The sequence below is a fragment of the Halococcus thailandensis JCM 13552 genome, assembly GCF_000336715.1.
GTDB classification, from domain to species: Archaea; Halobacteriota; Halobacteria; order Halobacteriales; family Halococcaceae; genus Halococcus; species Halococcus thailandensis.
Genome location: NZ_AOMF01000165.1, coordinates 1 through 57,671 on the forward strand (window position 1 = coordinate 1; position 57,671 = coordinate 57,671).

Genomic DNA, 57,671 nt, shown 5'->3' on the forward strand with positions numbered 1-57,671 from the left:
TTCGTGCTCTACTTCTGAGAAATCCCACAGCACTCAGCAAACCAGCTTCCGCACTCACCGCTCATTCTGGGCTTAAGCGATAACCAGTGGGCTGCATCACGATGAGCTCGTCCTCGGTGAACTCGGTAAGCACTCGGTCGAGATCCGCATCGGAGGTTTCGATAGATCCCTGTGCGACGACATTCATGCTGCTTGGTACGCCCTCAATTTCGCCGTTCTCGCGGTCCGTCTCCCTCATGTGATGATGTTCGCGTCTTGGATCAGTTCCTGATGTGCCCGCCGAAACCGTTCGGAGAGCGCCTGATGAGAGACATCGAGATCGGTAGCGAGTTCCTCCATCGTAACCTCCCGTGGAACACTGTAATAGCCCATCTTGAAGGCTCTGGTGAGGGTTTGGCGTTGCTTCTCGGTTACACTGACACAACCTGACCACCCGCCCTTGAACGGAGAGATGCTCAGACACTCAGGGTTGCAGCCGAGGTCTTCCAAAGCCTCGTGGGCTTGTGCGAGCGCGGTTCGTTCGGGTGCCACCACGCGGAATTCCCAGCGTCCCTCCTTCCCGTGAACGCCGACAAGCGTGACGCCCTCGGTGGTGAATCGTTGTATCACTCGTCGGGGACTTCCCTCCCAGATGACGCGGTACCTCGCTCTGTGGCCGTGGCTCCCGAATCCTTCGACCGCGGTGACGCTCGTCGAAGACTGGAGTGCGGCATCAACGGTGCGCTGGTTGGCGTCAGTCTCCACCACCAGTAGGGCGTGGTTGTCGGGGTTGGCAACCGCAGGTTCGAGTTCGATCGTCGCGTCGGGAACCTGCTCGAACAGGTCGGCGAACGCGAACTCCTCGGCGGAGAGCTGAAAACGGGCGGTGCTTGCATCGGTGGCTGCTGACGACCCTGGTGTCGGCGCGCTCAGCGGCTGGGTACGTTCAGTCACTGGTATGGCACGGCGAGTGAGCCTCGCGGACCGTCCTCTTCTCGCGAAGTGTGTCCCCACAGTTTGGGTAGACGCGAGCGCCGTGAACCCCGGGCGACACGAACACCCGCACGTATTGGTTGGTGGCGAACATCCTACAGTTTGCAACTTCAGGCATCTGTTTTAACAGCAATCGGAGGCCGAATACCCTGCAGCATCCTTTATGAACCGTCCGTATATAGGGGTTTTATCGCGAGTATTCGTTCATTATATCCCGAGAGAAACGCCGAATCCGACTCAGCGGTGATCGAATAGCGGCAGATTCGCCGGGTGGTTACTGGCGGCTCTGTTTGGAGAGGAGGTTCATGAAGATGCTCTGCTGGCATCGCTGAAGGCGGCGGGAGAACGCCTGGCCGGTGATTCCGAGTTCCTCGCCGAGTTCGTCGGCGGAGATGTCACGCGGGACGTTGAAAAATCCACGTTCGAGTGCGAGCTCGAGCGCTCTCTCCTGTTTGGGCGTGACGCCGACGAGTCCCCTGCTGCGATCGGACATATCGGGGTTGTGGACGACACGCTTGATGTCGAGCGGGACATCGTGCTCGTAACAAGCTTCCTGAAACGCCGAGAGTTCGCTCTGGTCGATGGCACGTAGCTGAAAGAGCCACGTCTCGCCGTCAGTGGTGGACGCCTCCTCGATCAGGATGTCCTGATCGCGAAGCGCATTGAGGAACCCGTCGTCCTCGTCAGTCCAGTCGATTCGGTAGAGATGGGAGTTGACCCGACCATCGAGGTTGGAGAGCTCTGCGACGGCAGGGTGGTTGCGAACGGTCTCCTCAAACGCCTCGCGATCGCCGTCGTGTTCCTTCCAGAAGTAGGGAATGAGTTGGTTGTCGACGGGAACGAACTGGGTGAGCTCGATTCTGGTGGTGGTGTCGGCGAGAATTTCCCCGAGAACGAAGTCGTCGGCGTCAATCGAGATACTGGCGATGACGCTCATCGTCCGGGTCTCCGTGGATATGGGACCAGGGCGATCGTGCGACTGTATTCTGCACTCTTGGCGACGGCTGGAGGTGAGACTGACATGATGGTTTCCGTCGATTCGACGGTCCCACATTCGATGAAGCAAGTGACCCCTCAACTCAGCACACACACGACAGCATCGACGACGAAAGGGCCATCGGGCCCTGAAAACGGGGAGAACGCCCCGATGAGGGTGAGTGTTTCCTGTTGGATGCGATTCCGTACTAAGGGATTGGTGCTCGCCCCCGAAACGATTTCGGGTGTGCTGAGAACCGCTTTTTAGTGCGACGGCACGGGTTGGACGTCGATAGAGTGCTGATTCTCGATGATCACATGAGGGTAGCGAATTCGCGTGTATAGCGACCGATCAAGCCCCAGATTCGTGTGCACTGAGTGGGTGGTGTCAGCTGTATGTGCACGCCATTGCAGCAGTTGCTCGATCGACCAGCACGGTTCGAGAATCTCGTGTGGACGAATCAGTCGTACGAACCCGAGCAGATGCCAAGTTTGCTCATCGAGAGAGTCTATCGACGATATCGCTAATCTGCATGGCGGGAGATGTACGTGCGACCGTTTTCGAGAGAGCAATCAGACCAGAGAGCAACTGATGATTGTCAAAGGAGTTCCAGATGCGATTGCGACCTTGGGTAACAATTCGATAGTTCACCCCTCACCTACCGTCACACAAGGTGAGGGAACCGCTTACGGTTTCCCGAAATACTTCTAGGTGAGCGTCCCACTCTCTCGGTAGTATCACCCGTCAATTGCAAACACAATACACACGAAAGCGGGTAGCTACCATCACGTGGGAGATAAATAATGCAAGGCAAAGAATGCGCACGATGTGGAAGGCCAGCGTCCGTATCACGCTACCCTAGACACCAGCTCATCCTTTCGGATGAGAGTAGAGAAGACCCGAACCGACGAGTACAGTCACAGCTGTGCGCGGATTGCTGGGAAAGAGTCTGGCGATCAGTCACGCAGTCAGCCTAAGTACATCATCTCATCCCGCTGGCGGCGGTTACCATCCAGCGCATCGACCTGCCGGACAGTATCGACAGCCGGTTCCTCACGGAGCGCCGTCTCGACGGTGTCGCTATCGGTCTCTTCAATCCAGAAATACGGCAGTGCGAGTCCGCCCGACGGAACCAGCTGTTCGATTTCCTAAACGCACTGTCTAGTCAAAATATGAGCAGTTCTTCGTTCGAGTGTGATAACGCTCCAAGAACTGCTCATTTTCACCTGCCTCTAGCGAGAGCCGCGACGGGTAGAACGGGAGTTCACCCGCAAGCTCCGCCCTTTAAGGCGGAGAAGCCAACTCGAACGATGCGGCGAAATGGTTCATCGCCACGTCAGTGCCGACAACGATGAGCTTGTCGCTCGCCCGTACCTCGAAGTCAGGACCGACATCGGTGACCGTCGTCCCGTCGCGTTCGACGGCAACGACGGTACAGCCCGTGCGTGCCCGGATATCGGCCTCCCGAAGCGTGCGCCCGTCGAGGCCCGAACAGCGCGTCTTCACCACCTCGATCTGTTTGTCGAAGCCCATCACCTCCTCATCGAGAATGGTTGAAGCGAGCATCCGCCCACTGACAATAGCGAGTGCGAGTACGTAGTCCGCCCCGGCACGATAGAGCTTGCGGACGCTCGCGGTTTCCTTCGAGCGGGCAAGCACCTCTACGTCGGGCGAAAGTTCGCGGATGACGAGCGTCGCGAACACCGTCTGGGTGTCGTCGGGCAGTGCAAGGATCACCGCGCTCGCTTCCTCGATACCCGCCTCGCGCAGCGTGCTTTCCTCGGTAACGTCACCGACGACGTCGACGTCCGATCGATCTTCGATATCGACGGTCACGGTCTCGAGACCGTCGGTTTCGACTGTTTTGGCGACCGTACTGCCGACTTCCCCCAGCCCGGCAACGATCACACGCCCACGCCGGCGTGGGCGTGTCTCAAGCATCGTCATCTCCTTTAGCCGTTCGAGTTGCGATTCGCGTCCGGCGACCAATAAAAGCGAGTGCTCGTCGAGGCGGGTGTCGGGGGCCGGTGGGCTGACGAACTCACCGCGCAGCCACGCACCGATGACGTTCGCGCCCGTGCGTTCGGTAATGGCACTGTCGGCGATCGTGGTACCCGCGAGGTCACTGCCCGACTGAACAGGCAGTTCGACGATTTCGAAGGTTGGATCGATCTCGATGGCGTCACCGAGTTCCGTCGAGACCGCGGTCGTGACCTTGTTCGCGAGGCTCTCGCCGACAAGCCGGCGCGGAGAAAACACATCGTCGGCACCCGCATATCGGTGATAGTCGGCAGCTCCAGTGTTCTCGACGAATGTCAGCACGCGGGTGTCACTTTCGGCAGCCGCGAGCACAATGGAGGCGTTCTCCTCGTCGCTGGCGTCGGCGACGAGTGCCCGTGCATCCGCGAGGTTTACCCGTGCGAGCGCGTCAGGTGACTCCGGATCGCCATGAACGACCATCACGCCGTCCTCGTGAAGGTCGTCGGCACGGTCGCGATCGGCTACGAGTACGAAGTAGGGTATCCCTCGACTCGTGAGTTCCTCGATAAACATCTCGCCCCGTGGCGTGTACGCACAAATGACGATGTGATCGGTAAGGGTGACGCTGGACGGTGCGCTCGTCGAGAAACTTTCCTCGATCAGCGGGAAGACAACGACCGGTAGCGCGAGGAAGATGAGCGCGACGCCCGTGAGGTCCATCGCGATGACGAGAACGTTCATCGCAGGGCTCGTCCACGGCGAATCCGATCCGAAGCCAGTCGTGGTGAACGCCTCGATGACGACCTGCAACGAGTGAAGAAACGTCTTGGGTTCGCCCTCGAAGACACTCATTCCGTAATAGTAGGCGATTGCGTACGCGATCATCAAGATCACGAGCACGGCTATCGAGTAGCCCGTCCGGCGTCGCCACTCGCTCATCGCGCCCGTCCCACGTTTGATCGATCGACGAATGCGCTGCGAACGATCGACATCGTTTCACGTGTTCCTCCGTGGACGTCATGAGCGATTCGATCCAATTGATCGTACCTCGACTCAGCGTTGTACGTTGGAGTGTGTCATAGAATCCGTCTCATGACGTGAGAATTCCGCGGCCTGAATTGTCCCTTCGTTCATGGTGTACGACGGCTACTTGGAGGCATAACGCAAGGCAGGTTACGACACGGTCGCTGAGGTTCGCGCCGACCGCAGCGGCGATAGCAGCGGTCTCGTCGGCATCTGCGATCGTGGGGATCCTGAGACTCGTAGCTTCAGGGCTCGCTCCTCTCTCAGTTCATCCGGCGTTCATTACGTCAGTTGAGTTCGTTGCTACTGGGTCGGCTGCTTCCGTCGTGGCTGGATTATGTGTAGCCATTCGAGTTGGATGTTGCCGTGATCTTTCGGCGGTCTGTCGGTTGATCGATCTGCGGCTGCAGCGATCAGGGCAGACGAGATGGTATACTCAATGGACCATCCAGTAAATCCGTACCCAGTAGCAGGCCCCGTGTGACCACCGCTACCGGAGGTAGACTTGCGCAGCGGTGTCGAAGCAGGCTTCTGGNTGGACCATCCAGTAAATCCGTACCCAGTAGCAGGCCCCGTGTGACCACCGCTACCGGAGGTAGACTTGCGCAGCGGTGTCGAAGCAGGCTTCTGGAGATCCACCGAACGAGCCGTCGAGGGAAATCGACGGCTCGTACCGCTCGTCACTGTATTTGTAGAAGGCGAATTCCCATGAATCAATATCACCCATCCACGTTAGACGGCAGAGTTTCATCGGTGTCTGTTGGATCCGTTCTTGCTCTTCTTCGGATGCATCAGGCCGAATCCATGGATTCCTCTCGAAGGCGTCGATGTAGACATAGTCGCCGCGGAAGCGAACGTCTACACGCGCGCACCGCTCACCTCACGCGGTGCGCGCGTGGGTCTCAAGGCGATCGGTGAGCGTCCGGCGAACTGGCTCTGGAACCGGGACCATACTACTCAGACGCTTCCAGCGAGCTTTACGCTATTGCTGGCAGCTTCGCAAGCAACCGCTCCAAATCACCTGTCGTGTAGGTCCACTCGAATGGCTCTGGAACCGCGTTCCAGAGCACTTCGAATCCCGCGATCTGGTGCATCAATTCCACGATCGACTCGAAGCTCCCACCAGTCAACGCTTTCCGAGTTAGTACTGAGAAGTAGAGTTCAATCTGATTCAGCCACGAGGCTCCCTTCGGCAGATGCACTCCTTCGACGTTGTCATACTGCTTTTTCAGCCAGCCAGTGAACGTGTTTGGGTGATGCGCAGTCCCGTTGTCGAGGATCCAGAACCCCCGATCTGCTCGACGGCAGATCGGGTGGTTCATCACGTCTTCGACGAGTCGCTCGAAATTCGCTCGGGTGTTCCGTGTCACACACCGTCCATAGACTTCTCCTGTACCGACGATGAGAGCCGCTTGATACGTACAGCCACCGTGGCGATCGTATTCATGCTCGACGTGCAACGGTGTGCCCGGTCCCGGCGGACTGCGGTGCCGGGACCGGGCTTTGATCGCTGTCTTTTCGTCGGCACAGATGACTACGTCTCCGTCAGTTAGATCTTCGCCGTTCCACGTTCCGTTGTACAGATCGAGGACAGGCGCAGCTTTCTGGGCAAACTCCGGATCTCGTGGTGTCTTCCACGAGGTCCACGTCCACGGTTTGATCGCCGCGTGCTTGAGCCAGGCGGCGATCGTTGATGGTGAGGGACAGAGATCGATCTCAGAAACAGCGACCATGTGAATATCGGTGATGCTCAATCGGGAGAGGGGAAGATCGTGTTTGACCGGGAGTTCACACGCGAGAGCGGTGATGTGCGCACGGACGGTATCATCGTAGATGGGTGGTCGGCCGGATCGGGGCGCGTCCGCGAGCCCGGCCCGGCCAGCCTCAGCAAAGCGTCCGCGCCACTTGCGGACGGTTTTCCTCGTGCAGGCGAGTTCCTCCGCGATTTCAGTATTAGTGGCTCCCGCAGCTGCGAGGAGAACAATACGCGCACGGAACACATCCCGTTGTGGGCTGGTTGCTTTGCGTATGACCGCTTCAAGATCGAGACGATCTTGAGCGGTCAGGGTGATTGTGACGGGGTGAGGTCTGGGCGACATGATATACATTCTCCACAGAGAACACCCATATAGAGGGGCTGAGAGGAGATAACGTTGCAGTTCTATCTGGGTANTTCTCCACAGAGAACACCCATATAGAGGGGCTGAGAGGAGATAACGTTGCAGTTCTATCTGGGTACGGATTTACTGGATGGTCCACTCAACCTCCAGCGCCTCTACCATCCGGATGAACCAGCGGTTGACACGTCGGGACTCACGGCTGCCCAGCGTGAAACGTTGCTCACCGCGCTCGAAGAGGGATATTTTGCGATCCCCCGGGATATTACGACCGAAGGACTCGGCGATCGGCTGGGAATCTCCGATCAGGCCGTGAGCGAGCGCCTTCGTCGTGCTCAGACTACTGTGTTCACTTCGCTTCTCGTTGGGGGCGACGTCGACGCTGACGGCGTCGATGACGCTGACATATAGTAGTACGGATAGCTTGGAACTCCACCTGAGGTAGTTTTTGCTGGCGTATATCGTGCTTGACCGTGAGGGCGATCGCGGGAGAATACCTTCTGAAGGACAATACCGAGACAGTCGGCTCTGATGGTATAAAAGCCTGCTAAGTCCCCGAACATGGAGAAAGAACGGGTGGAGAAGGCCGATGAGTCAATGGCGTCATCGAACGCGTGGTTCTGATTGGCCTCAGTACCAAGGATGCAGCATCATCGTCTGAAATTCACGCACACTGGTCCCTGCTTGACGAGATCTATGTACTGATCAGTCATTTATCTGCTATACTGTGTTCGCTTAGCTCGTCGGCTGTTATCGCTTCATACTTCCCTTTGCGTTGACTGCCAATACTGGCACCTCAGCGTGTCTGATGACGCGTTCAGCCGTGCTCCCGAGGAGGTAGCGGTTGAGGTTCGTCTGTCCAGTTGTGCCCATCGCTATGAGATCGATGTTGTGAGCGTCGGCGTACGCGAGGAGATCACGTGTTGGGTAGCCCTCACGAACGCTTGTCGTCACGTCAACGCCCGCGTTGGTAGCACGTGTGGCGATCTCGCCGGTTGTACGTTCGCCTTCTGCTTCGAATCGGTCAAGTAGTTTCTTTGGTGCTGTGTGTTCGGGTGTTGGAGCTAGCGCGTCGGCATCAATGATGTTGACCGCATGAATACGAGCGCCGATTGCTTCGGCGATCGCGATACCGTGACTGACGGCTGCAGCCGCTGGCTCGCTGCCATCAGTCGGTATCAAGAGATCGTCAGCGACGCCGCCGAGCGCGCCCACGAGCGTGGCGTCTCTACTGTGACGGAGGTCCTCTAGGGGGAGCCATACAGCACAATCCTCGATTATGCCGAGTTGCGCGACGTCGACGTCATCGCTATGCCGACACACGGCCGCATCATCTCGGACGTTCAGTTGCTGTGTGGGAACTGGACGGCGACAGTTCGGTGATTCAAAGGGTGCTGACAGATATGGTCGGTATAGATGAACAACATTGCGTGGTCTTGTGATCAATGCTCCTCCCAAAGAAGAACCGTACCGGTACAAATTCAATATGTTATCTGATATGCAACTAGGGTATCTGTGCTTACAACGGTTCGTTAATCGCTCATAGCAGACGGAATCGTCTCACTTTACCAGAACTTCAGATTGTCTTTGACCGCTTCGCGCTTCATCTCCTGGATATGCTCGGTGAGCGGGATGTCCTTCGGGCAGACCTCGGTGCAGGAGAACTGGGTCTGACAGCGCCAGACGCCGTGTTCCTGTTCGAGGATGTTCATCCGGTGTTGCTTGATGTCGTCGTCCTCGCGCTCGTCCATCGCGAACCGGTAGGCCTTGTTGATCGCGGCGGGGCCGAGATACTCGTTGTCGCCGGCGGCGATGTTACACGAGGACTGGCAGGCGCCACACCAGATACAGCGCGTGCTCATCTTCACCTTCTCGCGGTTCTCGCGGCTCTGGAGCTGCTCCTCCTCGTCGGGCGTCTCGCCCTGGAAGTACGGCTCGACGGCCTCCATCTGGTCGTAGAAATGCTCCATGTCGACCACGAGGTCCTTCTCGACCTCCTGGTGGGGGAGCGGTTCGACGCGCACGGGCCGCTGGTCCAAGTCCTGGATCTGCGTCTGGCAGCCGAGTCGCTGTGAGCCGTTGATGAAGAGGGCATCCGAGCCACAGACCGCCTGTCGACAGGAGTGCCGGAAGGTGAGCGTCGAGTCGAACTCGTCGCGGGCGTACATCAGCGCGTCGAGCACGGTCGTCCCCTGCGGTGCGGGCACGCGGAAGTCGTCGAAGTGCGGTTCGCGTTTGCCCTCGACCTCCGGATCGTAGCGGAACACCTTGAGGTGGACGTATGGCGTCTCGTCGCCGGTCGACTCCTCCTCGGTGCGCTGGGCTTCGCGTTCGCTCTCGTCGAAGCGCTTGCGTTCGAGGCGCTGCTCTTGTGGCGATTCGTCCGTTTCCTGTTCGCTTCGTTGTAGCTGTGTACTCATGTGTTTACACCAGTCCCGTCATCGCGAGTGCGAGTCGGATCCCCTGCACGACGAGTCCAACGCCGGCGATTGCCAGCACGCCGAGGACGACCTTCTTCTGGGTTCCCTTCAGACCCTGGTTCACCAGCGCGTTGAACACGCCGTTGACGCCGTGGAACGTCGCCGTCACGAGGAAGAGCACCATCGTGACGAAGTAGCCAACCTGGCTCATCCGTGCCTGCGAGCCGAGGAAGGTGATCTCGTAGGCGTGGTTGACGAAGTGCAGCAGCATGAAGTGGAAGGCGAGTACGATGACGAGAAACGCCGCGGTCAGTCGCTGGAGGAACCACGCCCAGCCGCGCCGATCGAACGAGGAGTAGCGTTCGGCCATTCAGAAGGCCCCCGAGAGGAAGGTCGGCACGCTCGCGACGGCGATCGCACCCGTCAGCACGAGCGATGCGTAGAAGCTCTTGTCCTGCGATTCGAGACCCACGCCGAGATCGATGAACAGCAGCCGGATCCCGTTCATGATGTGGAAGGTCGCCACGGCGAGCAGCCCCACTTCGAGAACGCGAACCAACAGCAGACTTTCGAGCGAGCGCAGCGTCGTCGTGTACAACTGCGGGCCGGAGATCGCGGTGCTCAGTACGGCGACGTGGGTGAACAGGTAGCCGATGAGCACCCAGCCGGTGAACTTGTGAAATATCCACGCCCACATGCCGGGCGCGAACTCCCGCCACCGCCCGAAGTCCTCGATGAGACCCCGATTATGCGACTGACTCATGCACGTTAACGGTCGAACCCGCATGATAAAGGCGTTACGTCACCGGATAGCGCCACAGACCGCACGACGGCTCCCGATCCACGGCCGATACCGGCAATGGACGGCCAGCATATCGATGATAACTCACAGCGAAAATATTGTTAATTATGGCCATGAATCGGGGCTATTTTGACAGTAGAGTTAATACATCCGGAGAACCGATAGTCGGTAATGAGCGATATGCCAGCGCACACTGGTGAGCAAGAGGGTGGTGGGGTCGGTGGCCACGGAGACGGAACAGGCCACGATCATGGCGACACGAGCACGCGCAATCTCGCGCTCGTCGCGGCGATCAACCTGCTCGGCTTCCTCGCCGAACTCGCCGGCGGGCTGCTGTTCGGTTCGGTCGCCCTGCTGAGTGACGCGATCCACATGCTGTTCGATGCGCTCGCGTACGTGATGGCCTTCGCGGCCTCCTACGTCGCCGCCCGTTACGGCACCGACGACCGCTACTCGTTCGGCCTCCATCGGCTCGAACCGCTCTCGGCGTTCGTCAACGGCGCACTCCTGCTCCCGATGGTCGGCTTCATCCTCTACGAGGCGTACCAGCGCTTCGTCGATCCCGTCGCCATCGCCACCGGGCCGACGCTCGCCATCGCCGTCGGCGGTCTCGTGATAAATCTGCTGTCAGTCTACGTCATCGAGGGCGGCGAGATGAGCCTCAACGAGCGCGGCGCGTTCTACCATCTCCTCGGCGACGCCGGCGGGTCGATCGCGGTCATCGTCTCGGTGCTCGCGGTCGAATACACGGGAATCCGAATCATCGATCCGATCACGGCGGGACTCATCGCACTCGTGATCGTCTGGAGCGCGGGCAAGCTCCTGCGCGGGAGCGGCCGGATCTTCCTCCACCGCACGCCGTTCGATACCGAAGCAGTGCGCGCGACGATCGAGGAGACCGACGGCGTCGAACGGGTCGCCGATCTCCACGCGTGGCAGATCTGCAGCGAGATCACCATCGCCACCGCACACGTCGAAGCCGACACCGCCGCCGACGACAACGCGCTCACCCGACGCGTGCACGACGTGCTCGCCACGAACGACGTCGATCACGCGACCGTCGAACTCTGTCCACCCGGCGAAAGCGGTCACGCTCACCTCACCGCCCACGATCATCGCTGACCGACAGACGCCGACCCGCTCGACTCCACGTGGACGGGTCGTATCGACGGACGAGCGAGAGGAAGGAAAGGATCGAACCGGCCGGTATGGCGTGCGCACCGATCGCCGCGAGGGCTACGACTCGTAGTGGTGCCAGATGTAGAGCGTGGCGAGGCTGCGGTAGGGTCGCCAGCGCTCGGCGATCTCACGCATCTCCGCACGTGTCAACTCCTCGCCATCGCCGTATAGCGATTCGATGCCGCGGCGCACCGCGAGATCACCCAGCGGGAGGACGTCCTCGCGACCGAGCGCGAAGATGAGATACATCCGCGCGGTCCACTCGCCGATCCCACGGATCTCACCGAGTTCGTCGATGACTTCCTCGTCGGACGCGTCGGCGAGCCCCTCGCGGCCGAGATCGCGCTCGCGGAACGCGCGGGCGGCGTTTCTGACGTACTCGGTTTTCGCCTCCCCGAGACCCGCATCGCTGAGTGCGTCGGCGTCGGCCGCGAGCACCGTCGCCGGCGTGATCTCGTCGAATCGTTCGAAGACGCGTTCGCGGACGGCGTTCGCCGAGGCCGTCGAGATCGACTGGTTGATGATCGAGACGACCAGTCGCTCGAAGGGATCCTCGGCGGTGTCGATCTCGATCTCGCCGAACTCCTCGATCAGCGCGCGCAGTACGGGGTCCTCGCGGAGCGTCTCGTGGGCGTCGGACACGTCTCGAATGGGTGTGTGACGGCGATATCGATTGTGGTCGCGGCGATCGCTCGCGAGCGAGGCATCCGAATCGATCTCAGCCGAGCGCGACGTCGAGCGAGAGCATCACGACCAGTCCGACGATCGTGCCGAGCGTCGCTACCCGCTCGTGGCCGCGTTCGTGGGTCTGGGGGACGATCTCGTCGATGATGACGTAGAGCATACCGCCGGCGGCAAAGCCCATCGCGTAGGGCAGGAGGGGCGCGGCGAACGAGACCGCGACCGCGCCGAAGACGGCGATCGGGAGTTCGACGAGTCCCGAGCGGATCCCCGTAACGCCGGCGTAGAACAGCGATCCAAGCCCGGCGTTGCGGGCGGCGACCGCGACTGCGAGCCCCTCCGGGATGTTCTGGATGCCGATGGCGAGCATCAGCGCGATGGCATTGCTCAGGTTGCCCGAGCCGAAGCCGACGCCGACCGCGAGCGCCTCGGGCATGTTGTGCAGCGTGATCGCGACGATGAAGATGATGAGCGGGGTGATGCGGCGCTCGCTGGCAGCGCGGTGGGCCGCAACCGCCTCGCCCCCGTCGGTCGAGAGCTCCTCCCTGCTGCGACCGGTGACGAGACGCTGCACGTAGGGAACCCACTTCTCACCGCGGTCGAGCACGATCGCGCCGAGCAGGACGCCGACGACGACCGGAAAGAGGCTCCCGTTGGCGTACTCCTCGATGCCGGGGATGATGAGACTCGTGAAACTCGCCGCGAGCATGACCCCGCCGGCGAAGCCGAGCGCGCCGTCGAGCGCGCGCTCGCTCGGATCGCGCCAGACGATCACCGACAGCGCGCCGACGGCGTTGAGCCCGGCGATCACCAGCCCGCCGACGAGCGCCTGCCAGATCGGGTCCGTGCCGGCCAGCCGGACGAAGAACTCCTCTAACATGGGTCCGCCGTCCGACGGTAGTGCCCTTCGGGGGATATCGTATCGTTCGTCGTAGCCGATAAACGGCTCCTGTGCTGCATCCAACGACTCGTTTAGTCGGATGAAAGGATATGTGTTTCGTCTCCGAAACAGTTCGTTGTCGTCGGTGCTACCGTTCGTGATCGCGAGCGAAAAACGGGCCGGCCGGTTTGGCCCCCGGCCCGTGGTTCGCGTATGCTCCCACACTCGGCGGCCCCGTGTCGGCCGAGCGTAGCGCAGACCCCGCGTGTCTGCGTCGCAGTGTTGCACAGCCAGTCGCTTAAATGTTGTTACCAATTGCCACGCTCTGCTGGTGATCGCCAACTCAGAGCCGATCGGATCGCAGGACTGGCCTCAAAAACGATCGAAAACGGGAAATCGTCGGGTTACAGCAGCTCTTCGACGTTGTCGGCGACTTCCTCGGGCGTGTCGCCGACGGGCACGCCGGCGTCGCCGAGCGCTTCGATCTTGCTCTCGGCGGTGCCGGCACCGGAACCGCTCACGATCGCGCCGGCGTGACCCATCCGCTTGCCGGCGGGCGCGGTCCGGCCCGCGATGAAGCCCGCCACGGGCGTGTCCATGTTCTCGTCGATGTACCGGGCGGCCTCTTCCTCGTCGCTGCCACCGATCTCGCCGCACATCACGACCGCCTCGGTTGCCGGGTCCGCTTCGAACAGCGAGAGCGCGTCGACGAAGTCCGTCCCGATGATCGGGTCGCCGCCGATGCCGATCGCCGTCGTCTGGCCCAGTCCGCGGTCGGTGAGGTTATCGACGACCTGGTAGGTCAGGGTGCCCGAGCGCGAGACGAGTCCCACGTTGCCCGACGAGAAGATGTTGCCCGGCAGAATTCCCAACTTGGCCTCGCCGGGTGTGATGACACCGGGACAGTTCGGCCCGACGAGATGTTTGTCGGTCTCGCCGAGGCGCTTCTTGACGCGGCTCATGTCCTGGGTCGGAATGCCCTCGGTGATCGCCACCACCAGATCGACGGGCGAATCGAGCGCCTCGAAGATGGCGTCGGCCGCAAAGGCCGGCGGGACGAGGACGACGGATGCGTCGGCGTTCTCGGCCTCGGCAGCGCCGGCGACGGTGTCGTAGACCGGCACGCCGTGGACCTCCTCGCCGCCCCGCCCGGGGACCGCGCCCGCGACGACGTTCGTCCCGTACTCCATCATCTGACCGGCGTGGAACTCGCCCTCGCCGCCGGTGATCCCCTGGACGACGACGCGCGTGTCCTCGTCGACGAGGACGCTCATTGCGCACCTCCGGCCTGCTCGACGGCTCGCTGGACCGCGCCTTCGAGCGTCTGCTCGACGTCGAGCGCGTCGGCGTTCAGGATCTCCATGCCTTCCTCGGCGTTCGTCCCTGCCAGCCTGACGACGACGGGTTTCGGAAGCTCGTCGAACTCCTCGATGGCGCTGTTGATGCCGCGTGCCACCTCGTCGCCGCGGGTGATGCCCCCGAAGAGGTTGAAGACCACGCTGTCGACGTTGTCGTCCGAGAAGACCATGTCGAGCGCGTTCGCCACGCGTTCGGCCTTCGCGCCGCCACCGATGTCGAGGAAGTTCGCCGGTTCGCCCCCGTAGTAGTCGACGAGATCGAGCGTCGTCATGACGAGCCCGGCCCCGTTGCCGATGATGCCGACGTTGCCGTCGAGACGGACGTAGTCGAACCCGTACTCGTTGGCCTTCGCTTCGAGATCGTCACCTGCCGCGGCCTCCTCCATCTCGGCGAGATCGGGCTGGCGAAAGAGCGCGTCGTCGTCGATGTTCATCACCGCGTCGGCCGCGACGACCTCGTCGTCGCCCGTGATCATCAGCGGGTTGATCTCGGCCTCGCTCGCGTCGCGATCCTCCCAGAGATCGAACAGCGTCGTGAGCACGCTCGCGACGTCGGAGGCGACCTCGCGATCGACGCCCGCGTCGTAGACCGCCCGGTTGGCCTGATAGTGGTGCATGCCGAAGGCGGGATCGACGTGTTCGCGCGCGATGGCCTCCGGGCTCTCCTCGGCGACCGATTCGATGTCGACGCCACCCTCCGAGGAGACCATCGCCACGGGCTCGCCCGCGCCGCGATCCATCGTCACGCCGACGTAGAGCTCGTCGACGAAGTCCACGGCCTGTTCGACGAGCACGCGCTCGACGGTGTAGCCCTTGAGATCCATCCCGAGAATCGAGTCGGCGGCCTCGCGGGCCTCGTCGTCGCTCTCGGCGAGTTCGATCCCGCCGGCCTTCCCCCGCCCGCCGACGTGGACCTGTGCCTTCACCGCGACCGGATAGCCGATCGATTCGGCCGCGTCGAGCACCTCGTCGGTGCTTTCGGCCAGCGCCGACTCGGGCGTCGGCATGCCGGCCTCGGCGAAGACTTCCTTTGCCTGATATTCGTGGAGTCGCATCACTTCGTGAACGGAGTGGCGAGCGCATAAATCCCCGCGATTCACGACGTCGCTCGCCCGGCGAACTGGCCGTTCGTTGGACAGATATCAGACACGTTCGTCGCTGACGGCTCACTGACGACCACTGTTCGCCGATCCGTCCCCATCTCAGAGCACGTCCGGCGAATCGGCGATGACGCCGTCGACGCCGGCCCGTTCGAGCAGCCCGATCGCGATCGAACTATCGATCGTCCAGACGTTCACCTTCATCTCGGCGTCGTGGGCACGCTCGATCGCGTCGGTCAGCAGCCAGTGGCTCCAGTGGACGTGGATATACCCACAGTCGAGCGCGAGTGCATGCTCGAAGTCCTCGTCGGTGTTCAGTCCGAAGAGATAGGCCAGCTCCACGGTCGGATCGTCGGTGTCGAGCTGGTCGAGCGCCTCGCCGTCGAACGACGAGACGATGACCTCGTTGTCGACGGTCGAAGCAGCCGCGATCGCCTCGTTCGCGATCCCGCGCTCCTTCAGTTCGAGGTTGATCCCCGTCCCGTCCGGGATCGCGTCGGCGGCCGTCGCGAGCGATGGCACTCCCGTGCCCGTCCCGTGTACGTCGAGCGCTTCGAGCCGCGAGAGCGGGAGTTCGTCGACGCGCCCGGAGCCGTCGGTCGCCCGGTCGACTACCTCGTCGTGGAAGACGACGAGCTCGCCCGAGCCACACCGTCGAACGTCGAGTTCGATCACGTCCGCGTCGGCGACCGCGTTCTCGATGGCGACGAGCGTGTTCGCGGGATAGCGGTCGGCGAAAGCGCGGTGGGCGATCAGCCGCATCGGGGTCGTTTGACCGCCGACGGACAAAGCCCTCTCGGAGGTAGATTTTTCCCGTCGGTCGACGAGTCACCGTCATGCGCGCCGTCAGATATCACGACCACGGCGGTCCGGACGTACTCACGACCGAGGAGATCGACGACCCAATGCCAGGCGACGATGAAGTGCTCGTCGATGTCCACGCCGCCGGCGTCAACCCAGTCGATACCTACTTCCGAGACGGGGGATACGAACCGTTCGCGCTCCCGATGATCCCGGGAACCGATGTCGCCGGCGAAGTCCACGAGACCGGCTCCGCGGTCGATGGATTCGCGGCCGGCGATCGCGTCTACGGGACGGGCATCGGCCGCGACCACTACGGTGGCTACGCCGAGCGCGTCGCCGTCCCCACGGATCGACTCGTCACGCTGCCCGACGGTGTGGACACGACTGCGGCGGGTGCGGCGGGCGTCGCCGGCGTGACGGCCTGGCGCGCGCTCGTCGATCACGCGGGTCTCGAACTCGGCGAGACTTGTCTGATCCACGGCGGCTCCGGCGGGGTCGGCCACGTCGCGGTCCAGCTCGCCGCCGCGACCGGTGCACGGGTGCTGACGACCGCCAGTCCGGACTACCACGACCGCCTCGCCGAACTGGGTGCCGACGCGGTCTTCGATTACTCGCGGGACGATCTCGTCGACGCGGTGCAGGAAGTCGCGAGCGCGGGTCCGGGCACCGACGGCGTCGACGTGATCCTCGACCATCGCCTCGACGACTACCTCCAGTTCGACGCCGACGTCGCCGCGACCGGCGCGCGGGTGGTCGGCATCGGCGAGAGCGATCCGGCAGTCGGGCTGGAGAACGACGGCGTCGCCCGGAGCAAGGACGTCTCCTACCAGTTCATGAGTATGTTCAACACGCCGGACTTCCGCGTGCCGCTCGCCCGGCTGGCCCAGCTCATGGATGCTGGCGATCTCACGATCGACATCGCCCGCGAGTACGGACTCGACGAGGCGGGCGATGCCCAGCGCGCCGTCCTGGAGGAGAGTTTCCTGGGCAAACTCGTGCTCGTTCCGGAGCGATGAGCGGACAGAATCGTCTCGCAACGTTCGTAACCCGGTGTTGAGTAGGCCGAGCCATGTCGCTGCTCTCGGTCTTCGCCACGGCCATCCTCCCCATCGTCACCATCGCGGCGGTCGGCTTCGTCCTCGGACGCGTTCGCGAGATCGACGTCGGCCCACTCAACACCGTCACCGTCTACGTGCTCGTGCCGGCGCTGGTCTTCCACAGCCTCACGACGACCACGGTCGGCGGTGCGACGCTGGCGAAGGTGTTCGTCGGCGTCGTCGTCTTCATCCTGGTCATGGTCGGGCTCGCGGAAGGCGTCGGGCGCGTGCTCGGCGAGAGCGAGCCGATACAGAGCGCGTTCGTGTTGGTGAGTGCCTTCTCGAACTCGGGCAACTACGGGATCCCACTCTCGGAGTTCGCCTTCGGCGAGACCGGCCGGGCGACGGCGGTCCTCTATCTGGTCGCTCAGAGCGTCGTCATCTACACCGTCGGGGTGTATCTCGCCTCGCGGGCCGGCGGCGCGCGCGGCCTCGGCGCGCTCACGAAGGTGTTCAGACTGCCGCTGGTCTACGCGGTCGTGCTCGCGCTCGTCGTGCGCGCGCTTGGGCTCGTCCCGCCGGCCGACGGCGCGACGATGACGACGATCCAGCTCGTCGGCGACGCGTCGATCCCGCTGATGCTCATTCTCGTCGGGATCCAGCTGGCGAGCGCGAACTACGGGGCGGCGTTGTCGCGCGTGGGCCCGGCGAACGTCTTCAAACTCCTCGTCGCGCCGGCCGTCGGGCTCGCCATCGTGTCCATGCTCGACTTCGGCAACACGACCGTCGCGCGCGTGTTCGTCCTCGAATGTGCCGCACCGGCGGCGATCACGTCGCTCATCCTGCTCATCGAGCTGGGCGGCGAACCGCCGGCGGGCGTCAGCGGCCCGGAGTACGTCAGCGCGGCCGTCCTCACGACGACGCTCCTGAGCGTACCCGTACTGACGCTGTTGATAACGCTCCTCAAATCCGGCCTCGTCGAGTCGCTGCTGTAGCGGAGTTGGTATCCGTTATCATAGCTCTTAACAGCGCTTCGCGCCCATCGAACGTATGGCCGTCGACGACGAGTTCTACGACCCACCGGACATCCAAACCTCGGCCGACACGCTCGGTCACGATCACGCCGACGTCGCCGAGCATCGCGCGCTCGCCGCCGATCTCCGCGAGCAGGTCCGTGGCGAAGTGCGCTTCGACGAATACTCCCAGATCCTCTACGCGACCGACGGCAGCATCTATCAGGCCCGACCCGCCGGTGTGGTCTGCCCGCGCGACACCGAAGACGTCCGGGCGGCGATCCGGGTCGCCGCCGACCACGACACGCCGGTGCTCCCGCGCGGCACCGGTTCGTCGCTGGCCGGGCAGGCCGTCGGGCCGGGCTGTGTCGTGCTCGATACGACCCGCCACATGGATTCGATCCTCGACGTCGATCCCGATGGGCAAACGGCAACCGTCCAGCCCGGCGTCGTCCAGGATCACCTCGACGATCACCTCGATCAGTGGGATCTCAAGTTCGCGCCCGATCCCGCCTCCTCGAACCGGGCGACGATCGGCGGCGGGATCGGCAACAACAGTACCGGCGCGCACTCGGTGCGCTACGGCATCACCGACGCCTACACCGAGGAGCTACGGGTCGTGCTCGCCGACGGCTCGCTGATCCACACCCGCGAGGTGGTCCTCGACAGCCCCGAGTGGGATGGCATAGTGGGGAAAGAGGACCGCGAGGCCGAACTCTATCGCACGGTACGGAAACTGGTCGAGGAGAACGAGGCGGAGATCGCCGAGCGCTATCCGACCCTGAAACGGTCGGTGTCGGGCTACAACCTCCACAAAGCCATTTACGAGAACGAGGCCGGCGAGAAAGCCATCAACCTCACGAAGCTGTTCGTCGGTGCGGAGGGGACTCTGGGGACGATCGTCGAGGCAACGCTCGAACTCGTGAGCAAACCGGACGAGACCGCGCTCGCGCTCTACTGTTTCGAGAGTTTGGGCGACGCGATGGAGGCCGTCCCCGAGGCGCTCGACTTCGACGTGAGCGCCGTCGAGCTGATGGACGACGAGGTGTTCCGGCTGGCGAGCGAGTCGACGGAGTTCGCGCAGTACGCCGAACCGATCCCCGAGGGGACGGCCGCGGCGCTGATGCTCGAATACGACTCGGAACTCCGGGACGACTTCGAGGACGCGATCGGTGAGACGAACGCCCACTTCGTCGACGAGGGAAGCGCCTTCGAGGTACTGGAGGCGTACACGCCGGAAGACCAGTTGAAGCTCTGGAAGCTCCGTAAGGCTGCGATTCCGCTCCTGATGAGTTTGGAGGGCGATCCGAAACCCTACCCGTTCATCGAAGATGCAACTGTGCCGCCCGAGGAACTCGCCGAGTACGTCGATGAGTTCGAAGAGGTTCTGAAGGAGCACGACACGTCGGCGGCCTACTTCGCGCACGCCGGATCGGGCACGCTCCACATCCGACCCATTCTGAACCTCAAGGACGGCGAAGGGATCGAGACGATGCACTCGATCTCCGAGGACGTCACCTCGCTCGTGCTGGAGCACGACGGCTCCTTTTCGGGCGAGCACGGCGACGGGCTCGCGCGCACGGAGTTCAACCCGAAGATGTACGGCGAGGCGCTCTGGAGCGCGTTCCAGGAACTCAAACTCGCTGCCGATCCCGACCGGCGGATGAACCCAGGGAAGGTGGTCTACTGGGACGAGGAGCCGGCCGACATGCGCGAGAACCTCCGGTACGGGGCGGACTACTCCTCGCTCGAGCCGCAGACCGAGATGGATTTCGAGCGCGAGGGCGGCTTTTCCCACGCCATCGAGCTCTGCAACGGCTGTGGCACCTGTCGGCAGACCGATTCGAACACGATGTGTCCGACCTACCGTGCCTCGAAGGAGGAGATCCAGACGACGCGCGGGCGGGCGAACATGCTCCGGGCGGGGATCTCCGGCGAAATTTCGGAAGAGGAGATGTTCTCCGAGCGGTTCCAGGAGGAAGTGCTCGACCTCTGTGTCGGCTGTAAGGGCTGCAAGAGCGACTGCCCCACCGGCGTCGACATGGCGAAGATCAAGACGGAGGTCAAACACGAGTACCACGAGCGCGAGGGAGCAGGCCTCCGCGAGCGCCTCTTCGCCAACATCGACAGTCTGGCCGCGCTCGGCAGCCGATTCGCGCCGCTGTCGAACTGGGGAACGAAACTGCCGGGCGCACGAACCACGATGGAACGAGTCGCCGGCATCGCCGCTGAGCGCGAACTCCCCCACTTCGAGCGCGAGAGTCTGGAGGAGTGGTTCGCCGCCCGCGGCGGCTCCAAGGTCCCGCTCGCCGACGCCAACGAGAAGGCGCTACTCTTTCCCGACACCTACACGAACTACAGCAACACCACGCCGGGGAAGGCCGCAATCTTGACGCTCGAAGCGGCGGGCGTCCACGTCGAGATCCCCGACGACGTGGTGTCGAGCGGTCGGCCGGCCTACTCGAAGGGCTTTCTCGACGAGGCGCGCGGGCGTGCAGAGACGAACGTCGCGGCGCTCGACCCCTACGTTCGGGACGGCTGGTCGGTCGTCTTCACCGAACCCTCGGACGCCGTCATGTTCCAGGACGAGTATCTCGATCTCCTGCCGGACGACGACTCAACCCGGCGCGTCTCGGGCAATGCCTACGGCGTGCTCGAATACATCGACGTGCTGCGACTCGACGAGGAGATCGAGTTTACAGGACAGGAGGAATCGCTCACCTACCACGGCCACTGCAACCAGAAGGCGCTCAACAAGGACCACCACGCGGTCGGGGTTCTCAGACGGGCCGGCTACGCGGTCGACCCACTCGATTCGGGCTGCTGTGGCATGGCCGGCTCGTTCGGCTACGAGGAAGAGCACTACGACCTCTCGCAGGCGATCGGGAACATCCTCTTCGAGCAGGTCGACGAGAGCAGCGGCGAGGAAGTCGTCGCACCCGGCACCTCCTGTCGGACCCAGCTCGGCGATCGACCCGGCGAAACCGCGCCGCGTCACCCGATCGAAAAAGTCGCGCTGGCGATCGCGCGCTGACACCGCCCAGTCGCTACTTCCACGTTGTCAAACGTCCGCGACAGATCGATTCTCGAAAACCCGATCAGTTCAGGAATCGCGCTGCTGGCGGGCACAGTCGGCGATGGGGGCGAGCACGCTATCGGCGATCTCGTAGGGATCGGTCTCGCCGGCCGTGACGCTCGCGACCAGTTCGTCGATGCCGCCGCGGGCGGTGATCTCCTCGGTCAGGAGGTCGGCAGTGTCCTCGCGCAGGAGGGTTCGGATCTCCTCGGCGTAGCGGGCGCGCGCCTTCGCGTCGAGTTCACCCGTCGCTTCGAGATGTGCGCGATGGTCGTCGAGCGCCTCGACGTACTCCTCGACGCCCTCGCCGCGGGTGGCGACCGCTTCGACGATCGGCGGTGTCCAGCCGTTCTCGGCCTCCGTGCGCTGGAGCGCGACCGCCTCGGCCGACTCGGCGTGATGGCCCGCGTGGTGGTCGGTCGAGGAGCGCCCGCGGTCGTCATCGCGCAGCTGGAGCATCTCCTGTAACTCCTGAACAGTCCTATCGGCACCGTCGAGATCGGCCTTGTTCACGACGAATACGTCGGCGATCTCCAGAATGCCGGCCTTGAGCATCTGCACGTCGTCGCCGCTGCCGGGCTGGACGAGCACCGTCACCGTGTCGGCGGTCTTCACGATATCGATCTCGTTCTGGCCGGCGCCGACGGTCTCGACGATGATCCGGTCCTTGCCGAAGGCGTCGAGCGCCTTTACCGCGTCGGCGGTGGCGATCGAGACACCGCCGAGGCTCCCGCGCGCGCTCATCGAGCGGAAGAAGACGTCCATGTCGCCCACGTTCGAGGCCATCCGGATGCGGTCGCCGAGCACCGCGCCGCCGGTGAACGGCGAGGAGGGGTCGATGGCGATGACCCCGACGGTCAATCCCTGATCTCGGTAGTGTTCGGCGACCTTGTCGACGAGGGTGGATTTGCCCGCACCCGGACTGCCGGTGATGCCGATGACCTCGGCGTTGCCGGTGTGGTCGTAGAGCGCGGAGACCAGTTCGCGGTGGCCCGGCGTTCGGTTTTCGATCTTCGTGATCGCCCGCGCCAGCGCACGGTGATCGCCGTCGAGCAGGCGGTCGAGCAGCCCGCTCATTCGCGCTCGGGGGCGTTCTCGCGAACGAACTCGATGGTGTCCTCCATCGACGCGCCGGGGCCGAAGATGGCCGAGACGCCCCGTTCCCTGAGCTCGTCCTCGTCCTTGTCGGGGACGATCCCGCCGACGATGACGAGCGTGTCGTCGAGCGCGCCGTACTCGTCGAGTCCGTCGAGGATCTTGGGAACGAGCGTGTTGTGTGCCCCCGAGAGAATGGAGATCCCGAGGACGTCGACGTCCTCCTGGACGGCGGCCTGAACGACCTCGTCCGGCGAGCGATGGAGGCCGGAATAGACGACCTCGAAGCCCGCATCACGGAAAGCGCGCGCGATGACGTGTGCTCCGCGGTCGTGGCCGTCGAGTCCGACCTTGGCGACGAGACAGCGGATGGGCCGCTGTGTCTGCTCTGCACTCATGCACGCCCATTCAGTCGCCGTCGATTTGTGTTTATCGGTGAAAAACGATGCACGATCGTCAGTAGCCGTGCGGCCCGAGCTGTCGGCGCTCGTGCTGGACCGCCTCGAAGACCAGCCAGAAGCCGGCCAGCGCGGTCAGGATCGGGACGAACGACCCCGGGTTCGTCCAGTCGACCGCTCGTCTTGACGTGAACCCGTAGAACGTCCCGTCGCGCGAGACGTACTGCGGCAGGCTCAGACCGTCGTCCTCGAAACTGTAGCTTTGCCCGTCGATGGCGTTGTCGACGATGCGTTTCGTCTCGGCGTCGAGCTGTCGGTACGGCGTCGTCTGCGTTTGCTGCTGGAAGCTCGGCTCGTCGACCTGGCCGTCGTAGCCGAACTGGTAATCGAAATCGGCCGTGCCGAGCCAGATCGGCCCGCTGGCGAGCAGCACGCAGACGCCGAGGAGCATCAGGAGAAATCGGAGCGACGAGTATCGCGTGAGCAGCGTGCTCTGAAGGAGCGACCGGACCATACATTTACTGTCGAAACCGTCGATAAATATCTTCCCCCGCCGCGCCGAACCAGAAGACCGATAGTTCGAACGAGCCAACGGCCGGGAATGGCAACAGCCAGCACGCACGGCCCCGTCAAGGAGCATCCGCTCGCGGCGACCGCCGTCCTCTCGGTGATCGGCTACGTGCTCGTCATCGGGACGTTCGCCGGCGTCCTCGATATCTTTCCGCCGATCGACGACGGGACGGTGCTCCTGCTCTCGGACGCCATCGCCGTCGTCAACAGTCTCGCGCTGACGGCGCTGCTCGTCGGTTTCTACTTCATCCGGCACGACGAGGTCCGTCGCCACCGCGCGGCGATGCTCACCGCCTTCGGACTCATCATGGTCTTCCTCGTGCTCTACCTCTGGAAAGTGGGTGGCGGGTTCGAGAAGGAGATCGTCATCGAACAGGGTCAGTTCCTCGCCGGCTACGCCGGCCTCATCAGACCGCTCTATCTGGTGATGCTCGCGATCCACATCCTGCTGTCGGCGATCGCGGTCCCCGTCGTCATCTACCCGGTCGTGCTCGGACTGACCCACACCCCGGCCGAACTCAAGGAGACCGCCCACGCACGCATCGGCCGCATCGCGGTCGCCTCGTGGTCGCTCAGCCTGTTTTTGGGCGTCGTGACCTACTTCCTGCTGAACCATCTCTACAGCTGGATGCCGCGGTAGCACCGTCGAACTGAGAGCACCCTCGATCCGGTCGATGCGCGGCGATCCCTGTTACGACGATTCCGTTCCAGAATGAAGATCGAGTCGCAACTCGCCGATCAGTCCGTGCGCGGCAGGGCGTACGCCCCGAGTGCGAAGAAGACGACCGCGAGCACGCAGAGGACCACGAGATCGAGCTCCCAGCCGCCCCCACCGGTGACGACCGTGCGCACGCCGCGAGCGAAGTACGTCAGCGGCGAGACGTTCATCACCGGCTGGAACCACTCGGGGAGCAGATCGGGCGGCACGAACGTATCGGACAGGAAGAGCAGCGGGAGTGCCAGCGAGTTGCTCGCCGCGATGACCCCATCTTGAGAGTCGGCGAGGCTGCCGAGAAGCGCGCCCACGCCACAGAACAGCGCGACCGAGACGACGACGAACGGGATGACGACGACCGAGAGCGTCACGTCCGCACCCGTGAGGAGGACGACGAGCCCGAGGATGAGCAGGCCCGCGAGCCCGATGATCAGTACGTTGACCAGCGTCTGGGCGAGCAGCCACTCCGAGCGGGTGAGCGGCGTACTGGCGAGTTTCTCGAAGCGATTGCCCTCGCGATGGCGCGCGACCGTGCTACCGACGCGCGAGAGCGGCGTGAAGAGCACGACGACGGCCAGATAGCCCGGGACGTAGTACGCCGGCGACTCCGTAAAGAGTCCGCCGCCGGTCAGGCGCGTACCGACCAGCACGCCGAAGATGAGGATGAGGATCACGGGGAAAAAGAAGGTGAAGAAGACGGCCGTCCGCCGGCGCAGGAACGAGCGCCACGCCGCGCTGGTCGCTGCACCGATCCGCCCGGTCGCGGTCACTGTGCCACCTCCGTCGTCCGCCCCGTCTCCGCGAGCGAGCGATCGCCGTCGATACCGTCGCGCGAACGGCTTTCGTCGGTCACTGTGAGATAGACGTCCTCCAGGTCGGGCTGTCGCCACGCGAGCTCGCCGTAGTCGATGGCGTTCCGTTCGAGCGCGTCCACCACCGTCCCGATCTCGGTCGCCGAAACGTCGCCCACGACGATACCCGTCGGATGGGGGTCGATCGTATGGTCGAGCCCGTCGAGCGATGTCGTGTCGGCGTCGGTTTCGATTTCGAGACGCGACCGACCACCGTATTCGGCGACGAGGTCAGTAGGGGAACCGACGGCGGCCAGCTGGCCGTCGGCGAGCAGCCCCACCCGATCGGCGAGCCGCTCGGCCTCGGCCATGTAGTGGGTGGTGAGGAGGATCGTCGTGCCGCCGGCCGCGAGCCCCTCCAGGAGTCGCCAGAGCGCGCGCCGACCGGCCGGATCGATGCCCGTCGTCGGCTCGTCGAGCACCAGCAGGTCGGGATCGTTGACGAGCGTCGCGCCGACGCAGGTCCGGCGTTGCTGGCCGCCCGAGAGGTCCTCGTACCGTGTGTCGGCGCTGTCGGTCATCCCGACGTCGTCGAGAACGCTCTCGATGTCACGTGGATCGTCGTACAGACCGGCGTAGTAGTCGAGCAGTTCGCGCGCGCTCAGCCGTGCCGGCGGCGAAAACGATTGGGGGAGCACGCCGAGGCGTGCGTTCTCAACCGCGTCGGGCGACGAGTCGAACAGCGACACCGCGCCGTCGACCGCGGTGGTGCCGGTCAGCGCGCGCACGAGCGTCGTCTTGCCCGCACCGTTCGGGCCGACCAGCGCGAACACCTCGCCGGCGGCGACCGACAGCGAGACGCCGTCGAGCGCCACCGTCTCGCCGTACTCCCGGCGAACGTCCTCAGCACGCAGTACCGCATCCATGCTGGATCGACGGTCGCGCCCGTTCTAAGGGGTTCGATTCGACGAGCGTCAGAGTCGACCGCGCACCTCGCGGGTGATGCCGTCGACGTCGTACTCGTCCTCGCTCTTGTCGAAGACCGTCTCGCCGTCGACGTTCACTCTGAAGACGCCGTGATCGCCGGTGACGAGTGCCACCCGGTCGAGTTTGGCACCGAAGTTCGTGAGCAGCGCGTGCTGGACGTTTTCGGCGCGTTCGAGGAAGCCACAGGGGACGCAGTATTCGATCTCGACTGTCGCCATGGTGAAGATTGCGTCTCGGCCGATTTACGCCTATCGCCGGCTCAGAGCAGGATGGCGTCGATGACGATGGCGAACAGCAGCGCGCCGAGATAGGCGTTCGAAGCGTGAAACGCACGGAAGGCGGCCTGTTCGCTGCGCTCGCGATGGAGTCTGACGACCGTCCAGAGGAACAGTGCGCCGAAGGCGACCGTCGCGCCGGCGTAGAGCCAGCCGAGCGATGTGACTGCGGCGAGGACGCTCGCACCGAGCAGCGTGGCCGCGAGATACCAGACGATATGTCGGCGGGTGACGCGCTCGCCACGAACCACGGGCAACATCGGAAAGCCACCGCGGGCGTAGTCGTCCTTGTACGCGAGCGCGAGATTGTAGAAGTGTGCCGGCGTCCAGAGGAAGATGACGCCCGCGAGCGCGAGCCCCGGCACGCCAATCGTTCCCGTCACCCCGACCCAGCCGATGAGTGCCGGCAGCGCGCCCGCAGCACCACCCAGAACGGTGTTCTGCACCGTGTTCGGTTTGAGCACGAGCGTGTAGATCACGCTATAAAAGAGGATGGCACAGAGGCCGAGCGCGGCCGCCAGCAGGTTGACCGAGAGGAACAGCGCGAGCGAGGCGGCCGCCAGCAGGACGCCGAAGGCGAGTGCGTTCGTCACGCCCACCTGATCGGTGGCGATCGGGCGGTCGTTCGTCCGCTGCATCTTCCGATCCTTCTTGCGTTCGAGCACGTGGTTGAACGTGCCGCTCGCGCCGATCGCGAGCACGCCACCGCCGAGCACCCTGACGACGATCCCGGCATCGAGCGACGGCCCGGCCGCGAGCGCCATCCCGGCGGCCGCCACGAGACAGAGCAGCCACATCAGTCGGGGTTTCATCAGTCGGAAATACGCCGCGCCGATCCGTTTCGCACGGGCGAGCGGGCCGGATGGCCGTGACGAGGGCTGTAGTGACGGGGTCTCGCCGGTGTCGGTCGGTTCGGCCGTGAGTGGATCCGGATCCGTGACCGGTGCCGTGTCGTCGGTGCCGAGCTCGAGCGTCCACGCGAGCGCGAGGACGAGCCCGACGAAGATCGCCATCCCGGAGAGCAGGTGAAGCGTCGAGAGCCAGTCGGCCGAGGTGGTCGCGGCGAGCGCGCCCAGTCCGATCTGGACGGGGTAGAGAACGAACGGGACGAGGAGGACAGCCTTCGCGCGTCGCGACGTGGACGAGCGCCAGGTCGTGACGAGCGCCGCGAGGACGACGACGCCGACGACGAGCGCCGCGAGGCGGTGGCCCCAGGCGATGAGCACGCGCGGATCGGAGAGATCGGTGCCACAGAGCGGCCAGGTCGAGCAGGCTTGCGTCGCCTCGGTCAGCGCCGTCGTCGCTCCGACGACGATGAGAAGATAGACGCCGATGGCCGCGGCCGCAAGCAGCGTCGTCACCCGTCTGCGCTCGGTGGCTGTGTTGGCTGTCACGGTGTTGTGACTCGATTTTGATCTTCGCAATCGGCGTACTTAGGCCCCGCGTTTTCGGCTATCGGCGGGGGAGTCAGCAGGTATTTATGCTCCACTACCGAAGCGCGGACAGATGACCAAAACGCGTCTCGGGCGGTACGCCCTGCTGGTGGTCGGGGTCGTTCTCGCCGCGACGGAACCGGTGTTGGCACAGTCGGTCAACGCGGACCTCATCTACGGACTGAACGCGAAGCTGCTCTACGTCGCGATCCCGATAACGCTGCTCGTCCAGATCATTCTGGTCTACGCAGTCTGGAAATTTCGGAACAACGACGATCCGCAGCCGACCCGCGAGAACCGGCGGCTCGAGATCACGTGGACGGTCGCCACCGCGATCATCCTCCTGTTCGTCGGCGTCGCCTCCTACACGGTGCTCGGCAGCCCGGCGATCGCGCTGACGGCCGACGAGAATCAGGCACAGCCCCAGGCCCAACAGCAGATCCAACCGTCGGTCACGCATCCGAACCGCTCGGGGGCGACCGCCCCGGATAGCAAACAGGCCGTCGAGATCGAGATCGACGCCTTCCAGTGGGGCTGGGAGTTCATCTATCCGGACGCGGGCGTCAACTCCTCGACCGAACTCGCGGTACCGGCGAACAAGTCGGTCTATCTCCACATCACCTCCCGTGACGTCATCCACGCCGTCCACGTGCCGGCGCTCGGCCTCAAACAGGACGCCATCCCCGGCGAGTACAACACGATCATGACCAACGCCACCGAACCCGGCACCTACCAGCTCTACTGTGCCGAGTTCTGTGGCTCCGGCCACTCGAAGATGCTCGCCAACATGACGGTCATGCCACAGGACGAATACCAGTCGTGGCTCGACGAGCAGAAATCCGGTAGCGGTTCGAACGAGAGCGCTGGCGGCTCGGCGAACAGTTCGTCGCTGGCCCCCGTCGCCGCGAACCCGGCCTAAACCCCTTCTTCGACCGCTTCGAGACCGTCGTTCGTGATCGCGAACCGGCAGGTCTCGCCGGCAGCTTTCGAGCCGTGTTTTTCGAGCGTCGCTCGGCGGTTGCCCGCTCGGAACCGTTCGAGTCTGAGGATCGTCCCCGTCAGATGGGAGAGCGTGTGGCCGCCGAGTGCCCGCGCCCGCCCCGACTCGCTCTCGGGATCGGCGAACACCTGATTGGTGAGCAACACGGCGAGATCGTGTTTGCGCGCGAGCGACAGCAGATGCGTCACCTGGCGACCGATCTGTCGGAGCGCCTCGCCGTCCTCCCGGTTCGTCCGCTCCAGGCGATAGAAGCCCGTCGCGCTGTCGAGCACGATCAACGAGGTGCGCTCGGCGAGCTGTTCGGCGTCGCGGACGGCCTCCTCCTGTTCGTCGAAATCGAGCGCCTCGGCGACGACGATGCGCGAGGTGAGATCGTCGAGATCGGCGCTGCGTGCCTGTGCGAGCTGCTCGAAACGTGCCACGGAGAGCCCCTCGGTGTCGACGTAGTAGCTCGCATCGCCGTCGACGGCCGTCTCGACGGCCGCCGACAGCGCGAGATTCGTCTTGCCGGCGGCCGGCGGGCCGTAGACCTGCGTGACGGCCCCGCGCGGGAGCCCGCCGCCGAGGAGGTCGTCGAGCACCCCACAGCCGGTCGAAAGCGGTTCGCTCACGGCGGCCGTTGCCGCCCGTCCACCAAAAGTCGTCCTGTCGCCGCGTGGTGAGCGTTTATTTGTGCCGGCGATCGAGTGTGAACGTGATCGTCGTCGCCACCGCCGACTTCGAGCTCTATCACGGCGTCGTCACCGAGCTCCGCGAGCGCGGCGTCGAGTTCACGACGGTGGAGCCCGGCGACGAACTCCCCGAGCGGACGCACGTTCTCGTCGTCGGCGACGAGGACGACGTGCCCGACAGGGACGAGACACCCGACAAAGAGATCGAGATCATCCGTGCCGATCCAGCGGAGCCACAGCGGGCGGTCGAGAGCGCGCTCTCGTCGCTGCGCGACGGTGGCCGGACGATCGTCGGCGTCGATCCCGGCGATCGACCCGGTATCGCCGTGCTCTCGGGCGACGTGGTGGTCGCGGCGTTTCACGTCCCGCTCGCCGACGCTGCCGACGTCATTGCCGACGAGATCGCCGACGCGGCGGATCCGATCGTCCGTGTCGGTGATGGCGCACGACTCACGGGCGCGTCCCTCATCGACGAACTCGACGTTCCCGTGGAACTGGTCGACGAGACCGGCACGACGCCCTCGCTCGGAACCGGTGCGCGCGGGATGGGCGACGTGCTCGCCGCCGTCAACATCGCCCGGCGCTCGGGCGAGCAGGTCCGCGAGCGCACCGTCGAACCCACCGTCGGCGAACTCGACGTGATCAAGGCGCGCTCGCGCGAGCAGTCGGATACCAATCGCGAGATCGACGAGGCGCTCGCCCGTCGTGTTGCGGCCGGCGAACTGAGTATCCAGGAAGCGCTTGCGGAGCACCGCGAGCAGTGACGGCACTTCGAGCTACTCTCGAACAGTATTCTCGGCCCGCCGCATGACCTCTCGGATCGGCACGTCAGTCTCGGCGGCGATCACGCTCGCGTCGTCGTATTCGGCGCTCACGTCGTAGACCGTTCCCTCAGAATCGCTGGCGATCTTCACCCCGACCTCGTACTCCTCGCCCTCGATGGCGATCGTCGCGGTCTCAAAGGCGCGCTCAGCGACCCAGCGGTGGCGCGCGCCGGTCTCGCGCACGCCGAGGGTCCCCGTTTCGACGGCGAGTCGGCGGGCGACTTGCTCTGCGTCCTCGGATTTGACGATGACCTTCACGAGATGGCCCGGACGGGATTTCTTCATCGTCGTCGGGATGATCGAGACGTCACGCGCGCCGGCCGCTTTGAGACTGTCGTGCAACCCGCCGAGCACCTCCGGCGGGGCGTCGTCGAGGTTCGTTTCGAGCACGCGAATTCCCTCGCGCGTGAGGCCCTCGCTACTGGTACCGACCAGCGCCCGGAGTACGTTCGGATAGTCGGGAAAATCGTGATCGCCAGCGCCGTAGCCCGACGCGTCGAGATCGAGCGCGGGCAGTCGTTCGACGCCGTCGGCGACGTGTGCGAGGATCGCCGCACCCGTGGGAGTCAGGAGTTCGCCGTCGACCGGGCCACCGTGAAGCGCCCAGTCGGCGCGTTCGACGACATCGACCACCGCGGGTGCCGGCACGGGATAGGTGCCGTGGCTCATCGCGACCGTACCGCCACCACCCGCGATCGGCGTCGTCACGACGCGCTCGACGTCGAGCGAATCGAGCAGTAGCGTCGCCCCGACGACGTCCGCGATGGCATCGTCAGCGCCGACCTCGTGGAAGTGGGTTGCATCGAGGTCGGTGCCGTGGACCGCTGCCTCCGCCTCGCCCAGAATTTCGAAGATCGCCGTCGCGTCACGTTCGACTTCCTCGGGGAGCCCCATCGACTCGACGAGTTCGACGACTTCGGTGTACGATCGGGTCGGGCCAGCACCCTCGGCGTGCGTGTGATCGCCGTGATCATGCCCTTCGTGGTCGTCATGAGAATGCTCGTGCGTGTGCTCGTGACCGTGATCGTCGTGAGAATGGGGGTGGGTGTGGTCGTGCGTCTGCGCGTGATCGCCGTGGTCGTGCGATCGATCGTCGTCGGTTTCGTCGTGGTCGTCGGTGGATTCGTCATCGAAAAGGACGGCAACGGTCGTCGCGTCGATACCGTTCTTCGTCGTCGTATCGATCGCGTACCGGACGTCGAGTGCCTTCTCGATCGGCTCCAACACATCGGGATCCGCGCCGGCGGCGAGCAGCGCGCCACAGAGCATGTCGCCGCTCGCGCCCATGCGACCGTCGAACGCCAGTGTTCGCATGGTCGGGGTGGGGCTGGCGTGGCGAAAAGCCGTCCGGTCGTGGTGGTCCGGCATGGGCGGACAGGCAAAAGGCATAACCCCGCCAGCGACGGAGTATGGGACATCAGCCAGCCATGAACGAAGTCCAACTGGAGGTGGCGAAGGCGTACCCCAACGACTCGGGCCGCGGCATCGCCCGCCTCGATCCGGATACCCTGTTGCATCTCAAACTCTCGCCGGGCGACATCATCGAGATCGAGGGTGGCGACACGACCGCCGCGAAGGTCTGGCGCGCCGATCGGCAGGACTGGAACACCGATACGGTTCGGATCGACGGGTTCACGCGACAGAACGCCGACATCGGCATCGGCGAGCGCGTCGAGATCCGCAAGGCCGATCCTGGGACGGCCGACCGGCTCGTGCTCGCCCCACCCGAGGAGGCCTCCGTCCAGTTCGGTAGCGACGCGGCCGGCATGGTCAAACGCCAGATCCTGAAGCGCCCCGTGGTGGAACGCGACATCGTCCCCGTGATGAGCTCGACCAACCATCCGTTCATGCGCTCGCCGGGGCAGGCGATCCCGCTGATCGCCGTCGACACCGAGCCCGACGGGGTGGCGCTCATCACCGAGGACACCGACGTCGAACTCCGCGAGGAGCCGATCTCGGGGTTCGAGAAGACGGGCGGCGGCATCACCTACGAGGACATCGGCGGCCTCCAGAGCGAGATCCAGCGCGTCCGCGAGATGGTCGAGCTGCCGATGAAACACCCCCAGATCTTCCAGAAACTCGGCATCGAGCCACCTCAAGGAGTGCTCCTCCACGGCCCGCCCGGCACGGGGAAGACCTTACTGGCGAAAGCCGTCGCCAACGAGACTTCGGCGAGTTTCTTCTCGATCGCCGGCCCGGAGATCATCTCCAAATACTACGGCGAGAGCGAACAGCAGCTCCGAGAGATCTTCGAGGACGCGACCGAGGAGTCGCCAGCGATCATCTTCATCGACGAGCTCGACTCGATAGCGCCGAAGCGCGAGGACGTGACCGGAGAGGTCGAACGGCGCGTCGTCGCCCAGCTGCTGACGATGATGGACGGCCTGGAGAGCAGAGGCCAGGTCATCGTCATCGGCGCGACCAACCGCGTCGACTCGGTCGATCCCGCACTCCGCAGACCGGGTCGGTTCGACCGCGAGATCGAAATTGGGGTACCTGACGAGCGTGGGCGTGAGGAGATCCTCCAGATCCACACGCGGGGGATGCCGCTGTCGGACGACGTGAACCTCTCGGGGCTCGCCGACGAGACCCACGGGTTCGTCGGTGCCGACATCGAGAGCCTCACGAAGGAGTCGGCGATGAAGGCGCTCCGGCGCTACCTGCCCGAGATCGATCTCGACGAGGAGGACGTCCCGCCGAGCCTCATCGATCGGATGATCATCAAGCGCGAGGACTTCGACGGCGCGCTCAACGAGGTCGAGCCAAGCGCGATGCGCGAGGTGCTCGTCGAGCTCCCGAAGATCACGTGGGGGGACGTCGGCGGGCTCGAAGATGCCAAGGGCGAACTCAAGGAGGCCGTCGAGTGGCCGCTGTCGAGCCCCGAGCGCTTCTCGCGGCTCGGTATCGAGCCACCAGCGGGCGTGCTGCTCTACGGGCCACCGGGAACGGGCAAGACGCTGATGGCCAAGGCCGTCGCCAACGAGACCAACGCCAACTTCATCTCGGTGCGCGGGCCACAGCTGCTCTCGAAGTGGGTCGGCGAGTCCGAGAAGGCGATCCGACAGACGTTCAAGAAGGCACGACAGGTCTCGCCCACAGTCATTTTCTTCGACGAACTCGATAGTCTCGCCCCGAGCCGCGGTGGCGACATGGGCTCGAACGTCTCCGAGCGCGTCGTCAACCAGCTCCTCACGGAGCTCGACGGGCTGGAGGACATGAAGGACGTGATGGTCGTCGCCGCGACCAACCGACCGGACATGATCGACCCGGCGCTCATCAGATCGGGGCGGTTCGACCGACTCGTGATGGTCGGTCAGCCGAGCATCGAGGGTCGCGAGCGCATCCTCTCGATCCACACCGACGACACGCCGCTGGCGGCCGACGTGAGCCTGCGCGAGATCGCCGAGATCACCGACGGCTACGTCGGCTCGGATCTCGAATCCATCGCTCGCGAGGCTGCGATCCAGGCGCTCCGTGACGATCCCGACGCCACCGTCGTCGAGATGCGCCACTTCCGGTCCGCGCTCGAAACCGTTCGTCCGACGATCACCGAGGACATCCTCGACTACTACGACCGCATGGCCGAGGAGTTCAAGGGCGGTGCCGCGGACCCTGCTCGCGGCCGCAGCGGCGGACGCATCGGATTCCAGTAGTAGTTTTTACTGCACCGGGTGGCGGCGGTCGATCACCACACTCTGCTTGCGTCGGACGACGCTCGCCGTTCGCTACAGAATTTCTTGTCAGTCGAATCTCGCCCCGTTCGCGAGGAGACCACGACACCGCAGTCGCAGAGTATCGCCCTCGCTCGTGATCGGTGAAGGAAAACGTATTTGACTGGGGCCGGGTAACTCCGAATCGTCAGGGCCGGTAGCTCAGTTAGGCAGAGCATCTGACTCTTAATCAGACAGTCGGGGGTTCAAATCCCTCCCGGCCCGCTTCTGCGACGAACGAACGTGAGGAGCGAAGCAGCCACGGTAGATTTGAATCAGGGAGTGAAGCGAACGGAGTGAGCGAAACGACTGTGGTTCAAATCCCTCCTGGCCCGTTCACTTCGTGACTCGTTTTGAGTCACTCCGTTCACGTCGTGTCCGTCGGAGAACACTCCACGCTTTGGGTTCCAAGAAGGGTGTAGAGACGAGTCGGAATGGATCGGGGTCGATCGGCCTCCGTTTGGCCCGCCTCCCGTGCGGTACGTTCGTCGATCCGACATGTTTCTGTCAACACATCTCGATATTACTATCAAAACTGCGCGCGCCTTCGAAAATAAGGGGTGACCTTCTGGATCGCTGTTCGTGGAAACGCGATCCGACTATACGTTTCGGAGCCGGACTTCATCGTCGTCGATCGTATCGACGTCGTCGCTCCGAAGCTCGTGGCTGTCATCGTCGTCATCCCAGTTGAGCGCCGACTTGATTTTGTCCGTCAGGCTGGAGTCGTCGTCCGTTTCGACCGTTCCACTTCCGTTTTCCACGTTCGTGATCCGGCCCACTCTGTTGCCCTGGTAGTCGAACACCGATTTGCCTCGATCGTCGTCGGTGAAATCTCGTGCCATCGCATCTACGACGTATGTCCCCACGTTTCAATTCTATTCGGCAAGCACAAGCAAGTTGGCGCCGTCCAACCTATATAATATATCATTGCTCTCCATCGTCGAGCTATGCTCTCGGAAGAGTTAGGCTGCTAGACGATTTCCGACCGGAACACCGCCAGCAGCAGATCGGCGGTTGGCTCGTTGCTCTTCGACTTTCCGGGCGAGCATTAGTGACATCGATGAGTTCCCCCCCCCCGCGAACCGACGAAGACACGTTGGAAAAACGGGTAACGGAAATTCCTCTATGGTGCTCAAAGAAGGAGGGGGGGAAGTCGAAGACCCCTCTCGGTCGGTAAAGCGAGCCAACGAGTAGGTGATGGGGATCGACAACTGACCTTTCGGTTCTCTATCGTGTCCGGTGCGTCGATCAGTTGTCGATCCGTTCCAGGATGGCCGAACAGAGCCGACTGTCCGCATCGAGAAACCCCTCGATCGCGGTGTAGTGGTTGGTCGCTGGCTGTGCCAGCCCGGTGCCGTCGAGGCCAGCCTGCTGCCACGCGGTCAGGAAATCCTCGGACTGGCGACGCAGTTCCGCGGGCTCGTCCGCGCCATAGCTGACCAGCAGCGGCGGTGCCTCCGACGGAACGTGGCGGATCGGGCTGTTGCGCCGGACCTCGTCCCAGGTCAACTGCAGTTTCGGCTGGAGCCAGGTGTAGGGAAACGGGGCGAGATCGAACAGGCCGCTGATCGTGCAGGCGCTCTCGATGATATCCGGCGATCGGTCGTATTCGCCCGCCCAGTCGGTCGTCAGCAACATTGCGGCCAGATGGCCACCCGCCGAGTGGCCGGCGACGTGGATGGAATCACCGTCGCTGCCGAACTCGTCCGCGTGATCGGCGAGCCAGACGACCGCAGCACGGGACTGGCGGACGATCTCGTCGATCGAGACCGACGGACAGAGTGCATAGTTCATCACGACGGTCGTCACGCCCGCCGAGACGGGACCACGGGCGACGAAGTCGAACTCGTCGCTGGTGCGGCTGTGCCAGTAGCCGCCGTGGATGAAGAGGAGGATCGGGGCGTTCTCGCAGTCGGCGGGGAAGACGTCGAGCCGTTCGGCCACTGTCGGACCAAACGAGACGTCGCGGTGATGATCGATCTCCGCACGAACCTCTCGACTCTTCTCGGTGTAGAACTCCGCGTACTCGGAGGCATCGTCGACGGCCTGGCTCACGTTGTACTGTGCATCCAGCTCCGCCTGGGTTTCGAACTCGCGATAGAGCATGCGTGGGATTCCGGTGGTCGGCACTTAGCCGTTGGTCACTCGCAGGGACGCTACGTGACGGTACCGTCGGGATCGAACCGTTCGTACGCGCCCGATTCGGCGATCTCGGCCAACGTCGCGACGAACTCCCAAACGTCGACGTAGCTCGTGTACAGCGGTGCCGGACAGACCCGGACGACGTTCGGCGGGCGGAAGTCGACCACGGCGTCGCGGGCGGCGAGTGCCGCCGCGAGTCGCTCCGCGTGGGGATGCTCGATGGCGACGTGCCCACCGCGTCGGGCGCGTTCGCGGGGTGTTCCGATGACGAACGAATCGTCGAGCTGTTCGTCGACGAGTTCGATCAGGTACGCCGTCAGATCGAGCGATTTCTCGCGGATCGCGTCGATACCGGCCTCGTCGACGATGTCGAGAGCACCCTCCAGCGGTGCGGCGCTCAGCATCGGAACCGTGCCGATCTGCCACGCGCCCGCGGTGTTGGCCGGCGTGTACGTCGAACGCATCGCGAACTGGGTCTCCTTCTCGTGACCCCACCAGCCGGCGAGTGCGGGCTGGGTGCCGAAGTGGCGTTCGTTCACGTAGAGCCCGGCGATGGCTCCCGGGCCGGCGTTGAGATACTTGTAGCTACACCAGACGGCGAAGTCGACGTTCGAGAGGTCGTGGGGAACGACACCGATCGAGTGCGCGAGATCGAATCCACAGATCGTTCCTGCGTCGGCTGCGGCGGTCGCGATGCGATCGACGTCGAGCAGCTGACCGCTGCGATAGAGCACCGATGGCAGTAAGAGGAGATCGACGTCGTTCGTCTCCAGTGCTGTGACGACGTCGTCCTCGTCGATCGTCCGTCCGTCGTCGCTCTCGACGACCACGAGCCGATTGTCGGGATCGAACCCGCGCTGGCGGAGCTGGGCACGGACGGCGTAGCCGTCGGTCGGGAAGTTCAGCTCGTCGACGAGCACCGTCGGCCGCCCGTCGATCGTGTCGAGAAACGTCCCGACGAGCGTGTGGATGTTGACCGTCGTGGCGTTTGCCGCGACGACCTCACTTTCCCCGACGCCGAGCAGCGGTGCGAGACGGTCGCCGAGATACTCCCCGTAGCGAAACCAGGGCGGATCGCCGTCGGTCCAGCCGCGGATGCCGAGCTCTCGCCACTCGTCGATGACGCGTTCGAGCGTGCGGTGTGCGTCCGTCGAGAGCGGACCGAGCGAGTTGCCGTCGAGGTAGAGTTCGTCCGAGCGGTGAAAGCGATCGGCGAACCCGGCGAGCGGATCGGCTTCGTCGCGGGCGGTCGCACCCTCGCGACTGGCATCGAAAGCGGGCATACTGCACGGAGTCGGCGCGCGTACAGTATCCTTTCGCTCACTACTCTTCGAGGAAAGCGAACGGCAGCCGCGCGGGGAACTCGCCGTCGATCGAGAGCCGGTAGCCCGCGTAGACCAGGAGGCCGACGACGAGCCAGATCCCCAGCAGAAGAAGGCTACTGGAGAGGAGTGCTCCGCCGACGTCACCGGCAAGTAGTTGCTGGACAGCCGGGCCGAGATCCGCCAGCGAGATCGTCTGTGAGAGGAAGACGAGCATCGAACCGGCGCTGAACAGCCCGATGACCGCGACTGTGACCGGCCCGAATTTCAGTCCACTGCGCTCGTACAGTGTCGGATTGACGTGCGGCAGGGCGACGAGCGAGAGCGCGTGGGCGATATACATGAACAGGAGCGCGGCCAGCGAGATGCTCAGCGCGTACGAGAACGTCGAGGTGAGGACGAACGCGACGGCGATCGCCCACGTGAGCGTGAGCCCGACGTCCGGCGTACCGAACCGGTCGTTGACGTGTGTGAGCGCGTCGGGCAGCAGTCGATCCCGACCGAGCGCGTAGAGGATCCGGCTCGGGGACATGTAGCCGGCGTTGGCGGTCGTCGTGTACGCGAGCAGGCTCCCGACGGCGACGATGCCGGCCGTCCCGACCGGGAAGTACGTCGCCGCGGCGTCGGTGAGCGGCGTCTCGCTCCCCGCGACCTGCTCCCACGGCAGGATGCCGAGGACGACGACACTTACGAGCAAGTAGAGCAGTCCGATGAAGAGGACGCTGCCCGCGAACACGCGCGGCAGCGTCTTCCGGGGGTTCTCGGTCTCGCCGGCGGTCTGGGCGAGCGATTCGAAGCCGATATACGAGAAGAAGAGCGCGCTCGTGCCGGCGACGAACGGACCGACGAGCCCGTCGGCATACAACTGTGTGGGAAACAGCGGCGAAAAGTTCCCCGGATCGATCTGGAACAGGCCGGGGAGGCCGAGCAGCAGGAGGACGGCGACGAGGAGACCCGTCAGGATCGCCTGTGCCCGGCCGAAGACGTCGACGCCGACGAGGTGGAGGACGAACAGGACGGTGAGAAAGGCGATCGCCCACCACTCGGCGGGGAGAAATCGGAGGGCGGGCCAGTAGCGGATCGCGTTGCCGAAACCGATCGCGAAGACCGCCTGTGCGCCGATGAAGGCCACGACTTTCAGCCAGATGAAGACGTAGCCCGCGAGCGTCGAGTTCCACGTCCGCGAGATGTGCATGTAGGCACCGCCGGGATGGTCGCCGAGCGGGCCGCTCATGAAGACCGCGTAGACGAGCGCGGTCGAGAACACGACCGGCAGTCCGGCGAGGAAGCCGAGCGGGACGGCCGGCCCCATGAGCTCCGCCGCCGTGCCCGTGACGACGAAGATCCCCGCACCGACCATCGTCCCGACGATGACCGCGACGCTGTGTATCCACGAGAGGTTCCGACTGAGACGTCCTGCTGTACCCATCGATGCAGGAGCAACGAAACGGTCACCGATCACCTTTGCCTTCCGCCCCGAATGCAGTCGCCGACTCGATCAGAGATATCGAAACCATCGCCGTCCTGGATCGGTTTCTCGTCCATCAGCCGACGGAGCGAGCGTCACTCGTCGGGCCGGATGCGCGAGAGCCGCATCGCGTTACCAGTCACACCGACGGTCATGCCGGCGTCGCCGGCGAGCACGGCCAGCCAGATCGGGACGTAGCCGAACGGGACCGCGACGGCGAGCCCGGCCTTGAAGAGGAGGCTGCCGACGATGTTCTGGCGGATGACGCCGTTGGCGTCGTTCGCGAGCTCGTAGAGGTAGGGCAGTTTCGCGAGATCGTCGCCCATCAGCGCGATGTCGGCGGTTTCGAGCGCCGTATCGGTACCCGCAGCACCCATCGCGACCCCGACGGTCGCGGTCGCGAGCGCCGGTGCGTCGTTGATCCCGTCGCCGACCATCGCGACGCCATCGTAGTCGTCGACCAGCTCGTCGATCGCTTCGACCTTCTGGTCGGGCAGCAGCTCCGCGCGGTGCTCGTCGACGCCGACTTCCTCGGCGATCGCACCCGCGGTACGATCGTTGTCACCCGTGAGCATCACCGTGTGCTCGACACCGAGTTCCTGGAGATGGGCGACCGTCCGTTTGGCCTCGTCGCGCACCTCGTCGGCGACCGCGACGACGCCCTCGATCTCGTCTTCAGTTCCCACGAGCACGACGGTCTTGCCTTCGGATTGGAGTTCGGGCACCGTCTCTTCCAGCAAGTCCAAGCAATCGTTGCGCTCGCAGAGCTGGCGGGTCGTCTCCGTGACGACGCCACCGTCGGTCGTCGCGTGGACGTGCGAGAGATCGAAGCCGAGATCGTCGAACAGGCCAGGTTTGCCGGCGAAGTGTGGCGTGCCGTCGAGTTCCGCCCGCACGCCCTTCCCGGTGATCGATTCGAAATCGTCGATCTCGCGCTCGGCGACGCCCGCACTGCCGGCTTCGGCGACGATCGCCTCGCCGATCGGGTGCTCGCTGCGCTTTTCGAGCCCGCGTGCACACCGGAGGACCTTCTCTTTGGTGTTGCCGTTGAGCGGAACGACGTCGGTCACGGTGAGTTCGCCCTTCGTGAGCGTCCCAGTTTTATCGAACGCCACCACGTCGACCGCGCCCATCGCTTCGAGGTGGTTGCCACCCTTGATGAGCACGCCGTTGTCCGCGGCGCTCGTGATGCCCGACACCACCGAGACGGGCGTCGAGATGACGAACGCGCACGGGCACGCGAGCACCAGCAGGGTGAGACCGTGGACGACGGCCGTCGACCACGTCGTTCCGAGGACGAACGGACTGCCGAGCGTGACGAGGACGGCGAAGGCGACGACGACGGGCGTGTACCACGCGGAGAACCGCTCGACGAACTGCTCGCGCTCGGTCTTGTTGGACTGGGCGTCCTCGACCATCTCCACGATGCGCGAGAGGGTGTTGTCCGCGGCCCCGGAGGTGACCTGCACTTCGAGATAGCCCTCCTCGTTGATCGTCCCCGCGTACACCTCGTCGCCGGTGGTCTTATCGACCGGGACGCTCTCGCCGGTGATCGGGGCCTGGTTGACCGCGCTCTCGCCCTCGACGACGTCGCCGTCCATCGGGATCTTCTCGCCCGGGCGCACCACTACGACCGCGCCGACCGATACCTCGTCGACCGGGATCGTCTCCTCATCGCCATCGCGCTTGACGGTCGCCTCGTCCGGCGAGAGATCCATCAACTCCTGGAGCGAGTTGCGGGCCTGATCCATCGAGGAGCGTTCGAGCAGCTCGGCAATGCTGAACAGGAAGGCGAGCGTCGCGGCCTCGAAGTAGAGCGCCTCGCCGAACACGAGGCTCGCGACCAGCGCACCGAGAATGGCGATCGACATCAGGAAGTCGATATCGAGGTTCAGATTTCGTGCCGAGTAGTAGCCGTTGCGGAGGATCTCCTGGCCGCCGAACGCGACCCCGACGAGGAAGAGGAGATCGGCGACGAACAGCTCGCTCCCGAGAACCGTCCCGACGACGGCGTTCTGCGCCCCCAGGACGAATTCGAAGAGGAGTCCGAGTCCGAGGAAGCCGCCGCTGATCCAGGTCTTGATCGCGCGCGGACCCGTCCAGATACTGCCGTTCGAGTCGATCCCATCGGTGCTCGATCCCTCGCTCGCGGCGTCGGTGACTGTGTAGCCGGCGCTCCCGATGGCTCCGACGAGCTCGCTCTCCTCGGTGGTCGTCGCGTCGTAAGTGACGGTCACCGTGCCGGTCGTCGGCTGAGCCTCGTGTGAGGTGACGCCATCCAGTTCGTCGAGCGCGTTCTCGACCTTGCCCGCACAGGAAGGGCAATCCATGTCCGGCACGGAGAGCTTCGTGGTCGTCGTGCCCGGCTCCTCGACGGTGTAGCCGGCCTTCTCGACCCGACCGGTGATCGCCTCGCGGCTCGTCGAATCGTCGAAGGTGACGGTAAGCATGCCGGTCGTCACTTGCGGGTCGACGTCCTCGATCCCGTCGAGTTTCCGGACGCTGCGCTCGACCTTCCCCGCACAAGAGGGGCAGTCCATATCGGGAACCGAGAGCTGGACGACGTTTCCCTCGTCTATCGAAGCCGAATTCGACGGCTCGTCCTGGGTTCCGGCTTCGCGGTCGGGATCGTCGTGCGTGTCGGATGGCGGGTCGATCCCGTCCTCCGACCGGTCGGATGCATCCATTACCGACGCTACGGGACGCCTTTTTATTAATCTAACTGCTAAAATAGCGGCCGCTAATAATAGTGATTATGAACGAAAGCGGAGCGGAGTAACAACCCGCCATTTAGTTCGATGCTTCGGCGTTGACTGCCATGACCGGGACGTCGGTTTCGCGGATGACTCGTTCGGTAACACTGCCGAGGAGCCGATGCTGGAGCCCGGTACGGCCGTGCGTTCCCATCACGACGAGATCGATCCCGTTCTCGGCGGCGTACTCGGGGATCCGTCGATCGGGCGCTCCTTCGAGGATCTCCGTGACGAGTTCGACACCGGCATCCCCTGTCACGGCGTTGACCTCCGCGAGGACTCGTGTCGCGGTCTCGCGGCCGACCTCCCAGAGCGCGTCGTGGACCTCGACCTTCGAGACCGTCATCCAGCTCTTGTCGGTATCGACGACGAACAGCGCGTGGAGCGTCGCGTCGTACCGATCGGCGAGATCGAGCGCGTGCCGGACCGCGGCGGCTGCGGGCTCGCTGCCATCGGTTGGGACGAGGATGCGGTCGTACATGTCAGTTTTGGCCTCCGATCCGTCCGATCGATCGTCGGCCGTCGACGCCCGTCATCCGAGCACCCCGAAGCCGAACTGTGCGTACGGCCAGAAGTAGTAGACGAGAATCCCAACGAGAACGCCGGGGATCGTCGTGTAGATCGTGGCGATGATCGCGGCCTTCAGATCGATCGCCATCAGCGGGAACAGTGCGTCGCCGTCCTGACTGATGGCGTTCGCCACGAGCGCCGAGAACGGGATCGCCTCTTCGAGGGCGTACAGCTGCGCAAAGACGATGTGTGCCGCACAGCCAGGAATCAGCCCGAGCACCGCGCCCGCGATCGGCGCGAGAACACCTGCGGCCGCCGCGAGCGACTGGATCTCGACGCCGGTGAGCAGGAGGCCGTACTCGTAGAGCAGGTAGCCCGCGATGACCCAGACCGTGACCATCGCTGTCTCCATGGCGGCGTGCTGGAAAGTGTTGTAGAGACTTTCGAACGAATCGCGAACGCGGCCGGTCTCGCCCTCGCCGATGTAGTGGCGGCCGACGAAGTAGAGGTAGAACGACAGCGTGGTGCCGACGAGTCCAGTGATCGTGAACAGGCCGTCGTAGGTGGCCGCGACCTCCCAGACGGGCTCCTGCGCACCCTTCGCGAGATACAGCACACCGGCGACGAGCGCGCCCGCGAGAACGACCCACCAGAGAACGTGGATCGCGTGACTGACGCGTTCGAGCAGCCGAGACTGGGGCAAGTAGCTCGGGAGATCGCCGCCGTGATCGTGGTCGTGGCTGTCCGGCTCGTCGTAGTCGGCGATGCTCGGGCCGCCGTCGGCGACGCTCGTCGTCGCGAACCCGCCGTCGGTCATTGGACGGCCGATGCGTTCGACCGCGGTGTCGACGTAGCCGACGCCGAGCCCGAAGATATCGATCGCGTAGCCGAACAGCACCGCCGCGACGAACGCCATCCCGTAGGCGTACAGCGCCGCCTCGGGCGCGAGCGCAAGGATGATGAACGCCGAGTCGCCGGCGGTCGCCGCGAGCGCCGCGACGACGGTCCCGAAACTGACCGTTCCGCGGATGTAGAGCGGCATGGCGATGATCGCACCGCCACAGCCCGGCGTGAGCCCGAGCAGCGCGCCAGTGAGCGGCTGGGCGTGCTCGTTTTCTTGAAGCCACGTGGTGAGGCGGCCATCGAAGCGATACTGGACGAGACTGAACAGCAGGATCGTCGCACCGACGAAGCCCGAGACCTGCACGAAGCCTTCGCGCCACGAGCCGACGAGGATCTCGAAGACCTCCGGCAGGCCGAGTTGAAGCGGGAGCATCAGCCAGGAGACCCCTCGGATCGGGTACGACGGTCGAGTCGGGAGGCGATACACTCGCTCGAACGAGGGTTGTCGTTCATTCTCAGACGACTGTGAATTGGCGAAGGAAATAAAGATTTGTATCGAAATCTTGTATTAGTAGTCGCTAATAGTGGTAGCGTGCCCCAAAACCCTCAGCGGTTTCTCAACACAGCCTCGATAGCACGAAAACGGACTGCTGGCGTTCGGATGAACTGCCGAGTGGCGACGTTTCTCCCGAGAATCCGCACGATAGCGCGGTAATTGCCGAGATCATCGAGGCCCATCCGTGAATGCTGTTCTAGAGTTCCAAAAAATATAAATTAGTATAGTCTAATATCCGGGCAGGAGGTGAAACACAACGGTTGAACACGCCACAGAGACCGGCTCGAACACTCGTATGTTGACACACCTGTCTACACCAGTGTGCCTCTACCGGAATGAATGACGTTCTGCATTCCCTAGTGTTTCGTTCTCGATACTCGTCCTCCAGCGACCGCGATCGAACCGATACGATACTCTGAGTGGCCGATATCCGATTCCGACGAGCGATCCACCAGCGGCCGCGGTAGTGTGGCTGCTGGCGACTGTCACGATAGCCCGAACAGAAGAATCGTCCGACGGGACGGGAGGGCAACCTTGTCCACGCTAACCGACCAACGACATCTCGTTGTCCGACGGAGCTGTGTCGAGTTCACGGACGTACATGCTGGTGGTGATCTCGTCGGGAAGCGAGATCGTCTCATCGCCATCGCTTGGCGCGACTGTCATCAGTCCAAAGGGGGCGATCTCGGTAATTTCGAGGTGGGTGCCAGGTGTGATACCGGCGTCGGCGAGATAGGAGAGCACCTTTGGATCGCTGTCGGCGACCTGTGTAACGACGACCGTCTCGCCCTCGCTGCAGTCGGCGAGCGTTGCATCGTCGTCCGCGGTCGGTTCGAGATCCTCGGTCGGGATCGGCGCGCCGTGGGGATCGGCGCTCGGATCGCCGAGACTCGCCGCGAGCTTGGTTTCGAGGCGCTCGCTGATGTGGTGTTCGAGCCGGTCGGCCTCCTCGTGGACCTCCGCCCAGTCGTAGCCCAGCTGCTCGGTCAGGAACAGTTCGAGCAGGCGGTGGTGGCGGATCGTTTCGAGCGCGACGAGTTCACCCTCGGCAGTCAGCTGGACGCCTTTGTACTCCTCGCGCTCGGCGAGGCCGGCATCTTCGAGGCGCTTGGTCGTTGCTGTCACCGTTGGAGGCGTGACGCCGAGCGAATCGGCGATCGCCGACGTGGCGACCGGTTCGTCGCCCTCGCGGAGCTGGTAGATGGCTTTGAGATAATCCTCGGATGTCGCGCTTGGCATACCGCTCCCTTGGTTGTCGAGCTACTAAATCGTTGTTGTGAACGGTCTAAAGGGTCGTAAGAGGGGGATGGCCGGTGAATGAAAAGGAACGACTGGTTCCGACTCACGCCCAGCGCGACGAGTGATACAGCACGGCCAACACGTACAGCATCACGATCGTGAAGAAGACCGTGAGCATGAACATCTGGAACGTGACCTCTGGGACCGTGAGTGCTGGTTCTACATCGATCGGTGGACGTGCCGACGTGACGAGCCTCATGCGTCACAACTGTGTTTACAGGAGAATCCCATAATTGTTTCTCTCGAAATATTTGATTAGTTATATCTAATAAAGCGTAGGTCAGTAGTCGTACATCGGTTCGCCGAGGGAGCGAACATGGCCCGTCGTCCAGTATGTCAGATCGCCAACTATCGCTTGCGTTGGACATCCGGATGAAACGAACGATGTCGAGAGCGATAGAAACAGTCAATGTCGGTGAACGACAGGAATTATAATCACGAAAGCTCGTCAAAATCCGGTTCTTTATCACGAACCAGTTTCTCTACGCACTACAAGGAACGATTCGTTATGTTCAACGAAACGCTGGTGATCGGCGGTGACGGGTCGGTGGGGGAGACACTCGCTCGCCGACTCACACACAGCTCGGCCGTCGTGCTGTTTCTCGGGGAGGACGAGCACGCCGTCGAACGCGCGACAGCGGCGGGTGTCGACGCCCGTCTGGCCGATCCGAGCGAGACGGCCGCGCTCGACCGCGAGGCGATCGAGTCGATGGGAACGGCCATCGTCGCCTCGCGGACGGACAGACGGAACCTGCTGGTCGCACAGCTGCTGGGATGCCGCCGGACCGAGCGCGTCATCGCACTCGTCAACGTCCCGCGGAACGTCGACGCGTTCGCCGCGGCCGGCATCGAGCCGGTATGTGCCGCGACCACGCTGGCGTCCGCACTCGCCCGACAACGCCATGACGGCAAGCGTCCCGAGATCGAGCGGCAGTCAGAACAGGCGGCGGGGGAGTCGTCGACCGAGCAATCCCCGAAAGGGTCGGCCGACGGATCGGAGCGCGAACGGCTCCGATCGGACGGAACGGGTGGTGATCGCTAGTGCCAAAGAGCCTCGAACGCGATCTCGGGCTGTTCTCCGTACTCGCCATCAGCATCGGCGCGATGATCGGCAGCGGGATCTTCATTCTGCCCGCGGTCGCCGTCGAGTACGCGGGGCCGGCGGTCGTCGTCGCCTACGTCCTGGCCGGGCTGGTCGTCCTCCCGGCGGCGCTCTCGAAGTCGGAGATGGCGACGGCGATGCCCGAATCGGGCGGCACCTACCTGTTCATCGAGCGCGGCATGGGACCGCTGCTGGGGACGGTCGCCGGCATCGGTACCTGGTTCTCGCTATCGTTCAAGGGCGGGCTGGCGCTGGTGGGCGGGGTGCCGTATCTCCTCTACCTGTTCGACGTGCCGCCGTCGATCACGACGCCGCTGGCGCTCAGCCTCGCCGTGATCCTCGTGCTCGTCAACCTGTTCGGCGCGAAACAGACCGGTCGCATCCAGGTGATCATCGTCGCGATCATGCTCGCGGCGCTCGGCTGGTTCGTCGTCGGCGGGGTGCCGTCGGTGCGGCCGACGAACTACGCGGGCGTCTTCGAGACCAGCGCTGGCGGGATCCTCGCGGCCACCGGGCTCGTCTTCGTCTCGTACGCGGGCGTGACGAAGGTCGCGAGCGTCGCCGAGGAGATCGAGAACCCTAGCCGGAACATCCCGCTCGGCATTCTCGGCTCGCTCGCGTTCACCACGCTGCTGTACGCGCTCATCGTGATCGTCATGCTCGGCGTCACCGACACATCGGCGATCGCCGCCTCCGAGGCGCCGATGGCGGTCGCCGCGGAGGCCGCACTCGGTCCGGCGGGCGTTCTCGTCGTCGTGATGGCGGCGCTGCTCGCGCTCGTGAGCACCGCCAACGCCGGCATCCTCTCCTCGTCACGCTACCCGTTCGCGATGAGCCGCGATGGATTGGTGCCCGCTTCGCTCGGCGAGATCAGCGACCGGTTCAACACGCCGAGCTCATCGATCACGCTCACGGGCGTCGTGTTGCTCGTCCTCATTGCGTTCGTCCCGCTCGAAAGCATCGCCAAGCTCGCGAGCGCGTTCCAGATCCTCGTGTTCGTCCTGATCAACGTCGCGCTGATCGCGTTCCGTCGCGGGGCGATGACCTACGAACCGACGTTCGAGTCGCCACTGTACCCCTGGATGCAGGCGTTCGGCGTCGTCGGCGGGTTCGTCTTGCTCACCCAGATGGGGCTCGTCCCGCTCGTCGGGGCCGCCCTCATCACGGGCGGCAGCGTCGCGTGGTATCTCTGGTACGCACGTGATCGCGTCGAGCGCGAGGGCGCGGCCGTCGACGCGGTCCGCCGTGAGGTCGGACGGCAGGCCGTCGAACGGACGCGGGACGCGATCACCCCGACCGAGGGCTACGAGGCGCTCGTCGCGGTGCCGGAGGGGACGACCCCTTCACACGAGGAGACACTCGTCGGCATCGCGGCGGATCTCGCAGCACCACAATACGGCGCGGTGTCGGTCGTCCGATTCGACGAGGTGGCCGATCAGGTGCCGCTCGAAGCTGCCACCGAGCAGTCAGGTGCCGACGTCGAGTTCGAGCGACGGACGGACGCGCTCGCGGCCGAGCTCGACGTCCCGGTGCACGTCGGCGAGATCGTCAGCCACGACACCCGCCACGCGCTGGCGAACTACGTCGACGAGCACGACGTGGACACGCTCGTGATCGAGCGCCGACCGTCGCACCGCCGCGAACGACTGTTCGATGCGGACGACGAGTGGGTGCTCGCCCACACCGGCTGTGACGCCGTCGTCGTCGACAACGCCGCGGCGAACCCCGAGATCGAAACCGTGACCGTGCTGACCGACGACGGCCCCCACGATCCGGCGAAGATCGCCGTCGCCGACGCGGTGGCGGCGGCACACGACGCGGCGATCGTCCTGGAATACGCCCGCGACGCGTCCGTTTCCGACGAACAGCACCGAACGATCGCCGACTACCACGAGGAGATCGCGGCACTCTGTTCGGTGCCCGTCAGAACGGCGCTCGTCAGCCCCGACGGCGGTTCGAGGGATCTCGAGGATGACGACGCCGACGTTCTTGTCGTCGGGACTGACGCCCAGTCGCTCGCCGACGGCACCGACGGACCCGTCCTCGTCGTGCGTCCGCGCGAGGAAAGGACACCGGGGCGGGTCGGGCGCGCGCTCGAAGGACGGCTACTGTAGGGCGAACGGCAAACGCTTTCCCGAGCGGCGATGCCTTCTCGGAGTATGCCACCGCGCGAACTCGACGAACTGGACGAGTACGTCGTCTTCCGACTCCAGGCGGACAGTCACGGAACGTCGGCGGCCGAGATCGCCGAGGACTACGGCGTCTCGCCGAGCACGGTCCGCAAACGCATCGCCCGTCTCGAGGACGAGGAGATCATCCGTGGCGCGCATCTCGATATCGATTACGAACGCGCGGGTTACCAGCTGTTCACCAGCATCTTCTGTACCGCACCGATCCCCGAGCGCGAAGCGCTCGCCCGCGAGGCGCTGACGATCTCCGGCGTCGTCTCGGCCCGTGAGCTGATGACCGGCGAGGAGAACATCCAGATCGGTGCCGTCGGCCGTGACGGCGACGATCTCAGCCGTATCAACCGTGATCTCGCCGCGCTCGGCCTCGAGATCGTCGACGAGGAGCTCATCCACAACGAGTACACCGGCCCGCTCCAGTGGTTCGACAAAGACGACGAAACGGAAACGAACGAATGACATACCGCAGTATCGGGGCTCGGTGAGCGTGCAGACCTCGATGCTGACGAGGAGGACGCCATGCGGCGGTTTTTCATCCATCACCTATACGAACTGTCCCGCTGCACACCGATCGGCGATCGGGAGAATTTCCGTCGTTCGCGAGATAGCAGACAACTCGCCGATACGTTTAGGATACTACAGTTCGTGTGGCCGGACATGCCCGACGAAACGATCACGGCCGAAAACGAGCAGATCACGGCGGATGCCGACTTCGTTCGAGAGTCGTCGGGGGCGTCGATAGCGTCGACCGAATCGATGGGACGCTCGGCCCGTGCGGTGGTACTGTTCGAACTGATCGAGGGTCCGACGTCCGCTCGGGCGATCGGTGATGGCACGTCCCTCTCCACCGGACAGGCCTCGCAAGCGCTGAGTGATCTGGAAAACCGCGATATCGTCGAGCTGCTCGTCCCCGAGGACGACGCCGACGGATCGATTTTCGGCGTGCTGCCACGGGGCGAGAAGGCAGCAGTGAACCTCGAGAAGTAACCCGGCAATATCTGTTTGGTGCAATCCGTTCGTCGAAACCGGCGGTCACGATCCAGTACGATGGACGATCGGTTGTGGAACTCCACTACAACGGGAGACGGGTGTGGAGGTAGTTGCCGCACGATCGGTTCGCGATGGGTTCTCTCCGACAGTAGCAGCGACCGGTAGTTTCTATTCCGTCGCTGAGCGGTAAGGATTAGCAAAGAATGATTTATATGATTCGGGTCTGTCGCCTTCTACCGAAGGATGGACGAGGAGAGAGTATGCCACGCAGTCCGGCGGCGTGAGGAGCGGCGACGGATCGCGATATCACGGGTTCCAGCAACTGCTGCGACGACGGGCTGGCGGTCTCGTGATGCGGTTCACCGATCGATCGACGGCTGACGCGCCGAGACAGCGCTCTCTAGACGGGAGTCCGTCTTTCGAGAAGAGAGCAGTCGACCATCACACCACCACACAGATGCCACGCAACGACAGCGGAAACGGACGGAGGGAGAACGGACAGCAAAGCGCATTACCGATCGATCGACGATCGTATCTGATCGCCGCAGGGGCCGCGGTCGGCCTGGGCGGAGTGGCCGCTCGGGAGGCCAGTGCCGCCACGGAGCGACGAGGAATACGGTTCGATCGGGTCGTCGACATGGTCGAAGACGCCGGTTGCGATCCGACGGGCGGCACACCGTGTGACGAGGCGCTCCGAGCGGCCGCCGCGGACAACACACTGTTGAAATTCCCAGCGGGAACGTACAAACTGACCGAACAGAACGTCGTTCTCGGGAAGACGAATCTCGGATTCCTCGGCGAGGGTGACGTCCGGTTCACGGTGCCGGCGGGGTTCAACGAGAAGGTGCTCGTCGTCGACAACGGCACGGGGCTGCTCTTCGAGAACATCGATCTCGATCTGACTGCCGACGGTGCGACACCGGGACTCCATTTCGGGGCCGACGACGATCTCGAAGTGCACGACGTCGAGTTCGTCGGCCAGGGGATCCACCCGGACAGCGATCCCCGAGGCGGGGGCAACGGCAACCCCGACGTCACCAACGCGTTCACACCGATCGTCAGATCGCCCGACGGTACGGGCAACGTCAGCAACGTCGTCGCGAAAAACGACGGGTTGATGGGTGCGTACAACGCCGGTGACGGCCGCGTCGGCGTCTGGATCGGCGTCACCACACAGGGGACGATCACGCTCAAGAACTGCCGGTTCGAGGGATTTCCCAACAACGGGCTCTACTGTAGCCGGACGAACGGTGTCGTCCGGATCGAGGGCGGCGAATTCAGCAACAACGACATCTCGCAGGTTCGTATCGGCAGCGAGGGAAGCTACGTCGACGGTGGAACGCTGACGGTCGACGCCGGAGCGAGCGCCAGCCCCAACCCGAACGACATGCTCAACGGGCGCGGCGTGCGCCTCGAAGTCGGTTCGCTCGATACGGCCGGCCCGGAGGTCAGAAACTGCGACATCACCATCGCCGACGTTCCTCACTCCGGTGGCGGGGTGGTCGCATCGGGCGACATCGGCTCCTTCGCGGCGCTCGACACACGGATCAACGTCAGCCCTGCCGGCGTCCGGGGCGTGCTGGCGAAGGATCCGACCGGGGGAAGCTACACGACGGATCCACCGTACGACGGTACGCTCCGCAACGTCAGCGTCACGGGGGCCGTCGGTGATACCGCGGCGATCGAACTCCGCAAGCGCCCCGAATCCGTCGTCGAGGGCTGCTGTGTGCAGACCGACGGTGATGGCGTCGAGATCGTCGATTCCGATGGTGCGGTCGTCCGGAACTCGACGCTCAACGTGGCGGGCCAACCGGTCGTGACCGAGAACGCCACGATCGATACCGCCGCGATCGCCAACGGTGGAGGATGTCCGATGCCCAACGACGCGACCGCATCGCCAGATTCGTTCGAGAACACGCTCACCATCGAGGCGGCCCCGGGAGCCGACTACGAGCTCGCGGCCAGCGGGACGCTGGAGTCGAACGCGTCGTTCGGCGCAACCGACGATCCCAACGACGAGCTCACGGGGTCGAGCGCGTCCGGACAGGTCGGCGGAGGCGGCCGCGACAGCTACACCTACACGGGAACGATAACGAAGCTCCTGCTGCACGGTGGCGTCAACCTCTATCACGATGGACGGCCGGTCGATCCGGCCGACTATCTCCCCAACACGGTGACGATCGAGAGCCAGTCGAGCGCGACCTACGAGATCACCACCAGCGACGGTATCGCCAAGAGCGAAGCGATGGGTGCGGCCGACCCGAACGACAGCATCAGCGGGCGAACCGCGACTGGACAGGTCGGCAAGGGAGGGCGCGACAGCTACGCCTACCCCGGCGAGGTCATCAGTATCGCTATCGATGGCGACGCCACCGTCTATCACAACGGCGACGAGATCGACCCCAGCGAGTTCGGCGTCGGCGGGACGCTCACGATCGAGGGGGCACCCGGAGCCGATTACGAGATCGAGGCGGACGAATCGCTAGAGCGGACCACGGCGGCCAACGCGACGGTCGATCCGAACGACAGTCTCTCGGGGCAGCGTGCGACGGGACAGGTCGGTGGTGGCGGCCGCGACAGCTATGCGTTCACGAGCGAGATCACACGCCTCGTTCTCGACGGCGGTGCGAACCTCTACTACGACGGCAAGCCGATCGATCCGGCCGACTATCTCCCCAACACGGTGACGATCGAGAGCCAGTCGAGCGCGACCTACGAGATCACCACCAGTGATGGCATCGTCAAGAGCGCGGTCATCGGGCCAGCGGATCCGAACGACAGCATCGACGGACGGACCGTCGCTGGACAGGTCGGCAAGGGTGGACGCGACAGCTACGCCTACCCCGGCGAGATCACTAACATCGACATCGACGGCGATGCCACCGTCTATCGCAACGAAACGGTGCTCGAAACGCCCGAACAGCTCTGATCGGTATCGGTCGAGACGACTTCACAGCGACGAACGATCGTCGTGATTTCTCGGTTCCCACACCGAATCAGCCGCGGCGCCCGAGATCGTTCCGCCGAAAACGGCTGTGGACGTCCCGTTCCACGTCGATTCAGCTATTAACTCGATGCGTAGTAAACGTTTTACCCACGGCGCTCGACGTATGCATATGGCTACCGCATCGGCCGCAAACGATCGAGAGCCGTTCATCGACGGGGAGTGGCGGGGCGGCGACACGGTCATCGACGTGACCGATCTCGCCGATGGCGGCGTGTTCGCCCGGGTGAGTGCAGCGGACCAGAGTCAGGCCGAATCGGCGCTCGCGGCCGCCGAAGACGCACAGTCCGCGCTCGCCGCGACGACGGTGCCCGAGCGCGTCGCGTGGCTCGAAACGATCGCGGCGGAACTGCGCGAACGGAAGGCCGAACTGGCGGAAATCATCGTCCGCGAGGCGGGCAAACCGATCGCCAGCGCGCGCGGCGAGGTCGAATCGGCCGCCGAACGTTTCGAGCGCGCCGTCGGCGAAGCGCGCGATCTCACCGGTGAATATCGGCAGGGGACCACCGCGGGCCACGAGGGCTGGCAGGCGATCACCACACCCGAACCGATCGGCACAGTGTTGTGCATCACGCCGTACAACTACCCGCTCTCGACGACCGCGCTCCAGGTCGCGCCCGCGCTCGCCGCCGGCAACAGTGTCGTCCTGAAGCCCGCGAGCAAGACACCCGTGAGCGCAGCGATCCTGACGGAGATCATCAGTACGACCGACATCCCCGAGGGTGGGTTCAACTTCGTCCCGGGCCACGCGGGCGAGATCGGCGACGTGCTCTCCGGCTCGTCGGCCGTGAACGCGATCGCGATGACCGGTTCGTCGGCCGCGGGCGAGCACGTCGCGCGCGAGAGCGGGATCGTCAACCTCCACATGGAACTCGGCGGCAACGCGCCCGCCGTGGTGTTCCCCGACGCCGATCTCGACGCGACCGCCGGGGATTGTGCGAAGGGCGCGCTCAAGTACGCCGGCCAGCGCTGCTCGGCGGTCAGCCGCGTGCTCGCTCACGATGCAATCCACGACGATCTCGTCGCAGCGATCAACGACGCGATGGACGAGTGGTCCGCCGGCGACCTCTTCGACGAGGAGACGGCCCTCGGCCCGCTGATCTCCACCGACCAGGCCGACTGGGTCGAAGAACTCATCGAGGACGCCCGCGGGAAGGGCGCGCGCCTCGTTCGCGGCGGCGAACGCGACGGTCGATTCGTCGAGCCGACGCTGCTTGCCGACGTCCCGCGCGACGCGCGCATCGTCCGCGAGGAGCAGTTCGGGCCGGTGATCCCCGTGACCAGGATCGAGAGCGCGGACGACGCCGTGTCGGTGGCGAACGCGAGCGACCTCGCGCTCGATGCGGCGGTGTTCACCGCCGACCACGACCGCGCGATGGACGTTGCCGAACGGATCGACGCCGGCGCGGTCCGGGTCAACGGCGCGCCGTCGCACGGTCTCGGCGACGTTCCCTTCGGCGGCAACGAGCGCTCGGGCATCAACCGCGAGGGAATCGGCGTGACTATCGAACAGTTCGTCCGCCGGAAGTCGATCGTTCTCTGAGCGCGCGAAAAGATACCTCTTGTTCGTCGCTCGTCAGTGGACGGCCGTACCGTCGCTCACCGGCGTTCGATGCGGAGTTCGTGTGCCTCGATGTCCTCGTAGGTGGCGGCCTGTCCGCCGACCGAGATCGTGCCCGCATCCGTCTCGACGGTGAGGCGTGCCGTCAGGTTCGTCGTGTTGCTCTCGACGTCGACGACCGGGCCGGCGACCGATCGGCGCTCGCCGGTCTCGACGTCGCGCCCTTCGACGTGGGCGTCGAACTCGCCCTCGCTTTCGACGAGATCGGCCACGCAGCGCCGTATCGAGGCGTAGCGCCGTGGGAACGAACGCTCGTTCCCACGGTCGAGCAGCACGTCGGCGGTCGTCCAGAGGAGCGTGTCGAAGAACCCCGAGACGAGAAACCCGAGCTCCGAGCGGTTGAAGACGACGCCGTAGCGCTCGCGATCGGCGACGAGCGCGTCCTGTGTGGCGTAGACCGCGTGGGTGCCGTCGGCGACCGCGAGGACCGGGGTGGTGATGCCGTGGCGGGCGCGGACGGCGGTCGCGATCGCCGTGTAGTCGTAGTCGTCAGGCGAGGGGACGTCGCTGGCGGGTGTGAGGAGCAGTTCGATCGTCACGCCGGCCTCGCGACGGGCGGTGAGGGTGTCCTCGAAGCGTTCGACGAGCGCGGGCGTCAGCGAGAGGTTGAGTTCGTACTCAGCGTTCTCGATCGCCGTCTCGAGATAGCGGAGGATCGTCGAGCGGGATTTGACGAGCGCGGCCGCCTCGGCGTCGCGTGCCGGCGTCGTGTACCGGCTTTCGAGATCGCCGACGAGCGTGTCGAGCGACGCGTGGATATCGCCGAACGCTTCCTCGGGGTCGATGGCGAGCACCTCGATCGGGCGCGATTCCTTGAGTTCGACGAGCCCGCGCTCCTCGAGATCCCGGACGGTGTCGTAGACGCGTGGCTGGGGGATGTCGGTCCGCTCGGTGATCGCCGCGGCGGTCAGGCGACCGTGATCGAGCACGGCGAGATAGGCGCTCGTCTCGTACTCGCTCAGGTCGAAGCGCTCGTTGATCCGCGCGAGCTCCCCACCGAGATCCTCGGAAGCCATGCCCCTCCTACAGAGACGACCCAATTGAGGTCTGTGATTCGCCTGCAATGGTCATCGATCGCTGCTGCACGGCATCTCGTCCTCGTCTGTCCCACGATCGACGGCCGACCGTCGATGCACCCAGCCGACGATGTTACCCGAAATCCCCCGTCCGCTCCGATTTCCGTGCAATGGCGATGAACGTCACGCCGCCGTCGAAGGTGGCTATCCGCGTCGATGCGAACCGATCGGCGAGTTGTGCCGGAATATCGGTGTCGGGAAACCAGTTCGTGGCCCACTTCGCGAGCGGAACGACCACGGGATTGAGCAGTGTCCACGGGAATTTTTGGAACGGTTGCGCGTCGAGCACCACGATCCGACCGCCGGGACGCAGCGCCCGGTAGGCAGCCTCGATTGCCCGCTCTGGCTCCGGCATCGCACTCAGTGACATCGAGGCGTAGACCGCATCGAACACCCCGTCGGCGATCCCGAGTCGGTCCGCATCGCCACGGACGACGTGGACGTTCGCCCAGCCCCTGTCGAGCGCTCGCCGCCGGGCCTGGCGAGCCATCCCGGGGCTGTAGTCGAGGCCGACGACGCGCCCCGCGCTCCCGACACGGGTTCGGAGCGCCGGGAAGGAGTTGCCCGGTCCACAGCCGAGTTCGAGCACCCGCTCGCCCGAATCGAGCGAGAGCGATTCCATCGCCCGCTCGCGGCGCTCGGACTCGCGGCCCAGGAAGGCGATGTCGTAGAGTCGGCCGAACAGATCTCGATGACGACTCCACCAGTCGTAGAGTCCCTGTCCGCGACGGCTCACGAGGCGATCATACCTCGGTGACGTGTCCCCAGCACGAACGAGGATCGTACCCGTTGGAAAATAAAACCCGTCACGTTTCGATTTACACTCACTCTTTCTCCGGCTTCAGTAACGATTTCCAGCCATATCTCGCCGAATCCACGGAAGAGATGTCGGAATTCGAACGGCAACCGCGCACGAATCAGTAGTGTGAGCTCGTCGCCGAACCGACGTCGATCTCGATCAGCGTTCCCTCGCCGTCCTCTTCGTCGTCGGTCTCGCGGTATTTGCCGAAGACGCGCTTGCGGGCGGCCTGTGTTCGGTCCGAGTCTTCGACGACCGTGGCCGTCCCGAGCAGCGAAACAGACCATTCGGGACCGTCATCGCCCTGTTTTTCGATCGAAATCGCGACACGGGGGTTCTCACGCACGTTTGCCAGTTTCTTCCCGGTCGTGAGCACGCTCACAACGCCATCACGGTAGCCGTACCAGACGGGCGCAACGTGTGGGCGGTCGTCGGCAGCGGTCGCGAGATGGGCACTCAGCGGTGCATCGGCGATCAGTTCCTCGACTTCCTCGGGTACGGTCATACGTCGATCTCGACGCGATCGGCGATAAAAACGTTGGCTAGTGGAACGGTTCTCCGAACTCGCAGTTTCCCTTAGCTGTCCGGGCTGTAGTTCGGCGCTTCGTCGGTGATCACGACGTCGTGGGCGTGGCCCTCGGTCTGGCCGGCCGCCGAGACGCGGACGAACTCGGAGCGACGCTTGAACTCGGGGATCGTTTCGGCCCCGACGTAGCCCATCCCGCTTTTCATCCCGCCGACGAGCTGGAAGAGCTCGCTCTCGACGCTGCCCTTGTACGGTGTCGCGGCCTCGACACCTTCGGGGACGTAGTCCTCGTCCTCGTCGGTGTCCTTGAGATAGCGCTCGCCACCGCCGGACTGCATCGCGCCGACCGAGCCCATCCCCCGGTACTGCTTGTAGCGCTTGCCGTTCATCGTCACCACGCGCCCCGGAGCCTCGTCGGTGCCGGCGAAGTACGATCCGAGCATGACGGCGTCCGCACCCGCCGCGATCGCCTTGATCGCGTCACCCGAGTAGCGGATGCCCCCGTCGGCGATCACGGGGATGTCGTGCTCGCTGGCGACGTCGGCGACCTGCGCGACGGCGGTGATCTGGGGCATGCCCGTGCCCGTGACCACGCGTGTCGTACAGATCGACCCCGGACCGATACCGACCTTGATGCCGTCGGCGAACCCGACGAGCGCCTCGGCGGCCTCGCGCGTCCCGACGTTGCCGACAACCACGTCGGCCTCGACGCTCTCCTCGATCTCGCGGGCGCTCTCGATGACGTTGCGGTTGTGCGCGTGCGCGCAATCGATGAAGAGCACGTCGGCACCGGCCGCGTCGACGGCGGTGGCGCGCTCGCTCTCGAACGGGCCGACGGCGACGCCGACGCGCAGTCGTCCCTCCTCGTCGCGGGCGGCCGAATCGTACTCGCGGCGCTGGAGGATGCCCTGCATCGTCACCAGCCCCGTGAGGTGGTTGCCGTCGTCGACGATCGGCACGCGCTCGATCTTGTGCTCGTACATGAGTTCGAGCGCGTTGCGGGCGTCGACGTCCTCGGGGGCAGTGATGACCTCGTCGGTCATCGCCTCGCGCACCTCGTCGCGATCGCCGACCTCCAGATACGGTCGGATGTCGGTCGCGGAGATGATGCCCAGTACCTCGTCGTCGCCGCTCACGACGGGCGCGCCGCTGACGCCCTCCTCTTCCATCATCGCGTCGACCTCCCGGACGGTTTGATCGGGGCTCGCGGTCACGACCTCGCGGATGACCAGTTCGTCGGCGCGCTTGACGCGATCGACTTCCGCGACGGTCTCCTCGACGTCCATGTTCTGGTGGAGCACGCCGAGCCCGCCCCGACGCGCCATCGCGATCGCCAGCTCGCTCTCGGTGACGGTGTCCATCGCGGCCGAAAGCACGGGGACGGAGAGTTCAACCGACGTCGAGACGCGGCTCGCGGTGTCTGCGTCGTCCGGTTCGACGCGGCTCTCCTTCGGGCGGAGCAGGACGTCGTCGAACGTGAGCGCTTCGGGCACGCGGAGTTTCTCGGAAAACGGCTCCGAACGGTTAGTCGCCATGTAATCGGTGTGGGACCCCGAATCAAAAGCGTTCCGAGAGATCCGTAACTAT

Annotated in this window: 51 protein-coding genes and 1 tRNA gene; 16 read left to right on the forward strand and 36 right to left on the reverse strand. The window is 64.4% G+C overall.

Going from position 1 to position 57,671, the window contains the following annotated elements; all coding sequences use genetic code 11:
* Window positions 1-61: 61 nt before the first annotated feature.
* The 5 genes from C451_RS22655 to C451_RS13710 all read right to left on the reverse strand — a co-directional run bounded on the left by C451_RS22655 (window position 62) and on the right by C451_RS13710 (window position 6,951).
* The gene (locus C451_RS22655) at window positions 62-238 is read right to left on the reverse strand and encodes a hypothetical protein (protein ID WP_161605865.1); all 177 of its coding nucleotides are present in this window, start codon (window positions 236-238) and stop codon (window positions 62-64) included.
* Window positions 235-933 carry a helix-turn-helix domain-containing protein gene (locus C451_RS13695; RefSeq protein ID WP_007741479.1) on the reverse strand — a complete coding sequence of 233 codons (699 nt, stop codon included), beginning with the start codon at window positions 931-933 and terminating at the stop codon, window positions 235-237. The genes C451_RS22655 and C451_RS13695 overlap by 4 nt, the downstream gene beginning before the upstream one ends.
* Window positions 934-1,246: 313 nt before the next feature.
* Window positions 1,247-1,909, reverse strand: a complete 663-nt coding sequence (locus C451_RS13700) for a helix-turn-helix domain-containing protein (RefSeq protein ID WP_007741480.1) — start codon at window positions 1,907-1,909, stop codon at window positions 1,247-1,249.
* 1,323 nt (window positions 1,910-3,232) lie between these two features.
* Window positions 3,233-4,867, reverse strand: coding sequence for a potassium channel family protein (locus tag C451_RS13705; protein ID WP_007741481.1), 1,635 nt, complete (start codon window positions 4,865-4,867; stop codon window positions 3,233-3,235).
* 1,061 nt (window positions 4,868-5,928) lie between these two features.
* On the reverse strand, window positions 5,929-6,951 hold the full coding sequence (locus tag C451_RS13710; RefSeq protein WP_241431240.1) for an IS630 family transposase: 1,023 nt from the start codon (window positions 6,949-6,951) through the stop codon (window positions 5,929-5,931).
* Between the two features lie 219 nt (window positions 6,952-7,170).
* On the opposite strand from C451_RS13710, the gene C451_RS13720 reads away from it, so the two are divergent.
* Window positions 7,171-7,479, forward strand: coding sequence for a helix-turn-helix domain-containing protein (locus C451_RS13720; RefSeq protein ID WP_007741486.1), 309 nt, complete (start codon window positions 7,171-7,173; stop codon window positions 7,477-7,479).
* 339 nt (window positions 7,480-7,818) lie between these two features.
* Here C451_RS13720 and C451_RS13725 read toward each other — a convergent pair whose 3' ends face one another.
* From C451_RS13725 to sdhC, 4 genes are all read right to left on the reverse strand, one after another.
* Window positions 7,819-8,391: a universal stress protein gene (locus tag C451_RS13725; RefSeq protein WP_241431241.1), complete on the reverse strand. Its 573-nt coding sequence runs from the start codon at window positions 8,389-8,391 to the stop codon at window positions 7,819-7,821.
* Between the two features lie 242 nt (window positions 8,392-8,633).
* Complete coding sequence (locus C451_RS13730; protein ID WP_007741490.1) at window positions 8,634-9,488, reverse strand: succinate dehydrogenase/fumarate reductase iron-sulfur subunit; 855 nt, start codon at window positions 9,486-9,488, stop codon at window positions 8,634-8,636.
* A 4-nt stretch (window positions 9,489-9,492) separates the two neighbouring features.
* Window positions 9,493-9,858: a succinate dehydrogenase hydrophobic membrane anchor subunit gene (locus C451_RS13735; protein ID WP_007741491.1), complete on the reverse strand. Its 366-nt coding sequence runs from the start codon at window positions 9,856-9,858 to the stop codon at window positions 9,493-9,495.
* A complete protein-coding gene (gene sdhC / locus C451_RS13740; protein WP_004053050.1) occupies window positions 9,859-10,251 on the reverse strand; it encodes a succinate dehydrogenase, cytochrome b556 subunit in 393 nt (130 codons plus the stop codon). It abuts the gene before it with no gap.
* Window positions 10,252-10,461: 210 nt separating this feature from the next.
* Here sdhC and C451_RS13745 point away from each other — a divergent pair, with 210 nt between their 5' ends.
* Window positions 10,462-11,412, forward strand: coding sequence for a cation diffusion facilitator family transporter (locus C451_RS13745; RefSeq protein WP_007741495.1), 951 nt, complete (start codon window positions 10,462-10,464; stop codon window positions 11,410-11,412).
* 114 nt (window positions 11,413-11,526) lie between these two features.
* On the opposite strand, the gene C451_RS13750 is transcribed toward C451_RS13745, so the two are convergent.
* From C451_RS13750 to C451_RS13770, 5 genes are all read right to left on the reverse strand, one after another.
* Window positions 11,527-12,111, reverse strand: coding sequence for a DNA-3-methyladenine glycosylase family protein (locus C451_RS13750; RefSeq protein WP_007741496.1), 585 nt, complete (start codon window positions 12,109-12,111; stop codon window positions 11,527-11,529).
* Between the two features lie 76 nt (window positions 12,112-12,187).
* Window positions 12,188-13,030, reverse strand: a complete 843-nt coding sequence (locus C451_RS13755) for a ZIP family metal transporter (RefSeq protein ID WP_049913143.1) — start codon at window positions 13,028-13,030, stop codon at window positions 12,188-12,190.
* Window positions 13,031-13,434: 404 nt separating this feature from the next.
* Complete coding sequence (gene sucD, locus C451_RS13760; RefSeq protein ID WP_007741498.1) at window positions 13,435-14,304, reverse strand: succinate--CoA ligase subunit alpha; 870 nt, start codon at window positions 14,302-14,304, stop codon at window positions 13,435-13,437.
* Window positions 14,301-15,443, reverse strand: a complete 1,143-nt coding sequence (gene sucC / locus C451_RS13765) for an ADP-forming succinate--CoA ligase subunit beta (protein ID WP_007741500.1) — start codon at window positions 15,441-15,443, stop codon at window positions 14,301-14,303. Before sucC ends, sucD begins: the two co-directional genes overlap by 4 nt.
* A 147-nt stretch (window positions 15,444-15,590) precedes the next feature.
* Window positions 15,591-16,250: a glycerophosphodiester phosphodiesterase gene (locus tag C451_RS13770; protein WP_007741501.1), complete on the reverse strand. Its 660-nt coding sequence runs from the start codon at window positions 16,248-16,250 to the stop codon at window positions 15,591-15,593.
* A gap of 74 nt (window positions 16,251-16,324) precedes the next feature.
* Between C451_RS13770 and C451_RS13775 the strand changes: the two genes are divergently transcribed.
* The 3 genes from C451_RS13775 to C451_RS13785 are packed head-to-tail and all read left to right on the forward strand — an operon-like array spanning window position 16,325 to window position 21,376.
* The gene (locus C451_RS13775) at window positions 16,325-17,308 is read left to right on the forward strand and encodes an NADPH:quinone reductase (protein WP_007741502.1); all 984 of its coding nucleotides are present in this window, start codon (window positions 16,325-16,327) and stop codon (window positions 17,306-17,308) included.
* Between the two features lie 53 nt (window positions 17,309-17,361).
* A complete protein-coding gene (locus C451_RS13780; RefSeq protein ID WP_007741503.1) occupies window positions 17,362-18,324 on the forward strand; it encodes an AEC family transporter in 963 nt (320 codons plus the stop codon).
* A 55-nt stretch (window positions 18,325-18,379) separates the two neighbouring features.
* The gene (locus C451_RS13785; RefSeq protein WP_007741505.1) at window positions 18,380-21,376 is read left to right on the forward strand and encodes an FAD-binding and (Fe-S)-binding domain-containing protein; all 2,997 of its coding nucleotides are present in this window, start codon (window positions 18,380-18,382) and stop codon (window positions 21,374-21,376) included.
* Window positions 21,377-21,445: 69 nt separating this feature from the next.
* Here C451_RS13785 and meaB read toward each other — a convergent pair whose 3' ends face one another.
* From meaB to C451_RS13800, 3 genes are read right to left on the reverse strand one after another with little or no spacing between them, the layout of a single operon-like run.
* Window positions 21,446-22,495 carry a methylmalonyl Co-A mutase-associated GTPase MeaB gene (gene meaB / locus C451_RS13790; protein WP_007741506.1) on the reverse strand — a complete coding sequence of 350 codons (1,050 nt, stop codon included), beginning with the start codon at window positions 22,493-22,495 and terminating at the stop codon, window positions 21,446-21,448.
* The gene (locus tag C451_RS13795) at window positions 22,492-22,911 is read right to left on the reverse strand and encodes a cobalamin B12-binding domain-containing protein (RefSeq protein ID WP_007741507.1); all 420 of its coding nucleotides are present in this window, start codon (window positions 22,909-22,911) and stop codon (window positions 22,492-22,494) included. Before C451_RS13795 ends, meaB begins: the two co-directional genes overlap by 4 nt.
* Window positions 22,912-22,969: 58 nt before the next feature.
* Window positions 22,970-23,425 (reverse strand): hypothetical protein, encoded by a 456-nt coding sequence (locus C451_RS13800; RefSeq protein ID WP_007741508.1) that lies wholly within the window; start codon window positions 23,423-23,425, stop codon window positions 22,970-22,972.
* A gap of 87 nt (window positions 23,426-23,512) precedes the next feature.
* Here C451_RS13800 and C451_RS13805 point away from each other — a divergent pair, with 87 nt between their 5' ends.
* On the forward strand, window positions 23,513-24,121 hold the full coding sequence (locus C451_RS13805; protein ID WP_007741509.1) for a DUF420 domain-containing protein: 609 nt from the start codon (window positions 23,513-23,515) through the stop codon (window positions 24,119-24,121).
* Window positions 24,122-24,219: 98 nt separating this feature from the next.
* Here C451_RS13805 and C451_RS13810 read toward each other — a convergent pair whose 3' ends face one another.
* The 4 genes from C451_RS13810 to C451_RS13825 are packed head-to-tail and all read right to left on the reverse strand — an operon-like array spanning window position 24,220 to window position 27,643.
* On the reverse strand, window positions 24,220-24,966 hold the full coding sequence (locus C451_RS13810) for an ABC transporter permease (RefSeq protein WP_007741510.1): 747 nt from the start codon (window positions 24,964-24,966) through the stop codon (window positions 24,220-24,222).
* On the reverse strand, window positions 24,963-25,913 hold the full coding sequence (locus C451_RS13815) for an ABC transporter ATP-binding protein (protein ID WP_007741512.1): 951 nt from the start codon (window positions 25,911-25,913) through the stop codon (window positions 24,963-24,965). The genes C451_RS13810 and C451_RS13815 overlap by 4 nt, the downstream gene beginning before the upstream one ends.
* A 48-nt stretch (window positions 25,914-25,961) precedes the next feature.
* Window positions 25,962-26,192: a SelT/SelW/SelH family protein gene (locus tag C451_RS13820; protein ID WP_007741513.1), complete on the reverse strand. Its 231-nt coding sequence runs from the start codon at window positions 26,190-26,192 to the stop codon at window positions 25,962-25,964.
* A 41-nt stretch (window positions 26,193-26,233) separates the two neighbouring features.
* The gene (locus tag C451_RS13825; RefSeq protein WP_007741515.1) at window positions 26,234-27,643 is read right to left on the reverse strand and encodes a heme o synthase; all 1,410 of its coding nucleotides are present in this window, start codon (window positions 27,641-27,643) and stop codon (window positions 26,234-26,236) included.
* Between the two features lie 112 nt (window positions 27,644-27,755).
* Here C451_RS13825 and coxB point away from each other — a divergent pair, with 112 nt between their 5' ends.
* Entirely contained in the window at window positions 27,756-28,601 is an 846-nt protein-coding gene (coxB, locus tag C451_RS13830) for a cytochrome c oxidase subunit II (RefSeq protein WP_007741516.1), read from the forward strand.
* Here the strand turns inward: coxB and radB are convergent.
* Window positions 28,598-29,293, reverse strand: coding sequence for a DNA repair and recombination protein RadB (gene radB / locus C451_RS13835; RefSeq protein WP_007741517.1), 696 nt, complete (start codon window positions 29,291-29,293; stop codon window positions 28,598-28,600). The genes coxB and radB overlap by 4 nt on opposite strands.
* An 83-nt stretch (window positions 29,294-29,376) precedes the next feature.
* Between radB and C451_RS13840 the strand changes: the two genes are divergently transcribed.
* Entirely contained in the window at window positions 29,377-30,117 is a 741-nt protein-coding gene (locus tag C451_RS13840; RefSeq protein WP_193788314.1) for a hypothetical protein, read from the forward strand.
* A 12-nt stretch (window positions 30,118-30,129) separates the two neighbouring features.
* Here the strand turns inward: C451_RS13840 and larC are convergent, their stop codons facing one another.
* Window positions 30,130-31,491, reverse strand: a complete 1,362-nt coding sequence (gene larC / locus C451_RS13845) for a nickel pincer cofactor biosynthesis protein LarC (protein ID WP_007741519.1) — start codon at window positions 31,489-31,491, stop codon at window positions 30,130-30,132.
* Between the two features lie 113 nt (window positions 31,492-31,604).
* On the opposite strand from larC, the gene C451_RS13850 reads away from it, so the two are divergent.
* Entirely contained in the window at window positions 31,605-33,830 is a 2,226-nt protein-coding gene (locus C451_RS13850; RefSeq protein WP_007741520.1) for a CDC48 family AAA ATPase, read from the forward strand.
* Between the two features lie 208 nt (window positions 33,831-34,038).
* A tRNA-Lys gene (locus tag C451_RS13855) sits at window positions 34,039-34,112 on the forward strand.
* A 374-nt stretch (window positions 34,113-34,486) separates the two neighbouring features.
* On the opposite strand, the gene C451_RS13860 is transcribed toward C451_RS13855, so the two are convergent.
* The 9 genes from C451_RS13860 to C451_RS22660 form a co-directional block, all read right to left on the reverse strand.
* Window positions 34,487-34,729, reverse strand: coding sequence for a hypothetical protein (locus C451_RS13860; RefSeq protein WP_007741521.1), 243 nt, complete (start codon window positions 34,727-34,729; stop codon window positions 34,487-34,489).
* Between the two features lie 406 nt (window positions 34,730-35,135).
* Window positions 35,136-35,993, reverse strand: a complete 858-nt coding sequence (locus C451_RS13865; protein ID WP_007741522.1) for an alpha/beta hydrolase — start codon at window positions 35,991-35,993, stop codon at window positions 35,136-35,138.
* Between the two features lie 50 nt (window positions 35,994-36,043).
* Window positions 36,044-37,312: a kynureninase gene (gene kynU, locus C451_RS13870; RefSeq protein ID WP_007741523.1), complete on the reverse strand. Its 1,269-nt coding sequence runs from the start codon at window positions 37,310-37,312 to the stop codon at window positions 36,044-36,046.
* Window positions 37,313-37,352: 40 nt separating this feature from the next.
* On the reverse strand, window positions 37,353-38,780 hold the full coding sequence (locus tag C451_RS13875) for an APC family permease (protein ID WP_007741524.1): 1,428 nt from the start codon (window positions 38,778-38,780) through the stop codon (window positions 37,353-37,355).
* A gap of 134 nt (window positions 38,781-38,914) precedes the next feature.
* Complete coding sequence (locus C451_RS13880; RefSeq protein ID WP_007741525.1) at window positions 38,915-41,506, reverse strand: heavy metal translocating P-type ATPase; 2,592 nt, start codon at window positions 41,504-41,506, stop codon at window positions 38,915-38,917.
* A gap of 103 nt (window positions 41,507-41,609) precedes the next feature.
* Entirely contained in the window at window positions 41,610-42,053 is a 444-nt protein-coding gene (locus tag C451_RS13885) for a universal stress protein (protein ID WP_007741526.1), read from the reverse strand.
* 51 nt (window positions 42,054-42,104) lie between these two features.
* A complete protein-coding gene (locus tag C451_RS13890) occupies window positions 42,105-43,358 on the reverse strand; it encodes a putative manganese transporter (protein WP_007741527.1) in 1,254 nt (417 codons plus the stop codon).
* A 666-nt stretch (window positions 43,359-44,024) separates the two neighbouring features.
* Window positions 44,025-44,720 (reverse strand): metal-dependent transcriptional regulator, encoded by a 696-nt coding sequence (locus C451_RS13895; protein WP_007741528.1) that lies wholly within the window; start codon window positions 44,718-44,720, stop codon window positions 44,025-44,027.
* Window positions 44,721-44,823: 103 nt separating this feature from the next.
* Window positions 44,824-44,979, reverse strand: a complete 156-nt coding sequence (locus C451_RS22660; RefSeq protein ID WP_161605866.1) for a hypothetical protein — start codon at window positions 44,977-44,979, stop codon at window positions 44,824-44,826.
* Window positions 44,980-45,288: 309 nt separating this feature from the next.
* On the opposite strand from C451_RS22660, the gene C451_RS13900 reads away from it, so the two are divergent.
* The 6 genes from C451_RS13900 (at window position 45,289) to C451_RS13925 (ending at window position 53,605) form a co-directional block, all read left to right on the forward strand.
* On the forward strand, window positions 45,289-45,822 hold the full coding sequence (locus tag C451_RS13900) for an NAD-binding protein (RefSeq protein WP_007741529.1): 534 nt from the start codon (window positions 45,289-45,291) through the stop codon (window positions 45,820-45,822).
* Window positions 45,822-47,996: an amino acid permease gene (locus C451_RS13905; protein WP_007741530.1), complete on the forward strand. Its 2,175-nt coding sequence runs from the start codon at window positions 45,822-45,824 to the stop codon at window positions 47,994-47,996. Before C451_RS13900 ends, C451_RS13905 begins: the two co-directional genes overlap by 1 nt.
* A gap of 45 nt (window positions 47,997-48,041) precedes the next feature.
* Window positions 48,042-48,527: an Lrp/AsnC family transcriptional regulator gene (locus C451_RS13910; RefSeq protein WP_007741531.1), complete on the forward strand. Its 486-nt coding sequence runs from the start codon at window positions 48,042-48,044 to the stop codon at window positions 48,525-48,527.
* Window positions 48,528-48,725: 198 nt separating this feature from the next.
* The gene (locus C451_RS13915) at window positions 48,726-49,055 is read left to right on the forward strand and encodes a MarR family transcriptional regulator (protein ID WP_049913130.1); all 330 of its coding nucleotides are present in this window, start codon (window positions 48,726-48,728) and stop codon (window positions 49,053-49,055) included.
* Between the two features lie 460 nt (window positions 49,056-49,515).
* The gene (locus C451_RS13920; RefSeq protein ID WP_007741533.1) at window positions 49,516-51,987 is read left to right on the forward strand and encodes a hypothetical protein; all 2,472 of its coding nucleotides are present in this window, start codon (window positions 49,516-49,518) and stop codon (window positions 51,985-51,987) included.
* Between the two features lie 187 nt (window positions 51,988-52,174).
* Entirely contained in the window at window positions 52,175-53,605 is a 1,431-nt protein-coding gene (locus tag C451_RS13925; RefSeq protein WP_007741534.1) for an aldehyde dehydrogenase family protein, read from the forward strand.
* Window positions 53,606-53,661: 56 nt separating this feature from the next.
* On the opposite strand, the gene trmB is transcribed toward C451_RS13925, so the two are convergent.
* The 4 genes from trmB to guaB all read right to left on the reverse strand — a co-directional run bounded on the left by trmB (window position 53,662) and on the right by guaB (window position 57,619).
* Complete coding sequence (gene trmB, locus C451_RS13930; protein ID WP_007741535.1) at window positions 53,662-54,699, reverse strand: HTH-type sugar sensing transcriptional regulator TrmB; 1,038 nt, start codon at window positions 54,697-54,699, stop codon at window positions 53,662-53,664.
* 133 nt (window positions 54,700-54,832) lie between these two features.
* Entirely contained in the window at window positions 54,833-55,495 is a 663-nt protein-coding gene (locus tag C451_RS13935) for a class I SAM-dependent methyltransferase (protein ID WP_007741536.1), read from the reverse strand.
* A gap of 181 nt (window positions 55,496-55,676) precedes the next feature.
* A complete protein-coding gene (locus C451_RS13940; RefSeq protein ID WP_007741537.1) occupies window positions 55,677-56,063 on the reverse strand; it encodes a pyridoxamine 5'-phosphate oxidase family protein in 387 nt (128 codons plus the stop codon).
* Window positions 56,064-56,134: 71 nt separating this feature from the next.
* On the reverse strand, window positions 56,135-57,619 hold the full coding sequence (gene guaB / locus C451_RS13945; protein ID WP_007741538.1) for an IMP dehydrogenase: 1,485 nt from the start codon (window positions 57,617-57,619) through the stop codon (window positions 56,135-56,137).
* Between the last annotated feature and the right edge of the window lie 52 nt (window positions 57,620-57,671).

What these genes read in the sequence shown, in the direction of transcription:
- C451_RS13875 (WP_007741524.1), bottom strand. Translation starts at nt 38,780, where the DNA reads ATGGGTACAGCAGGACGTCTCAGTCGGAACCTCTCGTGGATACACAGC.
- coxB (WP_007741516.1), top strand. Translation starts at nt 27,756, where the DNA reads ATGACCAAAACGCGTCTCGGGCGGTACGCCCTGCTGGTGGTCGGGGTC.
- C451_RS13910 (WP_007741531.1), top strand. Translation starts at nt 48,042, where the DNA reads ATGCCACCGCGCGAACTCGACGAACTGGACGAGTACGTCGTCTTCCGA.
- C451_RS22655 (WP_161605865.1), bottom strand. Translation starts at nt 238, where the DNA reads ATGAGGGAGACGGACCGCGAGAACGGCGAAATTGAGGGCGTACCAAGC.
- trmB (WP_007741535.1), bottom strand. Translation starts at nt 54,699, where the DNA reads ATGGCTTCCGAGGATCTCGGTGGGGAGCTCGCGCGGATCAACGAGCGC.
- C451_RS13890 (WP_007741527.1), bottom strand. Translation starts at nt 43,358, where the DNA reads ATGCTCCCGCTTCAACTCGGCCTGCCGGAGGTCTTCGAGATCCTCGTC.
- guaB (WP_007741538.1), bottom strand. Translation starts at nt 57,619, where the DNA reads ATGGCGACTAACCGTTCGGAGCCGTTTTCCGAGAAACTCCGCGTGCCC.
- C451_RS13865 (WP_007741522.1), bottom strand. Translation starts at nt 35,993, where the DNA reads ATGCTCTATCGCGAGTTCGAAACCCAGGCGGAGCTGGATGCACAGTAC.
- C451_RS13920 (WP_007741533.1), top strand. Translation starts at nt 49,516, where the DNA reads ATGCCACGCAACGACAGCGGAAACGGACGGAGGGAGAACGGACAGCAA.
- sucD (WP_007741498.1), bottom strand. Translation starts at nt 14,304, where the DNA reads ATGAGCGTCCTCGTCGACGAGGACACGCGCGTCGTCGTCCAGGGGATC.
- C451_RS13895 (WP_007741528.1), bottom strand. Translation starts at nt 44,720, where the DNA reads ATGCCAAGCGCGACATCCGAGGATTATCTCAAAGCCATCTACCAGCTC.
- C451_RS13780 (WP_007741503.1), top strand. Translation starts at nt 17,362, where the DNA reads ATGTCGCTGCTCTCGGTCTTCGCCACGGCCATCCTCCCCATCGTCACC.
- C451_RS13940 (WP_007741537.1), bottom strand. Translation starts at nt 56,063, where the DNA reads ATGACCGTACCCGAGGAAGTCGAGGAACTGATCGCCGATGCACCGCTG.
- C451_RS13730 (WP_007741490.1), bottom strand. Translation starts at nt 9,488, where the DNA reads ATGAGTACACAGCTACAACGAAGCGAACAGGAAACGGACGAATCGCCA.
- sdhC (WP_004053050.1), bottom strand. Translation starts at nt 10,251, where the DNA reads ATGAGTCAGTCGCATAATCGGGGTCTCATCGAGGACTTCGGGCGGTGG.
- C451_RS13785 (WP_007741505.1), top strand. Translation starts at nt 18,380, where the DNA reads ATGGCCGTCGACGACGAGTTCTACGACCCACCGGACATCCAAACCTCG.
- C451_RS13915 (WP_049913130.1), top strand. Translation starts at nt 48,726, where the DNA reads ATGCCCGACGAAACGATCACGGCCGAAAACGAGCAGATCACGGCGGAT.
- kynU (WP_007741523.1), bottom strand. Translation starts at nt 37,312, where the DNA reads ATGCCCGCTTTCGATGCCAGTCGCGAGGGTGCGACCGCCCGCGACGAA.
- C451_RS13700 (WP_007741480.1), bottom strand. Translation starts at nt 1,909, where the DNA reads ATGAGCGTCATCGCCAGTATCTCGATTGACGCCGACGACTTCGTTCTC.
- C451_RS13850 (WP_007741520.1), top strand. Translation starts at nt 31,605, where the DNA reads ATGAACGAAGTCCAACTGGAGGTGGCGAAGGCGTACCCCAACGACTCG.
- C451_RS13805 (WP_007741509.1), top strand. Translation starts at nt 23,513, where the DNA reads ATGGCAACAGCCAGCACGCACGGCCCCGTCAAGGAGCATCCGCTCGCG.
- C451_RS13815 (WP_007741512.1), bottom strand. Translation starts at nt 25,913, where the DNA reads ATGGATGCGGTACTGCGTGCTGAGGACGTTCGCCGGGAGTACGGCGAG.
- larC (WP_007741519.1), bottom strand. Translation starts at nt 31,491, where the DNA reads ATGCGAACACTGGCGTTCGACGGTCGCATGGGCGCGAGCGGCGACATG.
- C451_RS13795 (WP_007741507.1), bottom strand. Translation starts at nt 22,911, where the DNA reads ATGAGTGCAGAGCAGACACAGCGGCCCATCCGCTGTCTCGTCGCCAAG.
- C451_RS13885 (WP_007741526.1), bottom strand. Translation starts at nt 42,053, where the DNA reads ATGTACGACCGCATCCTCGTCCCAACCGATGGCAGCGAGCCCGCAGCC.
- C451_RS13820 (WP_007741513.1), bottom strand. Translation starts at nt 26,192, where the DNA reads ATGGCGACAGTCGAGATCGAATACTGCGTCCCCTGTGGCTTCCTCGAA.
- C451_RS13705 (WP_007741481.1), bottom strand. Translation starts at nt 4,867, where the DNA reads ATGAGCGAGTGGCGACGCCGGACGGGCTACTCGATAGCCGTGCTCGTG.
- C451_RS13800 (WP_007741508.1), bottom strand. Translation starts at nt 23,425, where the DNA reads ATGGTCCGGTCGCTCCTTCAGAGCACGCTGCTCACGCGATACTCGTCG.
- C451_RS13860 (WP_007741521.1), bottom strand. Translation starts at nt 34,729, where the DNA reads ATGGCACGAGATTTCACCGACGACGATCGAGGCAAATCGGTGTTCGAC.
- C451_RS13900 (WP_007741529.1), top strand. Translation starts at nt 45,289, where the DNA reads ATGTTCAACGAAACGCTGGTGATCGGCGGTGACGGGTCGGTGGGGGAG.
- sucC (WP_007741500.1), bottom strand. Translation starts at nt 15,443, where the DNA reads ATGCGACTCCACGAATATCAGGCAAAGGAAGTCTTCGCCGAGGCCGGC.
- C451_RS22660 (WP_161605866.1), bottom strand. Translation starts at nt 44,979, where the DNA reads ATGAGGCTCGTCACGTCGGCACGTCCACCGATCGATGTAGAACCAGCA.
- C451_RS13745 (WP_007741495.1), top strand. Translation starts at nt 10,462, where the DNA reads ATGAGCGATATGCCAGCGCACACTGGTGAGCAAGAGGGTGGTGGGGTC.
- C451_RS13770 (WP_007741501.1), bottom strand. Translation starts at nt 16,250, where the DNA reads ATGCGGCTGATCGCCCACCGCGCTTTCGCCGACCGCTATCCCGCGAAC.
- C451_RS13925 (WP_007741534.1), top strand. Translation starts at nt 52,175, where the DNA reads ATGGCTACCGCATCGGCCGCAAACGATCGAGAGCCGTTCATCGACGGG.
- C451_RS13880 (WP_007741525.1), bottom strand. Translation starts at nt 41,506, where the DNA reads ATGGATGCATCCGACCGGTCGGAGGACGGGATCGACCCGCCATCCGAC.
- meaB (WP_007741506.1), bottom strand. Translation starts at nt 22,495, where the DNA reads ATGAGCGGGCTGCTCGACCGCCTGCTCGACGGCGATCACCGTGCGCTG.
- C451_RS13755 (WP_049913143.1), bottom strand. Translation starts at nt 13,030, where the DNA reads ATGTTAGAGGAGTTCTTCGTCCGGCTGGCCGGCACGGACCCGATCTGG.
- C451_RS13735 (WP_007741491.1), bottom strand. Translation starts at nt 9,858, where the DNA reads ATGGCCGAACGCTACTCCTCGTTCGATCGGCGCGGCTGGGCGTGGTTC.
- C451_RS13775 (WP_007741502.1), top strand. Translation starts at nt 16,325, where the DNA reads ATGCGCGCCGTCAGATATCACGACCACGGCGGTCCGGACGTACTCACG.